Annotated in this window: 58 protein-coding genes and 1 tRNA gene (1 of these 59 running past the window's edge); 44 read left to right on the top strand and 15 right to left on the bottom strand. The window is 63.8% G+C overall.

From position 1 onward, the window contains the following. Positions 1-1,324, bottom strand: the 5' portion of a protein-coding gene (locus HNS34_RS11305) for a phosphoenolpyruvate carboxykinase (RefSeq protein WP_172320178.1). Its footprint begins 275 nt before the window's first position; only the first 1,324 of its 1,599 coding nucleotides appear in the window; it begins with the start codon at positions 1,322-1,324; the stop codon falls past the left edge of the window. A 313-nt stretch (positions 1,325-1,637) separates the two neighbouring features. On the opposite strand from HNS34_RS11305, the gene HNS34_RS11300 reads away from it, so the two are divergent. The 7 genes from HNS34_RS11300 to HNS34_RS11270 are packed head-to-tail and all read left to right on the top strand — an operon-like array spanning position 1,638 to position 7,060. After that, a complete protein-coding gene (locus HNS34_RS11300) occupies positions 1,638-2,339 on the top strand; it encodes a response regulator transcription factor (RefSeq protein ID WP_172320177.1) in 702 nt (233 codons plus the stop codon). After that, on the top strand, positions 2,340-4,073 hold the full coding sequence (locus HNS34_RS11295) for a sensor histidine kinase (RefSeq protein WP_172320176.1): 1,734 nt from the start codon (positions 2,340-2,342) through the stop codon (positions 4,071-4,073). A 5-nt stretch (positions 4,074-4,078) separates the two neighbouring features. Continuing rightward, positions 4,079-4,537 carry an HPr kinase/phosphorylase gene (locus HNS34_RS11290; protein ID WP_328700516.1) on the top strand — a complete coding sequence of 153 codons (459 nt, stop codon included), beginning with the start codon at positions 4,079-4,081 and terminating at the stop codon, positions 4,535-4,537. A gap of 3 nt (positions 4,538-4,540) precedes the next feature. Continuing rightward, complete coding sequence (gene rapZ / locus HNS34_RS11285; RefSeq protein ID WP_172320175.1) at positions 4,541-5,437, top strand: RNase adapter RapZ; 897 nt, start codon at positions 4,541-4,543, stop codon at positions 5,435-5,437. Between the two features lie 18 nt (positions 5,438-5,455). Next, positions 5,456-5,848 carry a PTS sugar transporter subunit IIA gene (locus HNS34_RS11280; RefSeq protein WP_172320174.1) on the top strand — a complete coding sequence of 131 codons (393 nt, stop codon included), beginning with the start codon at positions 5,456-5,458 and terminating at the stop codon, positions 5,846-5,848. Next, positions 5,845-6,123 carry an HPr family phosphocarrier protein gene (locus tag HNS34_RS11275; RefSeq protein ID WP_172320173.1) on the top strand — a complete coding sequence of 93 codons (279 nt, stop codon included), beginning with the start codon at positions 5,845-5,847 and terminating at the stop codon, positions 6,121-6,123. Before HNS34_RS11280 ends, HNS34_RS11275 begins: the two co-directional genes overlap by 4 nt. A 37-nt stretch (positions 6,124-6,160) precedes the next feature. Then, positions 6,161-7,060: a lysophospholipid acyltransferase family protein gene (locus tag HNS34_RS11270; RefSeq protein WP_235952704.1), complete on the top strand. Its 900-nt coding sequence runs from the start codon at positions 6,161-6,163 to the stop codon at positions 7,058-7,060. A gap of 96 nt (positions 7,061-7,156) precedes the next feature. Here the strand turns inward: HNS34_RS11270 and HNS34_RS11265 are convergent, their stop codons facing one another. Further along, positions 7,157-8,032: a 3-hydroxybutyryl-CoA dehydrogenase gene (locus HNS34_RS11265; RefSeq protein WP_172320171.1), complete on the bottom strand. Its 876-nt coding sequence runs from the start codon at positions 8,030-8,032 to the stop codon at positions 7,157-7,159. Positions 8,033-8,222: 190 nt separating this feature from the next. Here HNS34_RS11265 and HNS34_RS11260 point away from each other — a divergent pair, with 190 nt between their 5' ends. Next, positions 8,223-9,038: a DUF6473 family protein gene (locus HNS34_RS11260; protein WP_172320170.1), complete on the top strand. Its 816-nt coding sequence runs from the start codon at positions 8,223-8,225 to the stop codon at positions 9,036-9,038. A 76-nt stretch (positions 9,039-9,114) separates the two neighbouring features. On the opposite strand, the gene HNS34_RS11255 is transcribed toward HNS34_RS11260, so the two are convergent. Next, the gene (locus tag HNS34_RS11255; RefSeq protein ID WP_172320169.1) at positions 9,115-10,041 is read right to left on the bottom strand and encodes an electron transfer flavoprotein subunit alpha/FixB family protein; all 927 of its coding nucleotides are present in this window, start codon (positions 10,039-10,041) and stop codon (positions 9,115-9,117) included. After that, positions 10,042-10,800, bottom strand: coding sequence for an electron transfer flavoprotein subunit beta/FixA family protein (locus tag HNS34_RS11250; RefSeq protein WP_172320168.1), 759 nt, complete (start codon positions 10,798-10,800; stop codon positions 10,042-10,044). A 214-nt stretch (positions 10,801-11,014) separates the two neighbouring features. Here HNS34_RS11250 and HNS34_RS11245 point away from each other — a divergent pair, with 214 nt between their 5' ends. After that, the gene (locus HNS34_RS11245; RefSeq protein ID WP_172320167.1) at positions 11,015-11,374 is read left to right on the top strand and encodes a VOC family protein; all 360 of its coding nucleotides are present in this window, start codon (positions 11,015-11,017) and stop codon (positions 11,372-11,374) included. Between the two features lie 60 nt (positions 11,375-11,434). After that, positions 11,435-12,250, top strand: a complete 816-nt coding sequence (locus tag HNS34_RS11240) for an AraC family transcriptional regulator (RefSeq protein WP_172320166.1) — start codon at positions 11,435-11,437, stop codon at positions 12,248-12,250. Positions 12,251-12,256: 6 nt separating this feature from the next. Here HNS34_RS11240 and trhA read toward each other — a convergent pair whose 3' ends face one another. From trhA to HNS34_RS11210, 6 genes are all read right to left on the bottom strand, one after another. Then, positions 12,257-12,928, bottom strand: a complete 672-nt coding sequence (gene trhA, locus HNS34_RS11235; protein ID WP_235952703.1) for a PAQR family membrane homeostasis protein TrhA — start codon at positions 12,926-12,928, stop codon at positions 12,257-12,259. Positions 12,929-13,009: 81 nt separating this feature from the next. Next, complete coding sequence (locus HNS34_RS11230; RefSeq protein ID WP_172320165.1) at positions 13,010-13,582, bottom strand: cob(I)yrinic acid a,c-diamide adenosyltransferase; 573 nt, start codon at positions 13,580-13,582, stop codon at positions 13,010-13,012. A gap of 3 nt (positions 13,583-13,585) precedes the next feature. Then, positions 13,586-13,789 carry a twin transmembrane helix small protein gene (locus tag HNS34_RS11225; protein WP_172320164.1) on the bottom strand — a complete coding sequence of 68 codons (204 nt, stop codon included), beginning with the start codon at positions 13,787-13,789 and terminating at the stop codon, positions 13,586-13,588. A 23-nt stretch (positions 13,790-13,812) separates the two neighbouring features. Continuing rightward, positions 13,813-14,643, bottom strand: coding sequence for an SDR family NAD(P)-dependent oxidoreductase (locus tag HNS34_RS11220; protein ID WP_328700515.1), 831 nt, complete (start codon positions 14,641-14,643; stop codon positions 13,813-13,815). 67 nt (positions 14,644-14,710) lie between these two features. After that, a complete protein-coding gene (locus HNS34_RS11215; protein WP_172320162.1) occupies positions 14,711-15,280 on the bottom strand; it encodes an SH3 domain-containing protein in 570 nt (189 codons plus the stop codon). Positions 15,281-15,350: 70 nt separating this feature from the next. Beyond that, complete coding sequence (locus HNS34_RS11210; protein ID WP_172320161.1) at positions 15,351-15,995, bottom strand: SH3 domain-containing protein; 645 nt, start codon at positions 15,993-15,995, stop codon at positions 15,351-15,353. 245 nt (positions 15,996-16,240) lie between these two features. Between HNS34_RS11210 and parC the strand changes: the two genes are divergently transcribed. The 5 genes from parC to tuf (HNS34_RS11185) all read left to right on the top strand — a co-directional run bounded on the left by parC (position 16,241) and on the right by tuf (HNS34_RS11185) (position 22,907). Beyond that, positions 16,241-18,544, top strand: a complete 2,304-nt coding sequence (parC, locus tag HNS34_RS11205) for a DNA topoisomerase IV subunit A (protein WP_407925859.1) — start codon at positions 16,241-16,243, stop codon at positions 18,542-18,544. Positions 18,545-18,552: 8 nt separating this feature from the next. Beyond that, positions 18,553-19,746 (top strand): DUF898 family protein, encoded by a 1,194-nt coding sequence (locus tag HNS34_RS11200; RefSeq protein ID WP_172320159.1) that lies wholly within the window; start codon positions 18,553-18,555, stop codon positions 19,744-19,746. Beyond that, positions 19,746-20,882, top strand: a complete 1,137-nt coding sequence (locus HNS34_RS11195; RefSeq protein ID WP_172320158.1) for a M48 family metallopeptidase — start codon at positions 19,746-19,748, stop codon at positions 20,880-20,882. The genes HNS34_RS11200 and HNS34_RS11195 overlap by 1 nt, the downstream gene beginning before the upstream one ends. Positions 20,883-20,985: 103 nt before the next feature. Continuing rightward, entirely contained in the window at positions 20,986-21,615 is a 630-nt protein-coding gene (locus HNS34_RS11190; protein WP_235952702.1) for a hypothetical protein, read from the top strand. Positions 21,616-21,731: 116 nt separating this feature from the next. Continuing rightward, positions 21,732-22,907, top strand: a complete 1,176-nt coding sequence (tuf, locus tag HNS34_RS11185) for an elongation factor Tu (protein ID WP_172320139.1) — start codon at positions 21,732-21,734, stop codon at positions 22,905-22,907. A 195-nt stretch (positions 22,908-23,102) separates the two neighbouring features. Here the strand turns inward: tuf (HNS34_RS11185) and HNS34_RS11180 are convergent, their stop codons facing one another. Further along, a complete protein-coding gene (locus HNS34_RS11180; RefSeq protein WP_172320157.1) occupies positions 23,103-23,708 on the bottom strand; it encodes a DedA family protein in 606 nt (201 codons plus the stop codon). Between the two features lie 173 nt (positions 23,709-23,881). Between HNS34_RS11180 and HNS34_RS11175 the strand changes: the two genes are divergently transcribed. From HNS34_RS11175 to HNS34_RS11125, 11 genes are all read left to right on the top strand, one after another. Continuing rightward, complete coding sequence (locus tag HNS34_RS11175) at positions 23,882-24,556, top strand: CatB-related O-acetyltransferase (protein ID WP_172320156.1); 675 nt, start codon at positions 23,882-23,884, stop codon at positions 24,554-24,556. A 37-nt stretch (positions 24,557-24,593) separates the two neighbouring features. Continuing rightward, positions 24,594-24,669, top strand: a tRNA-Trp gene (locus HNS34_RS11170). Positions 24,670-24,866: 197 nt separating this feature from the next. Then, positions 24,867-25,082 carry a preprotein translocase subunit SecE gene (gene secE / locus HNS34_RS11165; RefSeq protein ID WP_172320155.1) on the top strand — a complete coding sequence of 72 codons (216 nt, stop codon included), beginning with the start codon at positions 24,867-24,869 and terminating at the stop codon, positions 25,080-25,082. Between the two features lie 170 nt (positions 25,083-25,252). After that, positions 25,253-25,786, top strand: coding sequence for a transcription termination/antitermination protein NusG (nusG, locus tag HNS34_RS11160; protein ID WP_172320154.1), 534 nt, complete (start codon positions 25,253-25,255; stop codon positions 25,784-25,786). Positions 25,787-25,966: 180 nt separating this feature from the next. Then, positions 25,967-26,419, top strand: a complete 453-nt coding sequence (gene rplK, locus HNS34_RS11155) for a 50S ribosomal protein L11 (RefSeq protein ID WP_172320153.1) — start codon at positions 25,967-25,969, stop codon at positions 26,417-26,419. A gap of 3 nt (positions 26,420-26,422) precedes the next feature. Continuing rightward, positions 26,423-27,121, top strand: coding sequence for a 50S ribosomal protein L1 (gene rplA / locus HNS34_RS11150; protein WP_172320152.1), 699 nt, complete (start codon positions 26,423-26,425; stop codon positions 27,119-27,121). Between the two features lie 241 nt (positions 27,122-27,362). Then, complete coding sequence (gene rplJ, locus HNS34_RS11145; protein WP_172320151.1) at positions 27,363-27,881, top strand: 50S ribosomal protein L10; 519 nt, start codon at positions 27,363-27,365, stop codon at positions 27,879-27,881. Between the two features lie 77 nt (positions 27,882-27,958). Further along, a complete protein-coding gene (gene rplL, locus HNS34_RS11140) occupies positions 27,959-28,339 on the top strand; it encodes a 50S ribosomal protein L7/L12 (protein ID WP_172320150.1) in 381 nt (126 codons plus the stop codon). Positions 28,340-28,588: 249 nt separating this feature from the next. Beyond that, positions 28,589-32,722 (top strand): DNA-directed RNA polymerase subunit beta, encoded by a 4,134-nt coding sequence (gene rpoB, locus HNS34_RS11135; RefSeq protein ID WP_172320149.1) that lies wholly within the window; start codon positions 28,589-28,591, stop codon positions 32,720-32,722. 94 nt (positions 32,723-32,816) lie between these two features. Further along, positions 32,817-37,046, top strand: coding sequence for a DNA-directed RNA polymerase subunit beta' (gene rpoC, locus HNS34_RS11130; protein ID WP_172320148.1), 4,230 nt, complete (start codon positions 32,817-32,819; stop codon positions 37,044-37,046). Between the two features lie 112 nt (positions 37,047-37,158). Further along, entirely contained in the window at positions 37,159-38,319 is a 1,161-nt protein-coding gene (locus HNS34_RS11125) for a winged helix-turn-helix domain-containing protein (RefSeq protein ID WP_172320147.1), read from the top strand. Between the two features lie 114 nt (positions 38,320-38,433). Here the strand turns inward: HNS34_RS11125 and HNS34_RS11120 are convergent, their stop codons facing one another. Further along, positions 38,434-38,766: an SHOCT domain-containing protein gene (locus HNS34_RS11120; RefSeq protein ID WP_172320146.1), complete on the bottom strand. Its 333-nt coding sequence runs from the start codon at positions 38,764-38,766 to the stop codon at positions 38,434-38,436. A gap of 312 nt (positions 38,767-39,078) precedes the next feature. On the opposite strand from HNS34_RS11120, the gene HNS34_RS11115 reads away from it, so the two are divergent. The 7 genes from HNS34_RS11115 (at position 39,079) to tuf (HNS34_RS11085) (ending at position 46,212) form a co-directional block, all read left to right on the top strand. Next, the gene (locus HNS34_RS11115; protein ID WP_172320145.1) at positions 39,079-39,936 is read left to right on the top strand and encodes a glycosyltransferase; all 858 of its coding nucleotides are present in this window, start codon (positions 39,079-39,081) and stop codon (positions 39,934-39,936) included. Beyond that, positions 39,933-40,814 carry a DMT family transporter gene (locus tag HNS34_RS11110; protein ID WP_172320144.1) on the top strand — a complete coding sequence of 294 codons (882 nt, stop codon included), beginning with the start codon at positions 39,933-39,935 and terminating at the stop codon, positions 40,812-40,814. The genes HNS34_RS11115 and HNS34_RS11110 overlap by 4 nt, the downstream gene beginning before the upstream one ends. Continuing rightward, entirely contained in the window at positions 40,807-41,658 is an 852-nt protein-coding gene (locus HNS34_RS11105; protein ID WP_172320143.1) for a glycosyltransferase, read from the top strand. Before HNS34_RS11110 ends, HNS34_RS11105 begins: the two co-directional genes overlap by 8 nt. A gap of 254 nt (positions 41,659-41,912) precedes the next feature. After that, positions 41,913-42,284, top strand: coding sequence for a 30S ribosomal protein S12 (gene rpsL / locus HNS34_RS11100; protein WP_172320142.1), 372 nt, complete (start codon positions 41,913-41,915; stop codon positions 42,282-42,284). Between the two features lie 12 nt (positions 42,285-42,296). After that, a complete protein-coding gene (gene rpsG / locus HNS34_RS11095; RefSeq protein WP_172320141.1) occupies positions 42,297-42,767 on the top strand; it encodes a 30S ribosomal protein S7 in 471 nt (156 codons plus the stop codon). Between the two features lie 63 nt (positions 42,768-42,830). Beyond that, on the top strand, positions 42,831-44,954 hold the full coding sequence (fusA, locus tag HNS34_RS11090) for an elongation factor G (RefSeq protein ID WP_172320140.1): 2,124 nt from the start codon (positions 42,831-42,833) through the stop codon (positions 44,952-44,954). 82 nt (positions 44,955-45,036) lie between these two features. Next, positions 45,037-46,212 carry an elongation factor Tu gene (tuf, locus tag HNS34_RS11085; RefSeq protein WP_172320139.1) on the top strand — a complete coding sequence of 392 codons (1,176 nt, stop codon included), beginning with the start codon at positions 45,037-45,039 and terminating at the stop codon, positions 46,210-46,212. A gap of 316 nt (positions 46,213-46,528) precedes the next feature. On the opposite strand, the gene HNS34_RS11080 is transcribed toward tuf (HNS34_RS11085), so the two are convergent. Next, complete coding sequence (locus HNS34_RS11080) at positions 46,529-46,735, bottom strand: cold-shock protein (protein WP_172320138.1); 207 nt, start codon at positions 46,733-46,735, stop codon at positions 46,529-46,531. Between the two features lie 366 nt (positions 46,736-47,101). Between HNS34_RS11080 and rpsJ the strand changes: the two genes are divergently transcribed. From rpsJ to rplP, 10 genes are all read left to right on the top strand, one after another. Beyond that, complete coding sequence (gene rpsJ, locus HNS34_RS11075) at positions 47,102-47,416, top strand: 30S ribosomal protein S10 (RefSeq protein ID WP_172320137.1); 315 nt, start codon at positions 47,102-47,104, stop codon at positions 47,414-47,416. Between the two features lie 14 nt (positions 47,417-47,430). Beyond that, positions 47,431-48,156, top strand: coding sequence for a 50S ribosomal protein L3 (gene rplC, locus HNS34_RS11070; protein ID WP_172320136.1), 726 nt, complete (start codon positions 47,431-47,433; stop codon positions 48,154-48,156). Then, on the top strand, positions 48,153-48,773 hold the full coding sequence (gene rplD / locus HNS34_RS11065; protein ID WP_172320135.1) for a 50S ribosomal protein L4: 621 nt from the start codon (positions 48,153-48,155) through the stop codon (positions 48,771-48,773). Before rplC ends, rplD begins: the two co-directional genes overlap by 4 nt. After that, positions 48,770-49,066: a 50S ribosomal protein L23 gene (locus HNS34_RS11060; RefSeq protein WP_172320134.1), complete on the top strand. Its 297-nt coding sequence runs from the start codon at positions 48,770-48,772 to the stop codon at positions 49,064-49,066. Before rplD ends, HNS34_RS11060 begins: the two co-directional genes overlap by 4 nt. A gap of 238 nt (positions 49,067-49,304) precedes the next feature. Next, on the top strand, positions 49,305-49,937 hold the full coding sequence (locus HNS34_RS11055) for a hypothetical protein (RefSeq protein WP_172320133.1): 633 nt from the start codon (positions 49,305-49,307) through the stop codon (positions 49,935-49,937). A gap of 449 nt (positions 49,938-50,386) precedes the next feature. After that, complete coding sequence (gene rplB / locus HNS34_RS11050) at positions 50,387-51,229, top strand: 50S ribosomal protein L2 (RefSeq protein ID WP_172320132.1); 843 nt, start codon at positions 50,387-50,389, stop codon at positions 51,227-51,229. Between the two features lie 3 nt (positions 51,230-51,232). Beyond that, entirely contained in the window at positions 51,233-51,511 is a 279-nt protein-coding gene (gene rpsS / locus HNS34_RS11045) for a 30S ribosomal protein S19 (RefSeq protein WP_172320131.1), read from the top strand. 3 nt (positions 51,512-51,514) lie between these two features. After that, positions 51,515-51,895 (top strand): 50S ribosomal protein L22, encoded by a 381-nt coding sequence (gene rplV / locus HNS34_RS11040; RefSeq protein WP_172320130.1) that lies wholly within the window; start codon positions 51,515-51,517, stop codon positions 51,893-51,895. Then, the gene (gene rpsC, locus HNS34_RS11035) at positions 51,895-52,614 is read left to right on the top strand and encodes a 30S ribosomal protein S3 (protein ID WP_172320129.1); all 720 of its coding nucleotides are present in this window, start codon (positions 51,895-51,897) and stop codon (positions 52,612-52,614) included. The genes rplV and rpsC overlap by 1 nt, the downstream gene beginning before the upstream one ends. A gap of 12 nt (positions 52,615-52,626) precedes the next feature. Then, complete coding sequence (rplP, locus tag HNS34_RS11030; protein ID WP_172320128.1) at positions 52,627-53,040, top strand: 50S ribosomal protein L16; 414 nt, start codon at positions 52,627-52,629, stop codon at positions 53,038-53,040. A gap of 250 nt (positions 53,041-53,290) precedes the next feature. Here the strand turns inward: rplP and HNS34_RS11025 are convergent, their stop codons facing one another. Beyond that, positions 53,291-54,076, bottom strand: a complete 786-nt coding sequence (locus HNS34_RS11025; RefSeq protein ID WP_172320127.1) for a TIGR00266 family protein — start codon at positions 54,074-54,076, stop codon at positions 53,291-53,293. 132 nt (positions 54,077-54,208) lie between these two features. Continuing rightward, a complete protein-coding gene (locus HNS34_RS11020) occupies positions 54,209-54,829 on the bottom strand; it encodes a 2OG-Fe(II) oxygenase family protein (RefSeq protein ID WP_172320126.1) in 621 nt (206 codons plus the stop codon). Between HNS34_RS11020 and HNS34_RS11015 the strand changes: the two genes are divergently transcribed. Then, positions 54,828-55,175 carry a RidA family protein gene (locus HNS34_RS11015; RefSeq protein ID WP_172320125.1) on the top strand — a complete coding sequence of 116 codons (348 nt, stop codon included), beginning with the start codon at positions 54,828-54,830 and terminating at the stop codon, positions 55,173-55,175. The genes HNS34_RS11020 and HNS34_RS11015 overlap by 2 nt on opposite strands. Positions 55,176-55,313 lie beyond the last annotated feature (138 nt).

Raw genomic sequence — 55,313 nt, 5'->3', positions numbered from 1 at the left:
TGCCGGTGCCATAGGCCCCGCCCGTCCAGCCGGTATTGACCAGCCAGCAGGTCGCGCCATGCGCCGCGATCTTCTCGCGCAGGAGGTTGCCATAGACCTCGGGGCGGCGCGGCATGAAGGGGGCGCCGAAACAGGTCGAGAAGGTGGGCTCGGGCTCGGTCACGCCGCGTTCGGTGCCAGCGACCTTGGAGGTGAAGCCCGACAGGAAGTGATACATCGCCTGCGCGGGCGTCAGACGGGCGATGGGGGGCAGCACGCCGAACGCGTCGCAGGTCAGCATGATGATGTTGCGAGGGTGCCCGCCAAGCGCCGTCTCGGAGGCGTTGGAGATATAATCCAGCGGATAGGCGCAGCGCATGTTGGCGGTCAGGCTGTCATCGTCGAAATCCAGCGCCTTCGTGTGCGGATCGTGGATCATGTTCTCGATCACGGTGCCGAATTTGGATGTCGTGGCGAAGATCTCGGGCTCGGCCTCCTCGCGCAGGTTGATGGTCTTGGCGTAGCAGCCGCCCTCGAAATTGAAGATGCCGTCATCCGACCAGCCATGTTCGTCATCGCCGATCAGCACGCGGGCCGGATCGGCCGAGAGCGTGGTCTTGCCGGTGCCCGAGAGGCCGAAGAACACCGCCGCGTCCTCGGGGTCGCCCTCGGCATGGTTGGCCGAGCAATGCATCGCCATCACGCCCTTGCCGGGCAGGATGTAGTTGAGGAGGGTGAAGACCGATTTCTTGTTCTCGCCCGCGTAAGCCGTGCCGCCGATCAGGATCAGCTTACGCTCGAAATTGAGCGCGATCACCGTTTCCGAGCGGCAGCCGTGGCGGGCGGGATCGGCCAGGAAGCTGGGGCAGTTGATGATGGTGTATTCAGGCTCGAAGCTGTCCAGCTCCTCGACCGCGGGGCGGCGCAGCAGGTGGCGGATGAAGAGACCGTGCCAGGCCATCTCCGTCACCATGCGCACATCCAGCCGATGCGCGGGATCGGCGCCGCCATAGAGGTCCTGCACGAAATATTCGCCGCCCTTCATATGGGCCAGCATGTCGGCGTGCAGCCGGTCGAAGGCCTCGGGCTCCATCGGGGCGTTGTTGTCCCACCAGATCGTATCCTCGACACAGGCGCTGCGGACCACGAACTTGTCCCGCGGCGAGCGCCCGGTATGCTTGCCGGTGGTGGCCAGGAACGCACCGCCCTGGCCGAGCGTGCCTTCGCCCGCCTTCAGCGCGGCCTCGATCAGCGCGGGCTCCAGCAGGTTGTAGTGAACGGCCCCGAGGTCCGAAATGCCCTGGGTGTCCAGCGTCCGGGCCGGGTTCACGCGTCCTGAGATCATATGGCAAGCTCCTGCGCCAAGATGCGGCGTCTGGTGGGTTAATCCTGATGCGCAACCGGGGCGGACCGGCCCGCGACAGCCTTCCTATAACATGGCGATTTCGGCGGTGAACAGGACGCAAACGCACAGTTAGCGCAACCAAGTGTGACCTATTTCACGCTGTTAGGACCCCTTTAAGCCGGTTTGGGGAAAAATCGACCACACCCAATGAGGTGATTCGCAACTTAGAGATTGATTCTAAAGCCCGAAAACGGGACAATGGCCGAAACAAGTCAAAAATAAGACTAATCGGGCAGCATAAGGACACATCACAATGTCGAGGATCGCGCTTGTCGACGATGACAGGAATATCCTGACTTCCGTCTCCATGACACTGGAGGCCGAAGGCTTTGAAGTTGAAACCTACAATGACGGACAATCGGCGCTTGAGGCGTTCACCCGGCGGATGCCGGAACTGGCCGTTCTGGACATCAAGATGCCGCGCATGGACGGCATGGACCTGCTCCAGCGGTTGCGCCAGAAAAGCGCGGTGCCGGTCATTTTCCTGACCTCCAAGGATGATGAGATCGACGAGTTGATGGGCCTGCGCATGGGCGCCGACGATTACGTGCGCAAGCCGTTTTCGCAGCGCCTGCTGGTCGAACGCATCCGGTCCATCCTGCGGCGGCAGGAGGCGATCGCCTCGGATTCGGGCGACGCGCCCGAGGAAAGCCAGATCATGAGCCGCGGCCAGCTGACCATGGACCCGCTGCGCCACGCGGTGAAGTGGAAGGACAGGGATGTGTCGCTGACCGTCACGGAATTCCTGCTGTTGCAGGCTCTGGCGCAGCGCCCCGGTTTCGTCAAAAGCCGCGATCAGCTGATGGATGTGGCCTATGACGAGCAGGTCTATGTCGATGACCGCACCATCGACAGCCACATCAAGCGGCTGCGCAAGAAGATGCGCGAGGTTGACGGCGATTTCTCGGCGATCGAGACGCTCTATGGTATCGGCTACAGATATAACGAAGAGTAGATGACACTGGCCTCGGATATCGGCATGCAACCGACCAGACGCAGCGATCAGGGCTCCGAGATCGTGCTGGGCGAGGATTGGGACCGGCCCGCGGGGGCAGTCGAGTCCGAGCTGCGCGATGCCCGTGCCAAGCGCGGCTTCGTGGCGCTGCGTGGCTCGCCGCTGGCGCGCAAGATCCTGGTCTTCAACACCATCGCCCTTGTGGTGCTGGTGGGCGGCGTCCTCTTCGTCAATTCCTTCCGCGACAGCCTGGTGCTGCAACGCGAACGCGCGCTGGCGGTCGAGGCGCAGCTTGTCGCCGACATCTTCGAGGCCAGCCTGCCGCGCACGGCACCGGCCAACCTGGTCACCCGCGACGGGATCGACCCCGAGGAGGTTCTGGGCCGGATCGGCCTGGACCGGGGCCTGGATGTCTATGTCTACGCGCCCGATGCCAGCCTTGTGGCCTCCACCGACAGCATCGAGACCGCACAGGCCCCGCCCATCGAGGGCATTACCGACCCGAATTTCACCACCCAGCCGATCACGGATTTCCTGAACTGGTTCTGGGATGTCATCGCGGGCGCGCTGTCCTCGTCCGACACGACGCGTGAGCCTGTGTCGGCCCAGGACATGGCCGAGGCGATGATCGGCGAGGCGCTGGAGGGTGTCACCGTGCTGCGCGGCAGTGCCAGTCATCCGGGCGCGGTCTTTATCGCGGCAACCCCGATCGAGGGGCCGAATGGCATCGTCGGTGTCGTCACTGTCGCAACCGCGGCGGGTGAGATCGACCAGCTTGTGCGCGCCGAACGCGAACAGGTGCTGCAGATCTTCTTCGTGGCGCTTCTGGTCGCCATCGGGCTCAGCCTGCTGCTGGCCGCCAATATCGCCAATCCGCTGGCCGACCTGGCCGCCGCCGCCGAACTGGGCCGCGACAAGAACGCCCGCAAGATGAGCCCGACCCGCGTGCGCATTCCCGACCTGACGGGGCGCCCCGACGAGATCGGGCGTCTTTCGGGGGCGTTACGCGGAATGGTGGCGGCACTCTATGACCGGATCGACGGCAATGAACAGTTTGCCGCCGATGTCGCGCATGAAATCAAGAACCCGCTCGCCTCGTTGCGATCGGCCGTCGGCACCATGCATGTCGCGCGCACCGACGATCAGCGCAAGCGCCTCCTGGAGGTCATCGAACATGACGTGCGGCGGCTGGACCGGCTGGTCTCGGACATCTCCAACGCCTCGCGGCTCGACAGTGAGCTGGTGAAGGAGGAGGAGGAGGAGTTCGACCTGGTCCGGATGCTGACCAACCTGGCCGAATACAATGCCGAGGATGCGCGCGGGCGCGGGATCGAGTTCATCTCGGACCTGCCCGCCGAACCGATCCGTGTGCAGGGGCTTGAGGGGCGGCTGGCACAGGTCTTCGTCAACCTGATCACCAACGCGATCTCCTTCTGCGATACCGGCGATGCCGTGCGCATCTGGGCGCGGCAGCGCGACAACCGGGTGCTGGTCGTGGTCGAGGATACCGGGCCGGGCATTCCGGAAACCGCCCTGACAAAGGTGTTCAACCGTTTCTATTCGGAACGCCCGGTGCAGCAGTTCGGCGACCATTCCGGCCTCGGGCTGGCGATTTCCAAGCAGATCGTCGAGGCGCATGGCGGCGTCATCTGGGCCGAGAACATCCGCCCGACCGAGGCCGACATGACCTCGGACCCGCTGGGCGCGCGTTTCGTCGTCGGCCTGCCGCTTTAGGCCGGGTGTCTGACGCCGACTGGACCCGGCTTGCGGCCTTTCTTCACCGCAGCGAAGAGGGCGATTACCTGCGCGCCACCGGGGTGGCGATGGGGGATCGCGGGCTGGCGATCATCGGCGCCTCGGGCAGCGGCAAGTCCAGCCTCGCGCTGGAGATGATGGCGCGGGGGGCGCGGCTCATTTCGGATGACGGGCTGTGGCTGGACGGGGCGAACCGGATGCACCGGCCCCGGACCGCGCCCGCGATGATCGAGGCGCGGGGCATCGGGCTGCTGCAGGCCGAGCCGGTCGCCGGTGCCGCGCTGATCGCCGTGGTCGATCTGGACCGGGAGGAGCCCGACCGCCTGCCGCCCTGGCGCGTGACGGATGCCCCCGGCGGTCCCGTCGCGTTGATCCGTGGCAGGGCGCACCCTTGTCTGGGGCCCGCGCTCTGCCAATATCTGGCCCAGGGACGCGCGGAGTAGGCGATGACACAATCCAGCCAAGATGAAGAGGCGATGCGCATCGTCTTCGTCTCCGGGCCTTCGGGCGCGGGACGCTCGACCGCGATCCGGGCGCTGGAGGATCTGGGCTATGAGGCGATCGACAACCTGCCCCTGACCCTGCTGCCGCGCCTTCTGGACGGCCCGCCGCTGGCCCGGCCACTGGCGCTGGGCACAGATACGCGCAACCGGGACTATTCGGCGCAGGCGCTGATCGGGGCGGTGGACCGGCTGGCGGAAAACCCCACCTACCTGACCGACCTGGTCTACCTCGATTGTGACCCCGAGGTGCTGGTGCGGCGCTATTCCGAGACCCGGCGCCGTCATCCGCTGGCGCCCGAGGACCGCCCGATCCTGGGGATCGAACTGGAGCGCGACCTGCTGGCCCCGGTAAGGGCGCGGGCGGGGCTGTTGATCGACACCTCGACCATGAGCCCGCATGACCTGCGCGCCGAGATCCATCGCTGGTTCGCACCGGGCGGGCAACAGGCGCTGGCGCTGTCGATCCAGTCCTTCTCCTACAAGCGGGGGCTGCCCTCGGGGGCCGACCTCGTGCTGGATTGCCGGTTCCTGCGCAACCCCTATTGGGAACCCGCCCTGCGCGGCCTCGACGGGCGCGACCCGGCCGTGGTCGCCCATATCGCCGAGGATGCGCGCTTTGCGCCCTTCCTGACCCAGGTGACCGCGCTGGTTGAAACGCTGCTGCCCGCCTATCGCGATGAGGGAAAGGCGCATCTCTCCATCGCCTTCGGGTGTACCGGAGGGCAACACCGATCCGTCGCGATGGCCGAAAAGCTGGCCGCCCACCTTGCACAAGACGGTTGGCAGGTGTCTAAACGACATCGGGAGATCGAACGACGGGGGGCCGCGGGCCCCTTGTGAAACTTGGGATAAATCCAATTGATCGGTATCGTGATCGTGGCACATGGGGGCCTGGCGCGGGAGCTGCACAAGGCTGTCGAACATGTCGTCGGCCGCCAGGCGGGCATGTTGTCGATCTCGATCGGGGCCGATGACGATCGGAGCCGCCGCCAGCGCGAGATCTGCGACGCGGCGGATGCGGTGGACGAGGGCGACGGCGTGGTGGTGGTGACGGACATGTTCGGCGGCTCGCCCTCGAACCTGTCGCTGCGCGCCTGCCGGCCCTCCAATCGCAAGATCCTGACGGGGGTGAACCTGCCGATGCTGATCAAGCTGGCCAAATCGCGCAACCAGCCCGTGGGTCGCGCCGTCGAGATGGCCGCCGAGGCCGGGCGCCGCTACATCAACAGCTTCGACGGCAGCCCGGAATGAGCGGCCCCATTCGCCAGGAGTTGAAGATCGTCAACGTCAAGGGCCTGCATGCCCGCGCCTCGGCCAAATTCGTCGAGGCGGTCGAGGAACATGACGCAACGGCAACCGTCTACAAGGATGGGCTGAGTGCCGCCGGGGATTCGATCATGGGCCTTTTGATGTTGGCAGCATCGGTCGGAACCACTATTGAGGTCGAGATCAGCGGGCCGGAGGCGGCTGCGCTGGCCGAAGCCCTGGCCGCCCTTGTGGCAGACAAGTTCGGCGAAGGGATGTAGGGCGGCTCTCGGCAAAGGAATGAGGGGTTTCGTGGGATTGACGGATACCACAACGCCAAATGACCGGACCCAGGGCCCGGCGCAGGATCAGGGCTCGCCGGTTGTCTATGACCGCCGGTCGCTGACCTATGCCAACAGCTTCGACACGCCCCTGGTCCGCTTCGTGATCAACGCGATCGAGTGGATGACCGGCAAGATCACCATCATCCGCCGGGTCCGCGCCTTCGAGAACCTGGGCACCTTCAAGGGGCAGGCCTTCTGGCCCGCGACGATGCAGGTGATGGGGATCGAGTTGCAGACGCCGCAGCACCAATTGGACCGCATCCCCGCCACCGGGCCGGTGGTCTTCGTGGCCAACCATCCGCATGGGCTGGTCGATGGCATGATCCTGGCCGACCTGATCGGGCGGCGGCGCAACGATTACCGGATCCTGACCCGCTCGATCCTGACCGGCATCGACGAGAGTGCCGCCAGCTACATGATCCCGGTGCCTTTCCCGCACCAGCCCGACGCGCAGCGCGAGATGATCCGGATGCGCGGGCAATGTATGGAACACCTGGGCGAGGGCGGGTTGATCGCGCTGTTTCCCTCGGGCGTGGTGGCGACCTCGGAGACCATGTTCGGCCCCGTGATCGAGGCGGAATGGAATGTCTTCACCGCCAAGATGATCCGCAAATCGGGTGCCACCATCGTGCCGTGCTATTTCCAGGGCACCAATTCGCGCGCCTACCAGATCGCCAACCGCGTCTCGCCCGCGATCCGGCAGGGGTTGCTCCTGCACGAGGTGGTCAAGAGCTTCGACAAGCCGCAAGCCCCGATCATCGGCAAGCCGATCGGGCCGGAGGAATGGGAAGACCGCATCACCCATCCGCGCCAGTTCATGGCCTGGCTGCGTGAGCGCACGCTGTCCTTGAAGAGCGATCCCGATCGGGGGTGACGCCCGTGTGGTTTCGAATTGCCTTCGGCAATCCGACCGGTTGGGGGGCCAGCCCCCCAAACCCCCCCCGAAGTATTTTTACCAAAATGAAAGAGATCAGCGCGTCGGGACGGGCGTTTCGCCGCGATAGTCGTAGAAGCCGCGTTGCGTCTTGCGACCGAGCCAGCCGGCCTCGACATATTTGGTGAGCAGCGGGCAGGGGCGATACTTGGTGTCGGCCAGCCCCTCATGCAGAACGTTCATGATCGCAAGGCAGGTGTCCAGCCCGATGAAATCTGCCAGTTCCAGCGGCCCCATCGGGTGGTTTGCGCCCAGTTTCAGCGATTCGTCGATGGATTTGACGTTCCCGACCCCTTCATAGAGCGTGTAGACCGCCTCGTTGATCATCGGCATCAGGATGCGGTTGACGATGAAGGCGGGGAAGTCTTCCGCCGTGGCGGCGGTCTTGCCGAGGCGGTCGACGACCTCCTGGCAGGCCTTGAAGGTGGGCTCGTCGGTGGCGATGCCGCGGATCAGTTCGACCAGCTGCATCACGGGCACCGGGTTCATGAAGTGGAAGCCCATGAATTTCTCGGGCCGGTCGGTGCGGCTGGCGAGCCGGGTGATCGAGATCGAGGAGGTGTTCGAGGTCAGGATCGTGTTGGGCTTGAGATGCGGCAGAAGGTCTTCGAAAATCGCCTGCTTGACGGTTTCGCGTTCGGTCGCGGCCTCGATGATCAGGTCGCAGCGCCCCAGGTCGGTCAGCGTCAGCGTGGTGGTGATGCGGTCGAGGGCGGCGTCGCGGTCTGCCTGGCTGACCTTCTCGCGGCTGACCTGGCGATCCAGGTTACGCCCGATCAGGGCCATGGCGGCATCCAGGCTTTCCTGGGAAATGTCAGTCATCACAACATCATAGCCTGCAAGCGAGCAGACATGCGCGATGCCGTTGCCCATCTGGCCCGCGCCGACGATACCGATTGATTGAATGCTCATGTCCTGCTGCCTCCGGGCGCTTTCTGGGCCGTCATCTGGGCGCACTCTAGGCGCGGGGGGCGGGGCCATACAAGGCGAAAGACCCGCGCGGATTGTGCGAAAAAACCGCACAACTTGTCGCTTTAGCCAATTGGCAACCGGGGCTTTGCAATCTGGGTCCGGGTGAGTCGAAACATGGTGGGTGAACCATATGAGCTATGCACAACTGGGCAGGGATGCCCTGGACTATCAGCCGTGCCAGTATCCGGGGTCGCCGATGACCTTCCGGGGGCCGAAATGCGATCTGGAGGAGCCCTATATCCTCTGTCTTGGCGGGTCCGAGACCTTTGGCAAGTTCTCGACCGACCCGTTTCCGGACCGGTTGGGGGACCGGTTGGGGCGGCGGGTCGTGAACATGGGGGCGATGAATGCGGGGGTCGATCTGTTCCTGCACGATGCGGCGGTGAAGGCGGCGATAGGCCGGGCGCAGGCCGTGGTGCTGCAGGTGCCGGGTGCCGCCAACATGTCGAACCGGTTCTTCACGGTGCATCCGCGCCGCAACGACCGGTTCCTGAAGGCTTCGACCATGATGCGCACGATCTTCCGCGAGGTCGATTTCACCGAGTTCCATTTCACGCGCCACATGCTCAGCGCGCTCAAGGCGCGGTCCGCCGACCGGTTCGCAGTCGTGGTCGAGGAGTTGCGCGCGGCCTGGGTCGCCCGCATGGCGCAACTGATCGAGCGGAGCCCGGTGCCGGTGCATCTGCTGTGGCTGTCGCATCGCGCGCCCTCGGATGAGGTGATGGCGGAGTTGGGATATGACCCCCTCTTCGTCACCGCGACCATGCTGGACGAGGTGGCCCCGCTGGCCGACAGCCTCAGCGTGGCGGTCTGGGAGGATGACGGCCGCGCGCCCGAAGACCGCGGGCTGTCCTTCGGCAGGGGCGAGGAGGCGGCGGCCAGCGTGATGCCGGGGCCCGCCGATCATGAGCGGGTCAGCCAGGTGTTGGCGGAGCTTCTGGGATAAAGAAAAAAGGCCCGTCCGTTAGCCGGGCGGGCCTTCGTTTCATGCGGTAGGGCGGGGTCCCTTCCCGCCACGCCGGTTACAGTTTCTCGGTCAGTTCCGGCACCGCGGTGAAGAGGTCGGCGACCAGTCCGTAATCGGCGACCTGGAAGATCGGTGCCTCTTCGTCCTTGTTGATCGCGACGATCACCTTGCTGTCCTTCATGCCCGCGAGGTGCTGGATCGCGCCGGAGATGCCGACCGCGACGTAGAGATCGGGGGCGACGACCTTGCCGGTCTGCCCGACCTGCCAGTCGTTCGGCGCGTAGCCGGAATCGACCGCCGCGCGGGAGGCCCCGACAGCGGCGCCGAGCTTGTCGGCCAGCTTCTCGATCAGAGCGAAGTCTTCCTCCGAGCCGACACCGCGCCCGCCCGAGACCACCACACCGGCGGAGGTCAGTTCGGGGCGGTCGCTTGCCGCCACCTTGTCCTCGACCCATTCGGAGAGGCCGGGGTTTTCCGCCGCGCCGATGGTCTCGATCGTGGCCGAGCCGCCATCGCCTGCGGCATCAAAGGTGGAGGTCCGGATCGTGATGACCTTTTTCGCATCCGAGGATTTCACCGTCTGGATCGCGTTGCCGGCATAGATCGGGCGTTCGAACGTGTCGGCGTCGACAACGCCGGAGGCATCCGAGATCACCATCACATCCAGAAGCGCCGCGACACGCGGCATCACGTTCTTCGCATCCGTGGTGGCGGGCGCGACGATGTGGTCGTAATCGCCCGCGAGGCTCACGATCAGGGCGGCGGTGGATTCGGCCAGGCGGTGGCCGAGCGAGGCATCCTCGGCGACCAGCACCTTGGAAATACCGTCGATCTTGGCCGCGGCCTCACCTGCCGCGGCGGCAGACGCCCCGCAGCAGAGCGCGGTCACATCGCCCAGTTTCACCGCCGCGGTGACGGCCTTGGCGGTGGCGTCCAGCGCCAGTTCGCCATTGGTAACTTCTGCCAGAAGAAGAACAGACATTCAGACAACCCCCGCTTCTTTGAGTTTCGCAACCAGTTCATCGACCGATCCGACGATTTCCCCGGCCTTGCGCGCCTCGGGCTCGGCGGTCTTGACCACCTCTAGGCGCGGCGTGACATCGACGCCGTAATCGGCGGCGGTTTTCTCGTCCAGCGGCTTCTTCTTCGCCTTCATGATGTTGGGCAGGGACGCATAGCGCGGCTCGTTCAGGCGCAAATCGACGGTGACGATGGTGGGCATCTTGACCTTGATGGTCTGCAGGCCCCCATCCACTTCGCGCGTGACCTTGGCGTGGTCGCCCTCGATGTCAAGTTCGGAGGCGAAGGTGCCCTGGGACCAGCCCAGAAGGGCCGCCAGCATCTGGCCGGTCGCGTTCATGTCATTGTCGATGGCCTGCTTGCCGCAAAGGACCAGGCCGGGCTGTTCCTCATCCACGATGGCCTTGAGGATCTTGGCAACCGCCAGCGGCTCGATATCCTGATGCACATCGTCGGCGGCGATGACCAGGATGGCGCGGTCCGCGCCCATGGCCAGCGCGGTGCGCAGGGTTTCCTGGCTCTGCTTTACGCCGATGGAGACGGCGACGACCTCTTCCGCGGCGCCTTTTTCGCGCAGGCGGATGGCCTCTTCGACGGCAATCTCGTCAAACGGGTTCATCGACATCTTCACATTGGCAAGATCGACCCCGCTGCCATCCGCCTTGACGCGAACCTTCACGTTGTAGTCGATCACGCGTTTGACGGGCACAAGCACCTTCATCGCAACGTCTCTCCTCTTGTGTATCTTCGCCGCGGGGGGTGGCCCCAGGGCGATCTCATCCCTTGCGTGTTATCGTTTCCGCGGCCCCCGCAACAGGGCAAAATCGACGCGTCCCGGCGAAAGGACGCCGCGTTTTTTTCATTTTCGGGCGACAGAGCCGGGAAATCGCCCCGGCCATGTTAGGATGGTGCCGGATTTCAGGGAAGGAAACGGCATGGAGAAAGTGCTTGGATTCGGCGGGTTCTTCTTTCGGGCGGAGGATCCGGGGGCGCTGGCGGGCTGGTATCGCGATCACCTGGGGGTGGACCCTGTGCCGGGCGATGAAACCGGCAGCCCCTGGATGACCGAGGCCGGGGCGACCGTGTTCGCGCCCTTTGCCGCCGACACGGACTATTTCGCCCCAGACAAGTCCTTCATGCTGAATTTCCGGGTCCGCGATCTGGATGCGATGATCGAGCAGTTGGAACGGGCGGGCATCGATATCTACAACCGTCAGGAGATGGAGGGCATCGGCCGGTTTGCGCATCTGCGCGACCCCGAGGGCAATCCGATCGAGGTGTGGGAGCCCGCGTGACGCGCAAGAACGGTCAGGCGGGCGCGCCGCGCGTTGCGTAACCTGGGGCTCATGACTGGAATGACGCATAGGGATATCGTGGTGGAGACGCTCTGGCGGGTGGAAATCACCCGTGCCGAGCGGCCCGATCTGGACCGGCTGGCCAGGGCCGCCGGGGTCAGCCGCTTTCACCTGACCCGAGCGTTCAGCCTGCGCACCGGGTGGTCGCTCATGGCCTATGTCCGCGCACGACGGCTGAGCGAGGCCGCATTGCAGATGCGGGCGGGCGCGAGCGTGACCGAGGCGGCATTGGACGCAGGGTATGACAGTGTCGAGGCGTTCTCCCGCGCCTTCCGGTCCTTCTTTGGCGGCCCGCCAAGCGTGCTTGGCCCCGCCCTGACAGACGACCAGCTACAGGAGGCCATCGACATGACGACCAGCAGCAAGACATTGCCCGAACCGCGCATCGTGGACATGCCCGCGCGCAAGGTCCACGGGCTCTCGGGGCGCTACAGCCCCGCCGACCGCGCCCGCATCCCCGCGCAATGGCAACGCTTCGCCGATGGATGGGGCGAGCAGATTGAACGGCAGGAGAGTTTTGGCATCTGCTACGAATTCGACGAGGAGGGTGGCTTTGCCTATTTCTGCGGCGTCGCGGATGTGGCCGACGAGACCGGCCTTGAGACGCTGCACCTGCCTGCCGGACGCTATGCCTGTTTCGATCATGCGGGCCATGTCTCGACCATCTCGGACACCTGGGCCGCGATCTTCGAAAGTTGGGCGCCGCAGGCCGGAAACGAGATCGGCGGGGGGCCGGAGATCGAGCATTACAGCGCCGATTTCGAGCCCGAGAAGCCGGGGAACGTGGCGGTGTGCATTCCCCTTAAACCTGCGTGAACGGCCCTACGCGGCGCGGCTGATCAGTTCCACGATGACCGCGCCGTAACACAGCCCTGTTGCGGCCAGCACGAAGACATGCCAGATCGTGTTGTGATGCGGCAGGCGCTGCCACAGTAGGAACGGCACCCCGATCGTGTAGAGCAGCCCGCCGATGAGCAGCAGCAGGAAGCTGGCGCCGCTGACGAGGCTGACCAGCGGCCCGCCCCAGATCGCCCCCGCCCATCCAAGCGCCAGATAGAGCCCGGTGCTGAGCGGTTTCAGCCAGAGCGGCCCGAACAGGATCAGCGACGCGCCGGCCAGCGCCACGCCCCAGATGCCCGCCAGAAGCAGCCAGGCCTGTGACCCGGTCAGGGCCACCAGCGGCGTGTAGGTGCCCGCGATCTTGAGGTAGATCGCGGATTGGTCGAGGCGGCGCAGCCGGTCCTTCCAGGCGGGTTTCGGGATCATGTTGTAAAGTGCCGAGCAGGTCAGCATCGCCAGCAGGCAGGCCCCGTAAATGGCAATCGCGGTCAGCGTGCCCGCATCGCCCGCCCAGATCGCGGCCAGAACGATCAGCACCGGCACCGCGACCACGGCAATGGCGATACCCGAGACATGGATCGCCGCATCCGAGAAATACTCGGCGCGGGAATAGACGGGGGGATGACGCTGCAAGACCATGGGGCCGCCTTTCATGAGTGGGCTCCAAGCCTAGGGTGCCTTGGTTAAGAAACCTATATGCCGCCGAGGGTTACGTTACGGAAGCACACGTAAAGCTTACCGGTTCGCGCCCGGTTGCCAGAGGATGTCAGCCCGGCCCTGGTCATTCGCCACCCGCGCCGCGACGAAGAACCAGTCCGACAGCCGGTTGAGGAACTTGACCGCCGCCGGGTTGACCTCCTCGATGCCGCTCAACTCCACCGCCAGCCGCTCGGCCCGCCGTGCGACGGTGCGGCACAGATGCAGATGCGCGCTGGCCGGTGTTCCGCCAGGCAGGATGAAGCTGCGCAGCGGCTCAAGCCCCCCATTCATCGCGTCTATCTCGCGCTCCAGCCGGTCGATCTGGGCCGGGTCCAGCCGCAAGGGCGGATATTCGGCCTCGGCATCCTTCTCCATCTCGGGGCGGCAGAGATCCGCGCCGAGATCGAAGAGGTCGTTCTGGATCGCGGCCAATTGACCGGCCATCTCGCCCTCGGCATGAAGACGGGCCAGCCCGACGGTCGCGTTCAATTCATCCACCGTGCCATAGGCGGTGACGCGGGGGGAATGTTTCGCGACCCGATCGCCATTGCCGAGCGCGGTGTCGCCGCCATCGCCGGTGCGGGTGTAGATCTTGTTCAGGACAACCATGGCTTACCCTCCCGAGTTGCGGATATAGACAAAGGCGGCAATCAGCATCACCGCCACGAATTGCGCGGCGATGCGCCAGCGCATGATCTTGTTGGCGTTGCGCCTGTTGAATTCGCCGCCGCGCCGGAAGGTGCCGATCCCGAAGAGCAGGATGATCGCGACGGCGACGGTGGCGATCAGCGCCAGGATGAAGAAGAGCGTTTCCATTTCGGTTCCTTTCGGGCCTGATGTCACCCGTGGGCGATGACCCAATCCATCAGACGGGTGGGCAGGATGCGCTTGAGCGCGCCCAGGGCATAGGTCGGCGTGGTCACATGGTAATGCGCGCGGGGGCGGCGGGCCTCCAGCGCGTGGATCAGCTTGACCACGACCGCATTGGCGGGCAGCTCGAACGGGGCCGGTTTGTCGCTTTCGCCCTCGAAGCGCGGGATCAGCCAGTCGCGGTATTGATCGGCGCGGGCCGAGCTTTCCCAGTCGATCCAGGCCTCGAACTGCTTTTGCGAATTGGCGCGGAACCGCGAGGTGACGGGGCCGGGCTGGATCGTGCTGACATGGATGGGCGTGCCGCGCATCTCGATGCGCAGCGTGTCGGTCAGCCCCTCCAGCGCGTGTTTCGTGGCCACATAGGCCCCGCGCCAGCGCAGGGGCACGAAGCCCAGGACCGACGAATTCTGCACGATGCGCCCGTGCCCCTGCGCCCGCATGACCGGGATGACGCGGCGGGTGAGGTCGTGCCAGCCGAAGAAATTGCTCTCGAAGATCGCGCGCAGCCCGTCCATCGGCAGGTCTTCCACCGCCGCGGGCATGCCGTAGGCGCCGTTGTTGAACAGCGCATCCAGCCTGCCGCCGGTCTGCTCCAACGCCCAGGCAAGTCCCGCCTCGATGCTGGCGGAATCGGTGTAATCCAGCACCCCCGCCGTCAGCCCTTCGCTGCGCAGGCGGCCGGTATCTTCCGCCTTGCGACAGGTGGCCAGCACCTGCCAGCCGCGCGCCTGCATGGCGTGGGCACAGGCATAGCCGATGCCAGACGAACATCCGGTGATGAGAACGCTGCGTGTCACGTGCCTGGCCCTTCTTTCCCGCCCGCCGCCATCAGTTAGGGCAGGGCAGGGGCGAGGGCAAGCGGCCTCAGGGCGCGGCGGCCTGCAGGAAGCGCGTGGCCATGAAACCCGTCTGCCCCGTCTCGACGATTTCGATCCGGCTCCAGCCATTGCCCATATCCTCGATCCGGCGGGCTTGCGCGCCGTGCGGGGCGGTGCCCAGAACGACGGCCTCCGCCGAGGGGCGGGCGCGCAAGTTCACGGCATTGCCCGCAACCTCGAAGAGGGACGCGTCGGGCCCGGGCTGTTCTGCGGATGCGGCCAAACGGCTGCGGATCAGGGCGTTGCGGGCGGCGATCTCGACGGCCAGCGCGGCGGGGTCGGGCGCGGCCACGCGGATGACGCCTGCGCCCAGGTCGCCGGGACTGAGGCGCATCGCGATGGGGATGACCTCGCCCGAGGCGGTGGTGATCGACATTTGCGGGTCAGGTGAGGGGCGGGTGATCGGCGCGGCGGCCTCAAGGGCCGGGGATGGCGCGGCGATGGCGGGCGCGGGCGCATGGCGCGCGGCGGCGGCAGTCTCGTCATCATTCGGATCGCCCGGAATGGTGGCACCGAGGCCGACGATCATGGAAGCGGCGATCGTGATGCGTATCATGGCGGGGTCCTCCGGGTCTGTTATGTAAACAAAACCGATGTGACCCCTTTGGGTTCCCGATTATTATTGCTCAGGGCGCGCGGGTGGTCAGGAAAGCCGAAGACATGTAGCCCTCCTGCCCGGTTTCCAGGATGCGGATACGGGTCCAGCCGGTGGCCAGCGCCTCCAGCCGTTCGGCGGCCATTCCGTAGTTCATGTACCCGACCGCCGGGTAATAGGTCGAGGGGCCGGAGCGCAGGTTGATATAGGCCCCGGTCGCATAGACGACATCTGGCGGCAGCTCCGGGTCGGCGGCAGCGCGGGTGACGGCGGCGACGGCGTCCCGAGCGCGGGCATTGGCCTCTTCCAGGCGGCGGGCCTCGGCGTGGCGGTCATCGGCCTCGATCCGGATCAGGCTGTCGCGGATCATGCCGGGGGGCACTTCGGCCGCGATGCGGATCACCTCGCCGTCGGCGGTGGTGATGGTCAGCAGGTCGTCATTGGCGTCGCTTTCCTCCCGGCGCATCGTCTCGGACAGGAACGCGCCAAGGGCGGCGGTGGGCCGGACCGGCGGTCTGGCCCGGGCCTGGGGCTGCGAGGCGGGCGGCGCTTGCGTGCCATAGACCAGCGCGCTGCTTGTGTCCGCGGGCAAGGTGGCGCGCGGGCTGGTATCGGGCAGCGCGACCAACGCGCCGAATCCGGCGAGCGCAATCAGGAACAGGGACAGGCGCAGCATCGTCTTGGGCGGCCCCCTCGTGGCGATGGCAAATGGTTAACGGATGGAAGTGTTACCGCACCTTGCCGCGCGCACGAAATTTTGCCTGCGATTTCCGACGTCTCGACAACAATCATGCGAATCTGCCCGGATTGTTGCCACACTTTCGCAAAATCCGGGCCAAGCCCCGCGAATCACTTTTTCCACGCCGACCGCCAGAGGCCGCTTTACCCTCCCGCGAAATGTGCAGTATCACCATGGCCATAATGAACGAGCAGTCAGACCAACACGACCCCCGCGAGACATCGGAGCCGCTGAGCCGCGCCATTGGCGCGCGCTATCTGCAATATGCGCTGTCCACGATCATGCACCGTGCCCTGCCGGATGCCCGCGACGGGATGAAGCCGGTGCATCGCCGCATCCTCTACGCGATGCGGGAATTGCGCCTGTCCTCGACGGGCGGCTTCCGCAAATCGGCCAAGATCTCGGGCGACGTGATGGGCAATTACCACCCTCATGGCGACGCCGCGATCTATGACGCGATGGCGCGGCTGGCGCAGGATTTCACCATCCGCTACCCGCTGGTCGACGGGCAGGGCAATTTCGGCAATATCGACGGCGACAACCCGGCGGCTTCGCGCTACACCGAGGCCCGCATGACCGCAATCTCCGAGGCCCTGATGGAGGGGCTGGCCGAGAACGCCGTGGATTTCCGCGACAATTACGACGGCACCCTGCGCGAACCCGAGGTGCTGCCCGCCGCCCTGCCGAACCTCTTGGCCAACGGGTCTAGCGGTATCGCGGTCGGCATGGCCACCAACATCCCGCCGCATAACCTGGACGAACTCATTGCCGCCTCGCTGCACCTGATCAAGACGCCGGATGCGCGTGACGACACGCTGCTGAACTATATCGAAGGGCCCGATTTCCCCACCGGCGGCGTCATCGTCGAGCCGCCCGAGAGCATGGCCCAGACCTACCGCACGGGACGCGGCGCCTTCCGCCTGCGCGCGAAATGGGAGGTCGAGGAGCTTGGCCGCGGCCAATGGCAGATCGTGGTGACGGAAATTCCCTATCAGGTCGCCAAGTCCAAGCTGATCGAGAAGATCGCCGAACTGATCCAGACCAAGAAGATCCCCATCCTCGCCGATGTGCGGGATGAAAGCGCCGATGACATCCGCATCGTGCTTGAGCCGCGATCGAAGACCGTGGACAAGGATCTGCTGATGGGGATGCTCTACCGCAATTCCGATCTGGAGACGCGGTTTTCGCTCAACATGAATGTGCTCATCGACGGGCGCACGCCCAAGGTGTGTTCGCTGAAAGAGGTTCTTCGCGCCTTCCTCGACCATCGCCGCGACGTGCTGTTGCGCCGCTCGCAGCACCGGATGGACAAGATCGACCACCGGCTGGAGGTGCTGGAAGGCTTCATCATCACCTTCCTCAACCTCGACCGCGTGATCGACATCATCCGCTATGATGACGACCCCAAGGCCGCGCTGATGCGCGAGGAATGGGGGCGGGACCATATCCGCGCCACCTCGGAGGCCGATTATGTCACGCCGCGCCCCGGCGAGGGCGAGCTGACCGAGGTGCAGACCGAGGCGATCCTCAACATGCGCCTGCGCAGCTTGCGGCGGCTGGAGGAGATGGAGCTGCTGAAGGAGCAGGCCGCGCTGATGGAGGAACGCGCGGGGCTGGAGGATCTGCTGGCCAGCGAGGCCGTGCAATGGGACAGGATTTCCAGCGAATTGCGCGAGGTCCGCAAGCAGTTCGGCAAGGGCACGGATTTCGGGCGTCGCCGCACGCAATTCGCCATCGCGGGCGAGGTCGAGGATGTGCCGCTTGAGGCGATGATCGAGCGCGAGCCGATCACCGTCGTCTGCTCGAAAATGGGCTGGATCCGGGCCATGAAGGGCCATGTCGACCTGTCCCAGCCGCTGAAATTCAAGGATGGCGACGAAGGCCGCTTCCAGTTCCACGCCGAAACGACCGACAAGCTGCTGATGTTCGGCAATAATGGCAGGTTTTATACCATTGCCGCCACAAATTTGCCCGGAGGCCGCGGTATGGGTGAGCCTGTCCGCCTGATGGTGGACATGCCCAACGAGGTCGAGATCGTGGATTTGCAGATTTATTCACCCGGCACGAAACTGATGGTGGCCTCGACGGCCGGCGACGGTTTCATCGTGGCCGAGGATGATGTCGTCGCGCAGACCCGCGCAGGCAAACAGGTGCTGAATGTGAAGGGCGATGTGAAGGCGTCGGTCTGCACGAAAATCCGCCCCGGCGACGATCATGTCGCCTGTGTCGGCGAAAACCGCAAGGTTCTCGTCTTTCCCTTGTCCGAGATGCCGGAACTGGCACGCGGCAAGGGGGTGCGCCTGCAAAAATACAAGGATGGGGGCCTGTCAGACGCCCGCAGCTTTGCTCTGTCCGAAGGCCTCAGCTGGCACGATCCAGCGGGCCGGACCCGGACCGAGGCCGATTTGACCGAGTGGATGGGCAAGAGAGCCGCCACGGGGCGCATGGCGCCACGGGGTTTCCCACGCGACAATCGGTTTACATGAAGGTCTGAATGAGCACTGTAAAAACGGATTTCGGCGGCGACAGGGGCGATCTCTTCGCCCTCATGCTGCGCACCTCTTTCCTGACCGTCATCACGCTCGGGATCTACCGCTTCTGGCGCCTGACCAAGCTGCGACGCTGGTACTGGTCCTCGATCCGGCCGGGCGGGATCCCTCTGGAATATACCGGCACGCCGCAGGAAAAGCTGATGGGCTTCTTCGTCGCCGTGATCGTGCTGGCCCTCTATATCTCGCTCTTCAACCTTGCCGGGCTGTTCGTCGCCTTCAACATGGCCGATAACGACATCTCCTACATGACCTACGCCATCGGGGCCGCCCCGCTGGCCCTGGTCCCCGTCATCTTCGCGGCGCGCTATCGCGCCCGGCGCTATATCCTGTCGCGCTCCACCTGGCTCGGCATTCGCTTCGGCATGGACCCCGGTGCCTGGGGCTATGCCTGGCGCGCCTGCATGTATTGGCTGCTGGCGATCCTCTCGCTCGGCCTGCTCTGGCCGCTGATGACCTTCCAGATGGAGCGCTACCTGACCGACCGCAGCTATTACGGCACCGCGAAATTCCGCCAGCACGGCAATCCCTTCATGCTCTACCCGCTGGCGATCCCCTTCTACGTGCTCGGCGCGGCCATCGTCGGCGTGCTGGTGCTGATCGCGGGTGAGACCGACGAGGCCACGATCGGCTGGTATATCATCCTGATCGTCGTTCTGTCGGTGCTGCTGGTTCTGTCGGGCTTCTATTTCCGCATCGCCTCGCTGCGCGCCATGGCCGGGTTGAAGGAACTTGGCGACGGCATGGAATTCGGGATCGAGCCGCGCACCGGCAAACTGCTGCGTATCCATATCTTCGGCAACCTGATCTCGGGTTTCCTGATCAGCTTTGTCTCGCCGGTGATCCTGGGCCTCGTGGTGGGCTTCCTCTACCTGATCGGGCGCGTCGATGCGGGCGCGATCACCAACCCGCCCCCAAACCTGGCGGCCTTTCTCGGCGCGCTGACCTGGCTGACGGTCTTCATCCTCTACGGTGTCTTCCGGCAGGTTTTCGTGACCTACCCCACGGTCCGCCACGTCGCCGCGACCCTTGAGCTTGAAGAACCCGCGGTGTTGCAGGGCATCCGCCAGCGCGACGTGGACAGAAACCGGGAGGCCGGCGGCTTTGCCGAGGCCCTCGATGTAGGAGCGGCATTCTGATGGCGACCATGACCCCCCAACGCGACGCGAAATTCGCCGCCAAGCTGGCCCTGGCCTATGGCGAGATCCTCGACGGCATCCGCCCCGCCCTGCAACGGGTGTCGCTGCGCCTGTCGGGCGATGGCGGCACGCTGGAGCTGCGCAACACCGCCACGAACACCACCGAGATCTGGCAGCTGGACGGCCTGCGTCTGGTGCCCGACCAGGCCCGGACCGACGCGCTGGTGCTGGCCCATCAGGGCTCGGGCGATGCGCGGCTGATCCTTCGCGACCACGAGGCGATCCGCGCCTTGCTGGCGGCCTGCCCGAACCTGCCCGATCTGGGAAGCGGGCGAGGCAGCCTGGGCAAGCTCCTGGCGCTCGGCACCGCGGCGGTCGCTTCCATCGCGCTCATTCTCTTCGTTCTCATCCCCTACATGGCCGATCGTGGCACCGACCTGATCCCGCCCGAGGCCGAGGTTGCCTTTGGCCGCACCACCTTTGAAAGCCTGTCCGAGACGATGGAGTTCCGCGAATGCAAATCGCTGGAGGGCGACGCCGCGCTGGCGCAGATGCAGGCGCGGATCACGGACGGCCTGGATCTGGCCTGGCCCTTGCAGATTCGCGTGATCGACAACCCCGCCATCAACGCCTTCGCCCTGCCGGGCGGCCAGGTCGCCATCTATCGCGGGCTGATCGACGCCGCCGAGACGCCCGAGGAAGTGGCCGCCGTGCTGGCGCATGAGATCGGCCATGTCGTCAATCGCGACGGCACCCGCAGCATGATCCGCTCGATGGGGTCGTTCGGGATCGTCGGGCTGCTTTTCGGCGATGCGGTCGGCATGTCGGCGGCGGCGGGCGTCAGCCAGCGCCTGATCTCCTCGGCGCATAGCCGCGAGGCCGAGATCGCCGCCGATGCCTTTGCCCACCGGCAACTGACCCGCGCGGGCCTGCCGCCCTCGGCGATGGGCGACATGTTCGCCCGCATGCAGGCGCAGGGCCTGGGCGAGGATATGGGAGTCTTCCGGCACATCTCCTCGCATCCCGAACTGCGGGACCGGATCGAGGCGGCGATGCAGGCCGATACCGGCGCCGCGAATGGCGCGCCGGTGATCAGCAGCGCAGGGTGGGCCGCGTTACAGGCGATCTGCATCTAGGCCACGGGTTTTCGCCGATCATCCACCCGTGACCCGCACCGCAATTGCGCCCCGGCCCCGGCTTTGTTAACGAAGACGGGCTGCCAACCTCCGGAGGAGCTTCATGCGCGCCCTGACCCGTCTTGCCACCCTTGGTCTTGTCCTGATTCTGGGGGCCTGTGCCGCAAGCGACCCGCTTGAGGAAGACCTGCCCGACATGGGCGATTTCCGCCTCGCCTACAACATTGTCGTGGCCGACAACATGCAGCAGGTGCCGCCCTCGCGCAACGCCACCGGCGAGGAATGGATCGAGGTGCTGACCGCCGAGATCGACCGCCGCTTCGGCGGGTATGAGGGGGAGCGGCTCTATCACATCGCGATCCATGTCGATGCCTATTCGCTGGCCGTGCCGGGTATCCCCGTGGTGCTGTCGCCCAAGTCGATCCTGGTGATCTCGGCCAATGTCTGGGACGATGAATTGCAGGCCAAGCTGCATGAGGAGCCGCGCCAGTTGACCATCTTCGAAGGCGCATCGGCGCAATCCATCATCGGCTCGGGCCTGACCCGCTCGCGCGAGGAACAGATGCAGGTGCTGGCCCGCAATGCCGCGCGCCGGGTGCAGCTGTGGATGCTGGAAAACCCCGAATGGTTCTCGATCGAAGAGGACACCGCAGCCGCCAATGCCGCGGCGCTCGCTGCCGAGGTCGAGGCCATCGAACAGCCGCCCGAGGACCTGCCGCCGGAATTGCAGTAAAGCGGGCGTTTTGGCCCATCTTGCCCTTGATTTTCCCAAGCCTTCTCGTGTAACGAGCGCGCGATATTGTAACCGGGCCCGGCACGGGCCCCTCGGAAGACAAGGCACCAGAATCCATGGGCAAGGAAAAGTTTGACCGTAGTAAACCGCATGTGAACATCGGCACGATTGGCCATGTTGACCACGGCAAGACGACCCTGACGGCTGCGATCACGAAGTATTTCGGCGATTTTCAGGCCTATGACCAGATCGACGGCGCGCCCGAGGAGAAGGCCCGCGGGATCACCATCTCGACCGCGCATGTCGAGTATGAGACCGACGCGCGCCACTACGCGCATGTCGACTGCCCCGGCCACGCCGACTACGTCAAGAACATGATCACCGGTGCCGCCCAGATGGACGGCGCGATCCTGGTGGTGAACGCCGCCGACGGGCCGATGCCGCAGACGCGCGAGCACATCTTGCTCGGTCGCCAGGTCGGCATCCCCTACATGGTCGTCTACATGAACAAGGTCGATCAGGTCGATGACGAGGAGCTGCTGGAGCTGGTCGAGATGGAGATCCGCGAGCTGCTGAGCTCCTACGAGTATCCCGGCGACGACATCCCGATCATTCCGGGCTCGGCGCTGGCCGCCCTTGAGGGCCGTGACGAGGAGATCGGCGAGAAGTCGATCCGCGCCCTGATGGCGGCTGTCGATGAGTATATCCCGACGCCCGAGCGCGCCGTGGACCAGCCCTTCCTGATGCCGATCGAGGACGTGTTCTCGATCTCGGGCCGCGGCACCGTGGTCACGGGCCGTGTCGAGCGGGGCGTGATCAATGTGGGCGACGAGATCGAGATCGTCGGCATCCGCGACACCAAGAAGACGACCTGCACCGGCGTGGAAATGTTCCGCAAGCTGCTGGATCGCGGTGAAGCGGGCGACAATATCGGCGCGCTCCTGCGCGGTATCGACCGTGAGGGTGTCGAGCGTGGCCAGGTGCTGTGCAAGCCGAAATCGGTGACGCCGCACACCAAGTTCGAGGCCGAGGCCTACATCCTGACCAAGGAAGAGGGTGGCCGTCATACGCCGTTCTTCGCCAACTACCGCCCGCAATTCTACTTCCGGACCACGGACGTGACCGGCACGGTGGAACTGCCGAGCGGCACCGAGATGGTGATGCCGGGCGACAACCTGAAGTTCGAGGTCGAGCTGATCGCGCCGATCGCGATGGAACAGGGCCTGCGCTTCGCCATCCGCGAAGGTGGCCGGACGGTTGGCGCCGGCGTCGTCAGCAAAATCATCGACTGATACCGCAACTGCGGTGTCAGGGTGGGTGGCAGACGCTCTGAAAGAGCGATGAGAACCCACTCCGGTTGAGAATTGGAAAGGCCGCTCCGAACCGGGGCGGCCTTTTTCCGTGCTATCGTTGCAAAGACTGATCCGGCCCCCGAATCCCAAGGACCGCGCAGGGCGGGACTCACCCCGCCAAACCCTCTCGAAATTTCACTCCGCTTCCCCCGCTTCATAGCTCCACACCCGCCAGAGATACCAACTCACCAGCCCCACCACCACGGCGGTGGAGATCGGGTTGAGCCAGCCTGCGACCCTCTCATACTGGCTCTCCAGTACATAGCCTGCGCCGAGCAGCACGCAGTTCCAGGCCAGCGATCCGCCGGTGCTGTAGGCCAGGAACCGGCCCCAGCCCATGCCCGCGATCCCGGCGGGGACCGAGATCAGCGTGCGCACACCGGGGATGAGCCGCCCGAACGCCACCGCCGCCGCCCCGTGGCGGTCGAACCAGCCTTGTGCGCGCGCCACATCCGCCGGGGTCAGCGTCAGCCAGCGTCCGTGCCGGCGCGCGAGCCGCTTCAGCCGCTCCGCCCCGATCCTGAGGCCGATCCAGTACCACAGCACCGCGCCTGCGACGGCCCCCGCCGTTCCCGCCAGCAAGGTCAGGGTCAGGGACATCTCGCCGCGTGCCACGAGGAAGCCCGCCAGCGGCATGACGATCTCGGAGGGGATCGGCGGAAAGACATTTTCCAGCAGCATCATCAGGCCGACGCCAAGCGCGCCAATCGCGTTGATCACCGCCGTTATCCAGTCGAACATGCGTACCCTCCGCTTGCGCTGCCTCGAAAGAGGATAACACCGCCGGTCAGCACGGCGTTCCGGGTTTTCTTCGCTTCCTTCGCGGGGTAGACTGCCACCACCAACCGAGGGAGGGTGACATGACCAACGCCGCGATCTGATCCCATTCATGTCCAGATCGAAAGGCCAATGTCATGCCTGGATTCCCCGCACCCGACACTTTGCATCCCATTTTGTTGCCCGATGGCACGTCCCATCAGGGCACCGTGTTTCTGCAAGCCGCCATTAACCATCCGCGATGGAAGGTCGGCGACTACAGCTATGCCAGCGCGCAGAAGCCCCCCGATGATTGGGCGGCCCACCTGGCCCCTTATCTCTATGAGTTCTCACCGGAAATGCTGGAGATCGGCAAGTTCTGCCAGATCGCCGACGGGGCGATGTTCATCACCGCCTCGGCCAATCACCGCCATGACGGGTTTTCCTCCTTTCCCTTCGCGGTCTTCGGCGGCGCGCGCGAGGGGCGCGCCTCGATGCCCGATCCCGGTCCCGATACGGTGATCGGCAATGACGTCTGGATCGGGCAGGGCGCGCGCATCCTGCCCGGTGCCCGGATCGGCGATGGCTGCATCATCGGGGCGGGCGCCGTGGTCGCGGGGCAGGTGCCGCCCTATGCGATCATAGCGGGCAATCCGGGGCGGGTGCTGCGACGGCGCTTCGACGAGGCCACTATTGCGCGCGTGCAGGCGCTGGCGTGGTGGGATTGGACGGTCGAGCATATTCTGGCCAATGAGGCGGCGATCTGCGGGGCCGACATCGCCCGGCTGGAGGCGGCGGCAGCTTCTTTGCGCAAGGGGTCGAAGGGCACTTGATTTGCCGCAGGCGATGGCATATCCGATGCCTCGGCCTAGGGGTGTAGCTCAGTTGGTAGAGCATCGGATTCCAAATCCGACGGTCGGGGGTTCGAGTCCCTCCGCCCCTGCCAGAGTCCCGCTTGTTCCGACTCCCGTCCCGAAACCTGACAGGTTTGTCCGGAAATCGGGGCGTGCGGATTCCTGACAACCCTGTCAGGGAAAACGGACAATCCTGTCAGGAATATCGCGCCGTCCTGCCGCTTGCAACGCGCCGCGTCCATGCGTATATACCCCCGGTCAGACGCATGATTTCCCGGATACCGCACCCATGGCCTTCACCAACCCGCTTACGTTCTTGCAACAGACCCGCTCGGAAGTGTCCAAGGTGGTCTGGCCGACGCGCCGCGAGGTCCTGGTGACGACGCTGATGGTGTTTGCGTTGGCGATGATCGGCGCTCTGTTCTTCTCGCTGGTCGATATCCTGATCCGCATGGGGCTGGAACAGGTTCTGGCACTTGGCGAACGTGCGGAAAACCTTCGCTGAACCCCTTGAATTCCGGTCCCCGGAACGGTAGGTCACGCGCAACTTTCCCGGAAATGGCGTGCGTCGATTCGTGATGCGCGCTGTTTTTTGTTCGGCTCTGCATTCGCAAACCGTTGGAAATACAGGAAATCAAGGGCTGTCAGGCCCGAGGACGAGGAACGGGCTGCGACATGGCGAAACGGTGGTATTCGGTCTCTGTGCTGTCGAATTTCGAAAAGCGCATCGCCGAGCAGATCAGAACTGCCGTGGAAGAAGGCGGGCTTCACGAGGAGATCGAGGAGGTTCTGGTCCCCGAGGAGGAAGTGATCGAGATCCGCCGCGGCAAGAAAGTGACCGTGCCGCGCCGCTTCATGCCGGGCTATGTGCTGGTGCGCATGGAAATGACCGACCGCGCGTATCACGCGATCAACTCGATCCAGCGCGTCACCGGGTTTCTGGGTCCGCAGGGCCGCCCGATGCCGATGCGCGACAGCGAAGTGAACGCGATCCTGAACCGTGTCGAGGAAGGTGAGGCCGCGCCGCGCAGCACGATCACCTACGAGATCGGCGAAAAGGTGAAGGTCAACGAAGGCCCGTTCGAGGATTTCGACGGCATGGTCGAGGAAGTGGACGACGAGAACCAGCGCCTCAAGGTGACGGTCTCGATCTTTGGCCGGGAAACCCCGGTTGAACTGGAATTCACGCAGGTGACCAAACAGGCGTGAGGAAATGCTCTTCCGGCCCCTGGCGGGCCGTCCTCGCCCCGATCATGGCGAGGAAAGCCGGAACGGCTTGAGGAGCGGCAAAGCCGTGGGAGGCGAGGGGGCCGCGGCCCCCGGACCGGACCACGGGCAACGAAACCCGAGGGGCGCGCCCCGAGGGTGTTGGAATGAAGGAGAGGCCAGATGGCCAAGAAACTCGTTGGCAAGATGAAGCTGCAGATCCCTGCAGGTCAAGCCAACCCGTCGCCGCCCGTGGGTCCTGCCCTGGGTCAGCGCGGGATCAACATCATGGAATTCTGCAAGGCGTTCAACGCCAAGACGCAGGAGATGGAGCAGGGCAGCCCTTGCCCGACCATCATCAGCTATTATCAGGACAAGTCCTTCACGATGGACATCAAGACGCCGCCCGCGTCCTATTACCTGAAAAAGGCTGCCGGTCTGAAGAACCAGGGCAAGCGCAACCGCCCGCGCGGTGCCGAAACCCCCGGTCGTGAAACCATCGCCACCGTCACCACCAAGCAACTGCGCGAGATCGCCGAGGCCAAGATGAAGGACCTCAGCGCCAATGACGTGGATGCGGCAATGAAGATCATCCTTGGCTCGGCCAAGTCGATGGGTATCGAGGTGAAAGGGTAAATCATGGCCAAACTAGGTAAACGCACCCGCGCCGCCCGTGAGGCTTTCTCCGGCAAGGACGATATCAGCGTCGAGGACGCCATCGCCCTGGTCAAGAGCCACGCCACCGCGAAATTCGACGAAAGCGTCGAGATCGCGATGAACCTGGGCGTCGACCCGCGCCACGCCGACCAGATGGTCCGCGGCACGGTCACCCTGCCCAACGGCACCGGCAAGACCGTTCGTGTCGCCGTGTTCGCCCGTGGCGCGAAGGCCGAAGAGGCCGAGGCCGCTGGTGCCGACGTGGTCGGCGCCGAGGATCTGATGGAGCAGGTTCAGGCCGGCAACATCAATTTCGAGCGCTGCATCGCGACGCCGGATATGATGCCGATCGTCGGCCGTCTGGGCAAGGTGCTCGGGCCCCGCAACCTGATGCCGAACCCCAAGGTGGGCACGGTCACGATGGATGTGAAAGAGGCTGTCGAGGCCGCCAAGGGCGGTCAGGTCCAGTTCCGCGCCGAAAAGGGGGGCGTGGTTCATGCCGGTATCGGCAAGGCCAGCTTCGACGCGGCCAAGCTGACCGAGAACGTGCGCGCCTTCGTCGATGCCGTGTCCAAGGCCAAGCCGGCCGGTGCCAAGGGCGCCTATATGAAGCGCGTCTCGCTGAGCTCCACCATGGGGCCGGGCGTGTCCGTGTCGGTCGATAGCGCGACCGGGAATTGAGAGATTTCCCGCCGGGTCTCCGGCGGGGATGGCGGGGCCAGACGATCGGCCCCGTCCTGTCCGAGACGGAGGGTTGGGCGAAAGCCCGGTAATTCCTTCCTGAGATGGGAAGCGAGACAAGGAAATTTCGAAGGGCAACCTTCGGGCGATCTGACGGCTCGGGACCCTGACTTGGACCCGAAGAGGTGGGGCAACCCACTAAACTTGAGCCGGGGGGGAACCCCCAAATTGGAGTACTACTGTGGATAGAGCCCAGAAAGAGAAAGTGGTCGAGGAACTCGGCCAGATCTTCGAAAGCTCTGGCGTCGTCGTGGTGTCACACTACGAAGGCCTCACGGTTGCCGAGATGCAGGACCTGCGCGCGCAAATGCGTGAAGCGGGTGGGTCCGTTCGTGTCGCCAAGAACAGGCTCGCCAAGATCGCCCTGGAAGGGAAGCCCTGCGCAAGCATCGCCGACCTGATGACGGGCATGACCGTTCTGTCCTATTCCGAGGATCCCGTGGCTGCGGCCAAGGTTGCCGAGGATTACGCGAAGTCGAATGACAAGTTTGTCATCCTCGGCGGCGCAATGGGCGAAACGGCTCTGGATCCTGCCGGTGTGAAAGCCGTCGCAGCGATGCCGTCGCGTGAGGAGCTTATCGCTTCCATCGTTGGCTGTATCGGTGCGCCTGCATCGAACATCGCCGGGGCCATTGGCGCACCTGCTTCGAACATCGCGAGCATCCTTTCGACCATCGAAGAGAAGGCGGAAGCCGCGTAAAGCAACCTTATGAGACCATATCGTAGGGGCACCCCCTTGCGACGTTGGAACACATACCTAGATACGGAACCTGTAAAATGGCTGATCTGAAAGCACTTGCCGAAAGCATCGTCAACCTGACCCTGCTGGAAGCACAAGAACTGAAAACCATCCTCAAGGACGAGTATGGCATCGAGCCCGCCGCTGGCGGCGCTGTGATGATGGCCGGTCCCGCTGGCGGCGACGCCGGTGCGGCTGCCGAAGAGCAGACCGAATTTGACGTGATCCTGAAAGCCGCTGGCGACAAGAAGATCAACGTCATCAAGGAAGTCCGCGCCATCACCGGCCTGGGCCTGAAAGAAGCGAAAGAGCTGGTCGAAGCCGGCGGCAAGGCCGTCAAGGAAGGCGTCGACAAGGCCGAAGCGGAAGACATCAAGGGCAAGCTGGAAGCAGCTGGCGCGGAAGTCGAGCTCAAGTAATCGGATCGCGTGTTCGCACGCGTCCCTGAACATGGCTGGATCCGGAGGAAATTCCGGGTCCAGCCAACCTCGTCTTGGCGAGGGCCCGTGGAGAGACGGACCTTCCCTAAGGCGCGGTTCAATGGATCGGGAGCCCGCCCGTGGGACGGCAGGCACGAATTGGTCCGGACCCGTTTGTTTCAATGTGACGCGCGCCCGCGGCCCCGGCGGTGTTGTGCGACGCGAAGAAACGGAAAGGTGTTTGAGAGCATGGCTCAGACCTACGCAGGCCAGAAACGTATCCGCAAGTTTTATGGCAAGATTCACGAAGTCCTGGAGATGCCGAACCTGATCGAGGTTCAGAAAAGCTCCTATGATCTGTTCCTGAAATCCGGTGATCAGGAAGCCCCGATGGACGGGGAAGGCATCAAGGGCGTGTTCCAGTCGGTCTTCCCGATCAAGGATTTCAACGAGACCGCCGTGCTGGAGTTCGTCAAATACGAGCTTGAGCACCCGAAATACGACGTGGAGGAGTGCCAGCAGCGCGACATGACCTATAGCGCGCCGCTGAAGGTCACCCTGCGTCTCATCGTGTTCGATATCGACGAGGATACCGGCGCGAAATCGGTCAAGGACATCAAGGAACAGGACGTGTTCATGGGGGACATGCCCCTCATGACGCCCAACGGCACCTTTGTCGTCAACGGCACCGAGCGGGTCATCGTTTCCCAGATGCACCGGTCGCCCGGCGTGTTCTTCGACCATGACAAGGGCAAGACGCACAGCTCCGGCAAGCTGCTCTTCGCCTGCCGCATAATCCCCTATCGCGGCTCGTGGCTGGATTTCGAATTCGACGCCAAGGATATCGTCTTTGCCCGTATCGACCGTCGCCGCAAGCTGCCGGTGACGACCCTGCTCTATGCCCTGGGGCTGGATCAGGAAGGCATCATGGATGCCTATTACGACACGGTGAATTTCCGACTGGAGAAGAACAAGGGCTGGGCCACCAAGTTCTTCCCCGAGCGTGTGCGCGGCACCCGTCCGACCTTTGACCTGGTCGACGCCGCCACAGGCGAAGTCATTGCCGAGGCTGGCAAGAAAGTCACGCCGCGCGCGGTCAAGCAGTTGATCGACGCGGGCGAGGTGACCGAGCTTCTGCTGCCCTTCGACCAGATCGTGGGCCGCTATGTCGCCAAGGACATCATCAATGAGGAAACCGGCGCCATTTACGTGGAAGCCGGCGATGAGCTGACCTGGGAGCTGGACAAGGAAGGCGAAGTGACCGGCGGCACGCTGAAAGAGCTGCTGGATGCGGGCTTTACCGATATTCCCGTCCTCGACATCGACAACATCAATGTCGGGCCCTACATCCGCAACACCGTGGCGGCGGACAAGAACCTGAACCGCGAAACCGCGCTGATGGATATTTACCGCGTCATGCGTCCGGGCGAGCCGCCCACCGTGGACGCGGCCTCGGCCCTGTTCGACCAGCTCTTCTTCGACAGCGAGCGTTATGACCTGTCCGCCGTTGGCCGGGTCAAGATGAACATGCGCCTGGACCTCGATGCCGACGACACGCAGCGCACCCTGCGCAAGGAAGACATCATTGCCTGCATCAAGGCGCTGGTGGAGCTGCGCGACGGCAAGGGCGATATCGACGATATCGACCATCTGGGCAATCGCCGGGTGCGGTCCGTCGGTGAGTTAATGGAGAACCAGTATCGCGTCGGCCTGCTGCGGATGGAGCGCGCCATCAAGGAGCGTATGTCCTCGGTCGAGATCGACACGGTGATGCCGCAGGACCTGATCAACGCGAAACCGGCGGCGGCAGCCGTGCGCGAATTCTTTGGGTCGTCGCAGCTCAGCCAGTTCATGGACCAGACCAACCCCCTGTCGGAAGTGACGCATAAGCGCCGCCTCTCCGCGCTTGGGCCGGGCGGTCTGACCCGTGAGCGTGCCGGTTTTGAGGTGCGCGACGTGCACCCGACCCATTATGGCCGGATGTGCCCGATCGAGACGCCGGAAGGCCCGAATATCGGTCTGATCAACAGCCTGGCCACCTATGCGCGCGTGAACAAGTACGGCTTCATCGAAACGCCCTACCGCACCGTCAAGGATGCGCAGGTGACAGACGAAGTGCGCTACATGTCCGCGACCGAGGAGATGCGGCACACGGTGGCCCAGGCCAACGCGCATCTCGATGAGAACGGCAAGTTCGAGAACGACCTGGTGAACACCCGCCGCTCGGGCGAATACACCATGGCCCCGCGCGAAAGCGTGGACCTGATCGACGTCAGCCCGAAGCAGTTGGTCTCGGTCGCGGCCTCGTTGATTCCGTTCCTGGAAAACGACGACGCCAACCGGGCGCTGATGGGCTCGAACATGCAGCGTCAGGCGGTGCCGCTGTTGCAGGCCGATGCCCCCTTCGTGGGCACCGGGATCGAAAGCGTCGTGGCCAAGGATTCGGGTGCTGCCATCATGGCGAAACGCGGCGGAGTCATCGACCAGGTCGATGCGCAGCGGATCGTTGTGCGCGCGACGGAAGACCTGGAATTGGGCGATGCGGGCGTCGATATCTACCGGTTGCGCAAGTTCCAGCGTTCGAACCAGAACACCTGCATCAACCAACGTCCGCTGGTGAAGGTGGGTGAGAAGATCGGCAAGGGCGAGGTTCTGGCCGATGGTCCGTCGACCGATATGGGGGAACTGGCGCTCGGCAAGAACGTCGTCGTCGCCTTCATGCCGTGGAATGGCTACAACTACGAGGACTCGATCCTGATCTCCGAGCGCATCGCGCGTGACGACGTCTTCACCTCGATCCATATCGAGGAGTTTGAGGTCGCCGCCCGTGACACCAAGCTGGGGCCGGAAGAGATCACCCGCGACATCCCCAATGTCGGCGAGGAAGCGCTTCGCAACCTCGACGAGGCGGGCATCGTCTATATCGGCGCAGAGGTCGAGCCGGGCGACATTCTTGTCGGCAAGATCACCCCCAAGGGCGAAAGCCCGATGACGCCGGAGGAAAAACTGCTCCGCGCCATCTTCGGGGAGAAGGCGTCGGACGTGCGCGACACCTCGCTGCGCGTGAAGCCGGGCGATTTCGGCACCGTTGTCGAGGTCCGCGTGTTCAACCGCCACGGCGTCGAGAAGGACGAGCGTGCGCTGCAGATCGAGCGCGAGGAAGTGGAGCGTCTGAGCCGCGACCGCGACGACGAGCTGCATATCCTGGAGCGCAACATCTATGCGCGCCTGAAAGGCATGATCCTGGGCAAGACCGCCGTGAAGGGGCCGAAAGGCGTCAAGGCGAACTCCGAGATCACCGAGGATCTGCTGGAGACGCTCAGCCGTGGCCAGTGGTGGCAACTGGCGCTGGAAGGCGAACAGGATGCGGCCCAGGTCGAGGCGCTGAACGAGCAGTTCGACCTGCAGAAACGCGCGCTGGATCACCGCTTCGAGGACAAGGTCGAGAAGGTCCGCCGCGGCGACGACCTGCCGCCGGGCGTGATGAAGATGGTCAAGGTCTTCATCGCGGTGAAGCGCAAGCTGCAGCCGGGCGACAAGATGGCCGGGCGTCACGGCAACAAGGGCGTGATCTCCAAGGTGGTGCCGATGGAGGACATGCCGTTCCTCGCCGATGGCACCCCGGTCGATTTCGTGCTGAACCCGCTGGGCGTGCCGTCGCGCATGAACGTGGGGCAGATCCTGGAGACGCATATGGGCTGGGCCGCGCGCGGTATGGGGCTGAAGATCGACGAGGCGCTGGACGACTACCGGCGCACCGGCGACCTGACCCCGGTGCAGGATGCCATGAAGATCGCCTATGGCGGTGTCTATGACGAGATCATGGCCGATATGGAGGAAGACCGCCTGGTTGAGATCGCGGGCAACGTGACGCGCGGTGTGCCGATCGCAACGCCGGTTTTCGACGGCGCGAAAGAGGCCGATGTGAACGACGCCCTGACGCGGGCCGGGTTCGACACCAGCGGCCAGAGCGACCTCTACGATGGCCGCACGGGTGAGCAGTTCAGCCGCAAGGTGACGGTGGGTGTGAAATACCTGCTGAAGCTGCATCACCTGGTCGATGACAAGATCCACGCACGCTCCACCGGGCCTTACAGCCTCGTCACGCAGCAGCCTCTGGGTGGTAAAGCCCAGTTCGGCGGTCAGCGCTTCGGCGAGATGGAGGTCTGGGCCCTGGAAGCCTATGGCGCGGCCTACACCTTGCAGGAGATGCTGACGGTGAAATCCGATGACGTGGCGGGCCGGACCAAGGTCTACGAGTCGATCGTCAAGGGCGAGGATAATTTCGAGGCCGGCGTGCCGGAATCGTTCAACGTGCTCGTCAAGGAAGTGCGGGGCCTCGGCCTCAACATGGAACTCCTGGATGCGGAGGGCGAGGAATAAGCGGGCCCCAGTCTCTTCGAAGAGACTTGCCAGAGCCTTCGAAGGCTCTGGCGCCCACCCCCCTCCCTTCACGCCCGATATTCGAGGTATCTAAATGAACCAGGAACTGACCAACAACCCGTTCAACCCGCTGGCCCCCCAGAAGGTGTTCGACGAAATCAAAGTCTCGCTGGCTTCGCCGGAACGCATCCTCTCGTGGTCCTATGGCGAGATCAAGAAGCCCGAGACCATCAACTACCGCACGTTCAAGCCGGAACGTGACGGCCTTTTCTGTGCGCGCATCTTTGGCCCGGTCAAGGATTACGAGTGCCTCTGCGGCAAGTACAAGCGGATGAAATATCGCGGCGTCGTCTGCGAGAAATGCGGTGTGGAAGTCACCCTGCAGAAGGTCCGCCGTGAGCGGATGGGCCATATCGAACTGGCCGCGCCCGTGGCGCATATCTGGTTCCTCAAGTCGCTGCCGTCGCGCATCGGCCTGATGCTGGACATGACCCTGCGCGATCTAGAGCGCATCCTCTATTTCGAGAATTACGTGGTGATCGAGCCCGGCCTCACCGACCTAACCTATGGTCAGCTGATGTCAGAAGAGGAGTTCATGGACGCGCAGGACGCCTATGGCATGGACGCGTTCCAGGCCAATATCGGGGCCGAAGCGATCCGCGAAATGCTGCAGGCCATCGACCTGGAGCAGGAAGCGGCGACGCTGCGCGAGGACCTGAAAGAGGCCACCGGTGAGCTGAAGCCCAAGAAGATCATCAAACGTCTGAAGATCGTCGAGAGCTTCCTGGAATCCGGCAACCGCCCGGAATGGATGATCCTGACCGTGATCCCGGTCATCCCGCCGGAACTGCGCCCGCTTGTGCCGCTGGATGGGGGCCGGTTCGCGACCTCGGACCTCAACGACCTCTATCGCCGCGTGATCAACCGCAACAACCGCCTCAAGCGTCTGATCGAACTGCGCGCGCCCGACATCATCATCCGCAACGAAAAGCGGATGTTGCAGGAGTCCGTGGACGCGCTGTTTGACAACGGCCGCCGTGGCCGCGTCATTACGGGTGCCAACAAGCGTCCGCTGAAATCGCTCAGCGACATGCTGAAAGGCAAGCAGGGCCGCTTCCGCCAGAACCTTCTGGGCAAGCGCGTCGACTTCTCCGGCCGGTCGGTCATCGTGACCGGGCCGGAGCTGAAGCTGCATCAATGCGGTCTGCCCAAGAAGATGGCGCTGGAGCTGTTCAAGCCGTTCATCTACAGCCGCCTTGAGGCCAAGGGGCTGTCCTCGACGGTCAAGCAGGCCAAGAAGCTGGTCGAGAAAGAGCGCCCGGAGGTGTGGGATATCCTCGATGAGGTGATCCGCGAGCATCCCGTGATGCTGAACCGTGCGCCGACGCTGCACCGGTTGGGCATCCAGGCGTTCGAGCCGGTGCTGATCGAAGGCAAGGCGATCCAGCTGCATCCGCTGGTCTGTTCCGCCTTCAACGCCGATTTCGACGGCGACCAGATGGCCGTGCACGTGCCGCTGAGCCTTGAGGCACAGCTGGAAGCGCGCGTGTTGATGATGTCGACCAACAACGTTCTGTCGCCCGCCAACGGCGCGCCGATCATCGTGCCGAGCCAGGATATGGTTCTGGGCCTTTATTACCTGACGCTGCAACGCCAGGGCATGAAGGGCGAGGGCATGATGTTCTCGGGCATCGACGAGGTCCAGCACGCGCTGGACGCAGGCGAGGTGCATCTGCACGCCAAGATCACCGCGCGCATCAAGCAGATCGACGAGGAAGGCAACGAGGTCACCAAGCGCTATGAGACCACGCCGGGCCGCCTCAAGGTCGGCGGGCTGCTGCCGCTGAACGCCAAGGCGCCGTTCGACCTGGTCAACCGCCTTCTCAAGAAGGGCCAGGTTCAGGAAGTCATCGACACCGTCTACCGCTATTGCGGCCAGAAGGAATCGGTCATCTTCTGCGACCAGATCATGTCGGTCGGCTTCAAGGAAGCCTGCAAGGCGGGCATTTCCTTCGGCAAGGACGACATGGTGATCCCCGACAACAAGTGGGAGATCGTCGATGGCGTGCGCGAGCAGGTCAAGGGCTTCGAGCAGCAATACATGGACGGGTTGATCACCCAGGGCGAGAAGTACAACAAGGTGATCGACGCGTGGTCGAAATGCAACGACCAGGTGACGACCGCGATGATGAGCACGATCTCGGCCCACAAGCTGGACGAGAACGGGGTCGAGCAGGAGCCGAACTCGGTCTACATGATGGCCGATTCCAAGGCCCGTGGCTCGGTCACGCAGATGAAGCAGCTTGGCGGGATGCGGGGCCTGATGGCCAAGCCGTCCGGCGAGATCATCGAGACGCCGATCATCTCGAACTTCAAGGAAGGTCTGACCGTTCTTGAATACTTCAACTCGACCCACGGGGCCCGGAAAGGCCTGTCCGACACGGCGCTGAAAACCGCCAACTCGGGCTATCTGACCCGGCGTCTGGTCGACGTGGCGCAGGATTGCATCGTGCGCATGGTCGATTGCGGCACCTCGAACACGATCACCGCCGAGGCCGCGACGCGGGACGGCGAAGTCGTGTCGTCGCTGGCCGAGCGTATCCTGGGCCGGACCTCGGGCGAGGATGTTCTGGTGCCCGGCACCGACGAGGTGATCGTGGCCGAGGGGGAACTGATCGACGAGCGCAAGGCCGACGCGGTGGAAGCCGCCGGTGTCGCCTCGATGCGCATCCGCTCGCCCCTGACCTGCGAGGCCGAGGAAGGCGTCTGCGCGACCTGCTATGGCCGTGACCTGGCCCGCGGCACCCGCGTGAACACCGGCGAGGCCGTCGGCATCATCGCGGCACAGTCGATCGGCGAACCCGGCACGCAGCTGACCATGCGGACCTTCCATATCGGCGGCGTGGCCCAGGGTGGTCAGCAGTCGTTCCAGGAGGCCGGACAGGAAGGCAAGATCGAGTTCCGCAACGCCAACCTTCTGGCCAACGAGATGGGCGACCTGATCGTCATGGGCCGCAACATGGTCCTGGCCATCGTCGATGACCACGGCGAGGAGCGGGCGAGCTTCAAGCTGGGTTACGGCACCAAGGTCCATGTCGAGGAGGGGGCCAGCGTCAAGCGCGGCGACCGTCTCTATGAATGGGATCCCTACACGCTGCCGATCATCGCCGAAAAGGCGGGCACGGTGAAGTTCGTCGATCTCGTCACGGGCATCTCGGTGCGCGACGATACCGACGATGCGACCGGCATGACGCAGAAGATCGTCTCGGACTGGCGCGCGGCCCCCAAGGGCAACGAGCTGAAGCCCGAGATCCTGATCGTGGGCGAGGACGGTGAGCCGATGCGCAACGACCAGGGCAACCCGGTGACCTATCCGATGTCGGTCGACGCGATCCTGTCGGTCGAGGACGGTCAGCAGGTGCCGGCGGGTGAGGTCGTGGCGCGGATCCCGCGGGAAGGCGCCAAGACCAAGGACATCACCGGCGGTCTGCCGCGTGTGGCCGAACTGTTCGAGGCGCGTCGCCCCAAGGATCACGCGATCATCGCCGAGAAGGATGGCTACGTGAAATTCGGCCGCGACTTCAAGAACAAGCGCCGCGTGGCGATTGTTCCGGCCGATGAGGCGGATGAGCCCGTCGAATACATGGTGCCCAAGGGCAAGCACATCCCCGTCGCCGAAGGTGATTTCATCCAGAAGGGTGAATACATCATGGACGGCAACCCGGCCCCGCATGACATCTTGCGGATCCTGGGGATCGAGGCTCTGGCCGATTACCTGATCGACGAGGTGCAGGACGTCTACCGGTTGCAAGGCGTGAAGATCAACGACAAGCATATCGAGGTGATCGTGCGCCAGATGCTGCAGAAGTGGGAGATCCTGGATTCGGGCGAAACCACGCTGCTCAAGGGCGAAAACGTCGACAAGGCTGAGTTCGACGAGGCCAACGAGAAGGCGATTGCCAAGGGCGGGCGTCCCGCGCAGGGCGAGCCGATCCTTCTGGGCATCACCAAGGCGTCGTTGCAGACCCGGTCCTTCATCTCGGCGGCCTCTTTCCAGGAGACCACGCGCGTGCTGACCGAAGCGAGCGTCCAGGGCAAACGCGACAAGCTGGTGGGCCTGAAGGAGAACGTCATCGTCGGTCGTCTGATCCCGGCGGGCACCGGCGGGGCCACGCAGCAGGTGCGCAAGATCGCCACCGAACGCGACATGAAGGTGATCGAGGCCGCCCGCAAGGAAGCCGAAGCTGCCGCCGCGCTGGCCGCCCCCGAGGAAGAGCCGACCGAGGCGGATGTCTTCACCGAGACGCCCTCCGAGGACGAATGAGCCTTCTGAAGGCTTGAACAACAAACCCCCGCCGGTGCAGATCGGCGGGGGTTTTTCTTTGCTGGCAGCGCGCGGGTCGCCTTATGGTAGCGGCGAGGCGAGGGGGGGCAGGGTGACGACACTGAAGATCGACAATCGCACCGCCCGCTGGCTGTGGCTGGCGCAGCAGGGTCTGGGCGAGACTCCGACCGGGCCGCTGGACCTGCCCGCGATGATCCGGGATCTCGGGTTCGTGCAACTCGACACCATCCAGGTCGTCGCCCGCGCGCATCACCATATCCTGTGGAGCCGCAACCAGAATTACCGCGAGCCGATGCTGGACCGGTTGCTTACGCGCGACCGGGCCGTGTTCGAGCATTTCACCCATGACGCCTCGGTCATCCCGATGGAGTTCTTGCCGATGTGGCGGCGGCAGTTCGACCGGATGCGGGACTATTACGGGCGCGCGGGATGGGTGAAGGGGCTGCCGGGTCCGGAGGACCGCGCGAGGATCAAGGCGCGGATCGCCGAGGAAGGCCCGCTTTCGACGCAGGATTTCGACACCAGGGTCGAGGGTGACAAGGCGATGTGGCGGCGGCCCCCGCACAAGCTGGCGCTGGATTACATGTGGTATGCGGGCGAATTGGCGACCTGTCACCGGTTGAATTTCACCAAGGTCTACGACCTGGCGGAACGGGTGTTCCCGGCGGAGTTGCGCGAGAAACGGCTGAGCGAGGCGCAGCAGATCGACTGGCTTTGCCATGGGGCGCTGGACCGGATGGGCTTTGGCACACCGGGCGATGTGCAGCGGTTCTGGGATGCCGTGACGCGCGGTGAGGCGGGCGCCTGGGCCGAGGCGGCGGCGCTGGTCCCGGTCGAGATCGAATGCGCCGACGGGACATGGGCAAAGGCGCTCGCGCCCGCCGATTTCGAGACGCGGCTGGCGTGCCTGACGCCCCCCACCAGCCGGTTGCGCATCCTCAACCCGTTCGACCCCGCGATCCGCGACCGCACCCGGCTGGCCCGTCTCTTCGGCTTCGAGTATCGGGTCGAGATGTTCGTGCCCGCCGCCAAACGGGTCTGGGGGTATTACGTGTTTCCGATCCTCGAAGGCGACCGGTTTGTCGGGCGGATCGAGATCAAGGCGGATCGCAGGTCATCGGCCCTGAACGTGCTCAATCTCTGGCCGGAACCGGGCGTGAAATGGCCTGCCGCGCGGCATCGCAAGCTTGAGGCGGAACTGGTGCGGCTGGCGCGCTTTGCCGGGGTCACAGAGATCCACCGCCGCGATTGAGGCATGCCCGCGACTGGCGACCGGCAGCCGACCCTCGGCCCGCGACGGCCACCGAAAGCCCCCCGCCGCCAAGGAAGGGGGGCCTCCGGCACCCAGGTTGGATGTCGGCGGGTCTTATTCGCCAAGCGCGCGGCGGCGTTCCTCGAACTCGTCGCGGTCGATCTCGCCCCGCGCAAAGCGTTCGCGCAGGATATCAAGCGGTGCTCTGCCCGATGCCTGGGACCGGCCCATCCCCTCTCCGCCGGCCCACCGCACGGCAAGGACGACCAGGGCCACGATACCGGCCAGAAACAGGATCATCATCAGAGGTCCGAGGAAGAACCAGCCGCCGCCGCCCCACATATGCCCCTCATAGCCATATCCGTAATTCGGCAGGCCATCCTGTTGTGCCCAGGCTGCCGCCGACAGGACAGGCAGGGCGATGGTTGAATAGAAGAAGGATTTCATGATGTGCTCCGTGACTTGTTGCAACGCGGGTTGTTACGGGCCGAGACGGTCCGGGCAGGATGCGCAGCCGAAATGGCCCGGAAGATCGCGCCACCTTGCGGCCTGCATCCCTGTCCCCGGAACCATAGGCCGCCCTGGACAGACCAACCTTGTTCCATGTCAACAACCGGGCGTGACGTTGCGTTACCGACGCAATTCATCGCGCCGCCTTGCCGGGGAACCCGGTCGCCGGGTGCCGCCACCTTTGGGATTCCCTAAGCGGGTGCTTTGGCTTAGCATCCCGGCAAGAAAAAACCGCAAGCGAGCAGACCCATGGCCACCAGCTTCAACAACGAGATCGTCGGCGTCTGCCGGTTCTCCTATCTCGGGCAGGGCGGGTTCGAGACGGCGAAGAAAAAGGACGAGGAGGCGTTGGCCGCGATCCTCTATGACCAGCAGCGGATGAACCGGCGCTTTGCGTTTTTCGAGAAGCTCTGCCTGCCGTCGCTGGCCGCGCAGACCGATCCCGATTTCCGGCTGGTGGTCCTCATCGGCACCTCGATGCCGATGCGGTTTCGCACCCGGCTGAAGGGGCTGGCCGATCAATACCCTTTCATGCAGATCTGCGCGCTGGAGCCGCATGGGCCGCTCAACGCTACCAAGCGCGCCTATCGGCGCGGGCTGGGCGACGGGGCCGATTTCATCACCGGCTTTCGCATCGACGACGATGACGCGGTAGCGGTGGACTATATCGAGAAGACCCGCGCCGCCGCCGATCAACTGATCGAATTGGGCTGGGCGGATGCGGACCACCCGGTTGTCGTGGCCTTCCATCGCGGCCTCTACTGGGACATGAACGACAAGGAAGACCCGTTCTACGATTTCCGCGAGATCGGGCCGCTTGGCCTGGCCAGCGCGATGATCACGAAGCCGGACGATCATTCCAACATGTTCCGCTGGAATCATCGCCGGGTCGCGGCCTATGCCCGGATGTGGAGCGATCCGACCGACCAGATGTTCGTGCGCACCCTGCACCAGCATAATGACAGCGACCGCAGCATTCCGCCCGGCGCGGTGGCGATTGGCAAGCCCGAGGCCAAGGCGCTGCTGCGCGAGCGCTTCGGGCTGGACCCCGAAGAGGTCATGCCGCTGATGTGGCGCAAGTTCGGCGGGACGGATGACGACGAATGATCCTGACGCCCAACATGCGCGGGGCTGGCTTCATGATGGCCAGCATGGCGGCGTTCACCTTCAACGATGTCTGCGTCAAGCTGCTGGCGGGCACCCTGCCGCTGATGCAGATCGTGTTCCTGCGCGGTATCCTGACCGTGGGGATGATGATCGGGCTGGCCCGCGTCATGGGGCTGCGCCGCCTGACCATCCCGCGCGGCGACCGCTGGCTGGTGGCGGGGCGCACGGGCACCGAGGTGGCCAGCATGGTCGCCTTCCTCATCGCGCTGATCAACATGCCGATTGCCAATGTCAGCGCGGTGATGGCGGCGCTGCCGCTGACCGTGACGCTGGCGGGCGCGGTGGTCCTGAACGAGCCGGTGGGGTGGAAGCGGCTCTCGGCGATCCTGGTCGGCATGATCGGCGTCCTGCTGATCGTCCAGCCCGGCGGAGACGGGTTCAACGCCTATTCGCTGGTGGCCTTGATCGCCGTCATCCTGATCACCGCGCGCGAGATGTTCACGCGGCGGTTCTCGGCCGAGGTGCCCTCGATGGCGGTGGCGGTGATCACGGCGCTGTCGGTCTGCGCCTTCGGAGGGATCGCAACGCTGGTCACGGGCGAATGGGCGCCGGTCGAACCGCGCGCGGGCGCTTTGGTCGCCATCGCGGCGGTCTTCATCATCGGCGGCTATGTCTTCTCGATCATGGTGATGCGGGTGGGTGAGATCGGCTTTGTCGCGCCGTTCCGCTACACGATGCTGATCTGGGCGCTGGTGCTGGGCTGGCTGGTCTTCGAGGACTGGCCCAACGCCTTCACGCAGGCGGGCGCGGTGATCGTCGTGGCAACGGGGGTCTTCACGCTCTACCGGGAACGCAAGGTGAGGCAAGGCGATGGATGATCCACGGGTGCAGGTGCTGGGATTGTGCCGGTTTTCCTATCCGGCGGCGCTGGAGGGGTTCCAGACCCGGCATGAGACGATGGAGGAGCGGCGTGCCGCGCTCTATGACCCCGCGCGGATGGAGACGCGGCTCTTCTGGTTCGAGCATATCGCCCTGCCGGGACTGCGGGCGCAGACGCGGGACGACTTCACGCTGCTCTTGCTGATGGGCGATGACATGCCGGGGCAATATCACGACCGGCTGATGGCGATGATCGCGGATGTGTCGCAGATCCGGCCCGTCACCCGGCCCACTGGCCCGCACCGGCAGGTCTATCGCGAGATCCTGCACGAGGCGCGCGACAGCCAGGCCGAGATGGTGGCCGAGTTCCGGCTGGACGATGATGACGCGGTGGCGGTGGATTACGTGCAGATGATCCGGCGGTCCCTGGGACAGGTCCGGCCGATGTTCCGCCAGAAGGGCCGGGTGGCGCTGGACCAGGGCAAAGGCGTGGTCGTGACGGCAAAGGGGGAGGCGGTAACGCTGACGCCGCTTCTGACGCATTGCTGGGCGGCGGCGCTGACCGTATTCCTGAAACCCGGTGACGACGCCTGCGTCATGGACTTCCCGCATCAGAAGGTCTGGCAGCGGATGCCGCTGGTCTCGCATACCGACCGGCTGATGTTCCTGCGCGGGGCGCATGAGACCAATGACAGCAAGGTGGGCTTTGCCGGGACCGGACGCTACAAGGTTGCGCCGGAGGCCTACCCGGACCTGCTTCAGCGCCGCTTTGCGGTCGATATCGACGCCTTCCGGACCGGGTGGGCAAGCCTGATGCGGCGGCTGGAGGAAGCGGGCGGCTAGGGCCGGGGAGGGCCTGTTGACACCCCATCCGATTCCCCCTATTACCCGCGCCATCTGGCCCCGGTGCGCCTGTCGTCCCGTCCGGTCATACAAACAGATTTGAGTGGTCATGATCCGGGCCGGTTTTATGTGCCCCGATCCTCTGGAACTTCCACCGCTGTGTCCTCCAGGTAGGGAAAGGGCACATGCGGTATTGGTGTTTTCGCGGGATGCGTGGGCGCCAGATGACATGAACGAGCAAGACGGGGAACCGAATGCCAACGATCCAACAGCTGATCCGCAAGCCGCGGCAGCCGAAAGTAAAACGCTCCAAGTCGATGCACCTGGAAGCCTGCCCTCAGAAACGCGGCGTCTGCACGCGCGTCTACACCACGACCCCGAAGAAGCCGAACTCGGCGATGCGGAAAGTGGCCAAGGTGCGCCTGACCAACGGCTACGAGGTGATCAGCTATATCGGTGGTGAAAGCCACAACCTTCAGGAACACTCGGTTGTCCTGATCCGCGGCGGCCGTGTGAAAGACCTTCCCGGCGTCCGCTATCACATCGTGCGCGGTGTTCTCGATACGCAGGGCGTCAAGGATCGCCGTCAGCGTCGTTCGAAATACGGCGCCAAGCGTCCGAAGTAAGAGGAATAAAGCATGTCCCGTCGTCACGCCGCCGAGAAGCGCGAAGTCCTGCCTGACGCCAAGTTCGGCGATAAGGTCCTGACCAAATTCATGAACAACCTGATGATCGACGGCAAGAAGTCGGTCGCGGAACGCATCGTCTACAACGCCTTCGACCGCGTTGAAGAGAAGCTCAAGCGCGCCCCCGTGGAAGTGTTCCACGAGGCGCTGGACAACATCAAGCCAGCGCTCGAGGTCCGCTCGCGCCGCGTCGGTGGTGCCACCTACCAGGTTCCCGTCGAAGTGCGCCCCGAGCGCCGTGAGGCGCTGGCCATCCGCTGGCTGATCAAGGCCTCGCGCTCGCGCAACGAGAACACGATGGAAGAACGCCTGGCCGGTGAGCTGGTCGATGCCGTCAACTCGCGCGGGTCCGCCGTGAAAAAGCGCGAAGACGTGCACAAGATGGCCGACGCCAACAAGGCGTTCTCGCATTACCGCTGGTAACCCGGCCCGGGCCCGTTCGGGGCCCGGCGCAACCCTCGAATTTCCGCCTAAGGACTGACCCAAATGGCACGCGATTATCCGCTCCAACGCTACCGCAACTTCGGGATCATGGCCCATATCGATGCGGGCAAGACCACCTGTTCCGAACGCATCCTGTTCTACACCGGCAAATCCCACAATATCGGCGAGGTGCATGACGGCGCCGCGACGATGGACTGGATGGAGCAGGAGCAGGAACGCGGCATCACCATCACCTCGGCCGCGACCACGACCTTCTGGCAGTGGCAGGAAGACCCGACCGCCGATGGCACCTCCGACACCAAGTACCGGATGAACATCATCGACACCCCCGGCCACGTCGACTTTACCATTGAAGTCGAGCGCAGCCTTGCGGTTCTCGACGGCGCGGTCGCCGTGCTGGACGCCAATGCCGGGGTCGAGCCGCAGACCGAGACCGTCTGGCGCCAGGCCGACCGCTACAAGGTGCCGCGCATCGTGTTCGTCAACAAGATGGACAAGATCGGGGCCGATTTCTTCAACTGCGTGAAGATGATCAAGGACCGCACCGGCGCGATCCCGTGCCCGATCCAGATTCCGATCGGGGCCGAGACCGAGCTGGAGGGCATGATCGACCTGGTGACCATGGAAGAATGGGTCTGGGCCGGGGAAGACCTCGGCGCCTCCTGGGAGCGTCGCCCGATCCGCGACAGCCTGAAGGACCAGGCCGACGAATGGCGCGCCAACATGATCGAGATCGCCGTCGAGATGGACGACGACGTGATGGAGTCGTATCTGGAAGGCGAAGAGCCCGACGTTCCGACCCTGCGCCGCCTGATCCGCGAAGGCACTCTGGCCATCAAGTTCATCCCCGTGCTCTGCGGCTCGGCCTTCAAGAACAAGGGTGTGCAGCCGCTCTTGAACGCCGTGGTGGATTACCTGCCCTCGCCGATGGACGTGGTCGACTACATGGGCTTCAAGCCCGGCGACGAGACGGAAACCCGCAACATCCCGCGCCGCGCCGATGACGACATGCCGTTCTCGGGCCTGGCGTTCAAGATCATGAACGACCCCTATATGGGCACGCTCACCTTCACCCGGATCTATTCCGGCAAGGTTGCCAAGGGCGACACGTTCCTGAACTCGACCAAGGGCAAGAAGGAGCGCATCGGCCGTATGGTGATGATGCACTCCAACAAGCAGGAAGAGATCACCGAGGCTTTCGCGGGCGACATCATCGCGCTGGCGGGCCTGAAGGACACCACCACCGGCGATACGCTGTGTTCGATCAACGATCCGGTGGTCCTGGAAACCATGACCTTCCCCGATCCGGTGATCGAGATTGCCGTGGAACCCAAGACCAAGGCCGACCAGGAGAAGATGAGCCAGGGCCTGGCCCGTCTGGCCGCCGAGGATCCGTCCTTCCGCGTCGAGACCGATCTGGAATCGGGTCAGACGATCATGAAGGGCATGGGCGAATTGCATCTCGACATCCTGATCGACCGCCTCAAGCGGGAGTTCAAGGTCGAGGCCAATATCGGTGCGCCGCAGGTGGCCTATCGCGAGACCATCGGTCACGAGATCGAGCATACCTACACCCACAAGAAACAGTCGGGTGGCTCGGGGCAGTTCGCCGAGGTCAAGATGGTCATCAGCCCGACCGAACCCGGCGAAGGCTATTCCTTCGAGAGCCGCATCGTCGGCGGTGCCGTTCCCAAGGAATACATTCCGGGCGTGGAAAAGGGCATCAACTCGGTCATGGATAGCGGCCCGCTGGCCGGCTTCCCGGTGATCGACTTCAAGGTCGCCCTGATTGACGGCAAGTTCCACGACGTGGACTCCTCCGTTCTGGCCTTCGAGATCGCGGCACGCATGTGCATGCGCGAAGGCATGCGCCGGGCCGGGGCCAAACTGCTGGAGCCGATCATGAAGGTCGAGGTTGTGACGCCCGAGGAATATACCGGTGGCATCATCGGCGACCTCACCTCGCGTCGTGGCCAGGTGCAGGGGCAGGATACCCGTGGCAACGCCATCGCCATCGACTGCTATGTGCCGCTGGCCAACATGTTCGGCTACATCAACACGCTGCGCTCCATGTCGTCGGGTCGTGCGAACTTCACCATGCAGTTCGACCATTACGAGCCGGTGCCGCAGAACATCTCGGAAGAGATCCAGTCGAAATACGCATAAACAGCGGTGGGCAGGATTGCCCACCCTACCACCCCCGTAGGGTGGGCAGTTTGCCCACCGCGAACCAGACAAGGAGGCCCCCATGGGCAAGGAAAAGTTTGACCGTAGTAAACCGCATGTGAACATCGGCACGATCGGCCATGTTGACCACGGCAAGACGACCCTGACGGCTGCGATCACGAAGTATTTCGGCGATTTTCAGGCCTATGACCAGATCGACGGCGCGCCCGAGGAGAAGGCCCGCGGGATCACCATCTCGACCGCGCATGTCGAGTATGAGACCGACGCGCGCCACTACGCGCATGTCGACTGCCCCGGCCACGCCGACTACGTCAAGAACATGATCACCGGTGCCGCCCAGATGGACGGCGCGATCCTGGTGGTGAACGCCGCCGACGGGCCGATGCCGCAGACGCGCGAGCACATCTTGCTCGGTCGCCAGGTCGGCATCCCCTACATGGTCGTCTACATGAACAAGGTCGATCAGGTCGATGACGAGGAGCTGCTGGAGCTGGTCGAGATGGAGATCCGCGAGCTGCTGAGCTCCTACGAGTATCCCGGCGACGACATCCCGATCATTCCGGGCTCGGCGCTGGCCGCCCTTGAGGGCCGTGACGAGGAGATCGGCGAGAAGTCGATCCGCGCCCTGATGGCGGCTGTCGATGAGTATATCCCGACGCCCGAGCGCGCCGTGGACCAGCCCTTCCTGATGCCGATCGAGGACGTGTTCTCGATCTCGGGCCGCGGCACCGTGGTCACGGGCCGTGTCGAGCGGGGCGTGATCAATGTGGGCGACGAGATCGAGATCGTCGGCATCCGCGACACCAAGAAGACGACCTGCACCGGCGTGGAAATGTTCCGCAAGCTGCTGGATCGCGGTGAAGCGGGCGACAATATCGGCGCGCTCCTGCGCGGTATCGACCGTGAGGGTGTCGAGCGTGGCCAGGTGCTGTGCAAGCCGAAATCGGTGACGCCGCACACCAAGTTCGAGGCCGAGGCCTACATCCTGACCAAGGAAGAGGGTGGCCGTCATACGCCGTTCTTCGCCAACTACCGCCCGCAATTCTACTTCCGGACCACGGACGTGACCGGCACGGTGGAACTGCCGAGCGGCACCGAGATGGTGATGCCGGGCGACAACCTGAAGTTCGAGGTCGAGCTGATCGCGCCGATCGCGATGGAACAGGGCCTGCGCTTCGCCATCCGCGAAGGTGGCCGGACGGTTGGCGCCGGCGTCGTCAGCAAAATCATCGACTGATACCGCAACTGCGGTGTCAGGGTGGGTGGCAGACGCTCTGAAAGAGCGATGAGAACCCACTCCGGTTGAGAATTGGAAAGGCCGCTCCAATCCGGGGCGGCCTTTTTCCGTGCTATCGTTGCAAAGACTGATCCGGTCCCCGAATCTCAAGGACCTCGCAGGGCGGGGTTCACCCCGCCAGACCCTCAGACAAAGGAAACCGCTCCAATTCGGGGCGGCCCTTTTCCTTTCACCCGCAGCCGCGCAAAGGAAAAGGGCGCGCTGTTTCCAGCACGCCCTTTCATTTCTCTCAACATCTGCCCCGAAGGGCCGAGCCTTACGCCAGTGCGAGGTTGGTCGCGCTTTCGCGGCCGTCGCGACCGGGCTCGATGTCGAAGGTCACTTTCTGGTCATCGGCCAGGCCGGTCAGGCCTGCGCGCTCGACGGCAGAGATGTGCACGAACACGTCCTTGCTGCCGCCATCGGGTGCGATGAAGCCGAAGCCTTTGGTGGCGTTGAACCATTTGACGGTGCCAGTTGCCATTGTCGTATCTCCTGTTTGTGCTGCCCGCAGTATGCGGCAGGTCGGCTAAGTCAGTGCAAGATCGAAGGACTGAGCCGATAGGAGCAGTATGGTCGATAGTGGTAACGTCGCAGCCCTCACATGGGGCCCCGGCCCGCAAAAAGCAAGTGGATTATTGCGAAATGCCCCCTGCGGGCGAAATCCGGCTTTGTGCCCGCGCGCGGAACTTTCCGCTTGATAGATTCCGCCCACCCATGTATCCCGCGCGAGTTCGCACATGCGGACGCTTGAGAGGCGGGGTCCAAGTCCCGCCTTTCGGGTTCGATGAGGGCCGGTGGATGAGCTGCCGGTCGTCCTATCAACTCTCGCCTCGAAAGGCTGATACAGATGGCAGTCCAAAGCCAAAATATCCGCATCCGGCTGAAGGCCTTTGACTATCGCGTCCTGGATTCCAGCACGCAGGAGATCGTCAACACGGCCAAGCGCACCGGTGCGCAGGTTCGCGGGCCTATCCCGCTGCCGAACAAGATCGAAAAATTCACCGTTCTGCGTGGCCCCCACGTGGACAAGAAATCGCGCGACCAGTGGGAGATTCGGACCCACAAGCGTCTGCTCGATATCGTGGACCCGACCCCGCAGACCGTGGACGCGCTGATGAAGCTCGACCTGGCCGCCGGTGTCGACGTCCAGATCTCGGTTTGAAGGAGGGCACTGAAATGCGCTCTGGAGTGATCGCGAAGAAGGTGGGCATGACCCGCCTGTTCATGGAGGACGGGCGTCAGATCCCCGTCACCGTTCTGCAACTGGATGCCCTGCAGGTTGTCGCCAACCGCACCTCCGAGAAGGATGGCTACACCGCCGTTCAGCTCGGTGCAGGCACCGCCCGCGTCAAGCGCGTGAGCAAGGCCATGCGCGGCCATTTCGCCGCCGCCTCGGTCGAGCCGAAGCGCAAGCTGGTGGAGTTTCGCGTCGATGCCGAGAACCTGATTGAAGTGGGCGCCGAGATCTCGGCCGAGCACTTCCTTGAAGGCCAGAAGGTCGACGTGTCGGGCACCTCGATCGGTAAGGGGTTCCAGGGCGCGATGAAGCGCTGGAACTTCGGCGGTCTGCGCGCCTCGCACGGCGTGTCGATCAGCCACCGCTCGCACGGGTCCACCGGCCAGTGCCAGGACCCCGGCAAAGTGTTCAAGGGCAAGAAGATGGCCGGTCACATGGGTGCTGCCCGTGTCACCACGCAGAACCTGGAAGTTGTCCGCACCGACGCGGATCGTGGCCTGATCATGATCAAGGGCGCGGTTCCGGGCTCGAAAGGCGGATGGGTGACCATCAAGGACGCCATGAAGAAGAAACTGCCTGAGGGTGTGCCCTTCCCCGCCGCGCTGAAGAGCGCCGCATCGGAAGCAGCCCCTGTCGAGGCTCCGGCTGAGGGAGCGGAAGAATGAAGGCTGATGTGATCAAACTGGACGGCGGCAGCGCCGGCACCGTGGACCTGGACGAAGCGCTTTTCGGCCTGGAGCCGCGCGCCGACATCCTGCACCGCGTCGTCCGCTGGCAGCGCAACAAGGCGCAGGCCGGCACGCACAAGGTGAAGACGCGGTCGGAGACGTCCTATTCCACCAAGAAGATCTATCGCCAGAAGGGCACCGGCGGCGCACGCCACGGTGACCGCAACGCGCCGATCTTCCGCAAGGGTGGTATCTACAAGGGCCCGACCCCGCGCAGCCACGCCCATGACCTGCCCAAGAAGGTGCGCGCCCTCGGCCTGCGCCACGCGCTGTCCGCCAAGGCGGCAGCGGGCGAACTGGTCGTGATCGACAGCGTCGCGATGGACGCCGCCAAGACCTCCACCCTGGCCAAGCAGGTCAAGGAGTTGGGCTGGAAGCGCGCGCTTATCATCGACGGGGCCGATATCGACGCCAACTTCGCCCTCGCCGCGGCCAATATCGACGGTCTCGATGTGCTTCCGTCGATGGGCGCAAACGTCTATGACATCCTCAAGCGTGACACCCTGGTGATCACGAAGGCGGGTGTCGAAGCACTGGAGGCTCGTCTGAAATGAGTGCCAAAGCTGAACATTACGACGTGATCCGCAAGCCGGTCATCACCGAGAAGGCAACCATGGCGTCCGACGCCAACGCGGTTGTGTTCGAAGTGTCGATCGACGCCAACAAGCCGCAGATCAAGGAGGCGGTCGAAAGCCTCTTCGGTGTGAAGGTGAAGGCGGTGAACACGACGATCACCAAGGGCAAGCAGAAGCGTTTCCGGGGCCAGCTGGGTCGCCGCAAGGACGTGAAGAAGGCCTATGTGACGCTCGAAGAGGGCAACACGATTGATGTGTCGACCGGGCTGTAAGGGCGTGCGTTGATATGTGACGGAATGAACCCCGGCTGCGAGAGTGGCCGGGGTTTTTCTTTGGGTAAGGTGGGCAGTTCTGCCTACCGATGGGCGATGTGTGCAGGTTGGGATGGTGGTCAGAATGCCCACCCTACGCTTGATGTGACTCTACTGTCCTCAGGGGATGTATTTCTGAACAGAATGCGCAACAATCGTTCTGAAAGTGGATGCCAAGTATGCAGTTCGAGGAGGATTCATGGAACCACTAAGTACTATAATTGTTCTGGCGTTGATAATCGGGTGGGCGGGCATTGGGTACTGGGCTCACGAAATTGGTCGTCCTCCAATACCGTTTGTTCTTCTTGCAATGATCGGTTCGCCTATATTGGCAGGGATCGTGTTGCTGATCATTGGGCCATCACCGGAGTACATTGACAAACAATTGGAAGAAGGAAGAGCAAGGGGCCGTCAAGTGCGTCTTGCAGAAAGAGAACAACAAGCCTTTGCAATGAAAGAGGAAATGCGCGCTAGATTCGAAGATGATGCATACGCTCAAGCATGGAGCGAACTTGAGAAAAACGAGGTGAACCATGCTGCAATGGCAAGAGCCACTGAGACGTCTGATGGAAACACGGATCGTGCACGGTCGCTTTATGTAAGATACCGAGTCAGCCAAATTCTCGACGAACGCCTCGGAGCCATGGAATGCGAATGCCCAACTACGGTTGTCGAGCACGAAACTCCAAACTTGTTCGAGATTGCCGATGCTACCGGCAGAAGAAGGACTCTTACGAGGGGAACAGATGGCAACTATTCGTTGAAGACGATTTCTGGTGGAGAAAAAGTGTTTGCGACAATTGAGGATGCTAGAAAGTACTTGCGGGGCTAACGCCCTCACAGCATTGCACTTTAGCGATCCATGAACATCGCTAGTCTCACCGGGTATTGCTTGAGTTCTCAATCCTCATACTCTGTAGCCATTCGGAGCGGAATCAAGGCCGTCAGGCCGCCGCGCGATCGCCAGACCGCCCCCCGGGTTGGCGATTTGGTGAGGCAGGCGCATCGCTCGGAGGGTGTTCGGGTTTGGCCGAGATAAAGTGCTCCGAACGCCCGTTGCATCGCCATCCCGCGGTCTGGCCATCGCGCGGCCTCACGCGCTTTCTTTTGCGGGGCTATTGACCCTCAAGGTGGCCTCCCCTAAGAGACCCCATCGGCATGGCCCCGGATTCGTCCGGGGCTCTGTTTTTGGTCGCAAGACCACATTACCCGGGCACCTACGGGGGCCTAGAACATCAGGGAAGCGAAAGCCTCCCGCACAGAAAACGGAAGACAGTTAACATGGCACTCAAGTCGTATAAGCCGACGACGCCGGGCCAGCGTGGGCTGGTTCTGATCGACCGTTCGGAGCTGTGGAAAGGACGTCCCGTCAAATCCCTCACCCAGGGTTTGACCAAGTCGGGCGGCCGGAACAACACCGGACGGATCACCATGCGTCGCATTGGTGGTGGCGCAAAGCGTCTCTATCGCATCGTCGATTTCAAACGGAACAAGCTCGACGTCCCCGCGACCGTCGAACGCATCGAATATGACCCCAACCGCACCGCCTTCATCGCGCTTATTCGCTATGAAGATGGCGAGCAGGCCTATATCCTGGCTCCGCAGCGCCTCGGCGTCGGTGACAAGGTGGTCGCGTCCGCGAAAGCAGACATCAAGCCGGGCAACGCAATGCCGTTCTCGGGCATGCCCATCGGCACCATCATCCACAATATCGAGCTGAAGCAGGGCAAGGGCGGCCAGATCGCACGCGCCGCGGGCACTTACGCCCAGTTTGTCGGCCGTGACGGTGGCTACGCGCAGATCCGCCTCTCGTCGGGCGAGCTTCGCATGGTGCGCCAGGAGTGCATGGCCACGGTTGGCGCGGTCTCGAACCCCGACAACTCGAACCAGAACCTCGGCAAGGCCGGGCGCAACCGCCATTACGGCAAGCGTCCGTCGGTCCGCGGTGTCGTGATGAACCCGATCGATCACCCGCATGGCGGTGGTGAGGGTCGGACGAGCGGTGGCCGTCACCCCGTCACGCCCTGGGGCAAGCCCACCAAGGGTGCCCGCACCCGCAACAAGAACAAGGCGTCGCAGAAGCTGATCATCCGCTCGCGTCACGCCAAGAAGAAAGGACGCTGATAGATGTCGCGTTCCGTTTGGAAAGGCCCTTTTGTCGACGCGTTCGTCCTCAAGAAGGCCGAGAAAGCCCGCGAGAGCGGCCGCAACGAGGTCATCAAGATCTGGTCGCGCCGTTCCACCATCCTGCCGCAGTTTGTGGGCCTCACCTTTGGCGTCTACAACGGCAAGAAACACATCCCGGTGAACATCACCGAGGACATGATCGGCCAGAAGTTCGGTGAATATTCCCCGACGCGGACCTATTACGGTCACGCCGCCGACAAGAAAGCGAAGAGGAAGTAAGCCATGGGCAAGGATAAGAATCCCCGCCGTGTGGCGGAAAACGAGGCAATGGCGAAACTGCGGATGCTGCGCACCAGCCCGCAAAAGCTGAACCTCGTGGCGCAGATGATCCGCGGCAAGAAGGTGGAAAAGGCGCTGACCGATCTGACCTTCTCGAAAAAGCGCATCGCGATTGACGTGAAGAAATGCCTTCAATCCGCCATCGCCAATGCCGAGAACAACCACAACCTCGATGTCGATGAACTGGTCGTGTCCGAGGCCTTCGTCGGCAAGAACATGGTCATGAAGCGCGGTCGCCCGCGGGGCCGTGGCCGGTTCGGCAAGATCGTGAAGCCGTTTTCGGAACTGACCATCACCGTGCGTCAAGTTGAGGAGCAAGCCTAATGGGACATAAAGTCAATCCGATTGGCATGCGCCTGCAAGTCAACCGCACCTGGGACAGCCGCTGGTATGCCGACACCAAGGATTACGGCAACCTGCTGCTGGAAGACGTCAAGATGCGTCAGTTCATCCATGAGGAGTGCAAGCAGGCCGGCGTGTCGAAGGTCATCATCGAACGTCCGCACCGCAAGTGCCGCGTCACCGTCCACACCGCGCGTCCGGGCGTGATCATCGGCAAGAAGGGCGCCGATATCGAAACCCTGCGCCGCAAGCTGGCCGCGATGACGGATTCTGAGTTGCACCTGAACATCGTCGAGGTCCGTAAGCCGGAACTGGACGCGCAGCTTGTCGCCGAGAACATCGCACAGCAGCTGGAGCGCCGGGTGTCCTTCCGCCGCGCCATGAAGCGGGCGGTGCAGAACGCGATGCGCATGGGATCCCTCGGGATCCGGGTGAATGTCGCGGGCCGTCTGGGTGGTGCCGAGATCGCACGGACCGAATGGTATCGCGAGGGCCGGGTGCCGCTGCACACGCTGCGCGCCGACATCGACTACGCCCATTCCGAAGCCGAGACGCCCTATGGCATCATCGGCATCAAGGTCTGGATCTTCAAAGGCGAGATCATGGAGCACGACCCGTCGGCCCATGACCGTCGCCATGCGGAGCTCCAGGAAGGTGGCGGCCCTCGTCCGCAAGGCGGGCGTCCCCGCCGCGACCGGTAAGGAGTTAAACAGATGCTGCAACCAAAGCGCACCAAATTCCGCAAGATGCACAAGGGCCGCATCCGGGGCGAAGCCAAGGGCGGGTCCGACCTGAACTTTGGCACATTCGGCCTGAAGGCGCTTGAGCCCGAGCGGGTCACCGCGCGTCAGATCGAAGCCGCCCGCCGGGCCATGACGCGTCACATGAAGCGTCAGGGCCGGGTCTGGATCCGGATCTTCCCCGACACGCCCGTGACCTCCAAGCCTGTCGAAGTGCGTATGGGTAAGGGCAAGGGTTCGGTCGATTTCTGGGCCTGCAAGGTCAAGCCTGGCCGCGTGATGTTCGAGATCGACGGCGTCGGCGAGGACATCGCCCGCGAGGCCCTGCGTCTGGCGGCGATGAAACTGCCGGTGAAGACCCGCACGATCGTGAGAGAAGACTGGTAACCGTCGTTTCCGCGACGCGGAAACGACGAGTGTGTGGCAGTCGCTTTTCCTCGGAAAAGCTATGAGAACACACCCCGGTGAGAAAAGAGATACCCCCGCTGAGAGATCGGCGGGGGTTTCTCTTTTCCAATAGCTTGCGTGTGGCGCGGGGGAAGACCGGTCGACCGGTCTTGATCACCCGATTTCGAAATCGGGTCTCAAGCGCCGTCGACGGCGCTTTTTCCACCGCGCGTCGATGCGCGGTCCCCCCTCACCGGTCCCCGAACATATCTCCCAAGCCGCCAAGGACCGAGCCTTCGCCCTTGGACCCGCCCGGACGCGCCGCGCGCAGCACGCGGTCGGCGAGGCGCGAGAATGGAAGGCTTTGCAGGAACACGGTGCCGGGGCCGCGCAAGGTGGCGAGGAATATCCCCTCGCCGCCGAAGATCATGGATTTGAGATTGCCGGAGCGCTCGATATTGTAATCGACGCTTCCGGTCATCGCGGCAAGGCAGCCGGTATCGACGCGCAGCACCTCTCCGTCACGCAATTCGCGCCGGATGACGGTGCCGCCGACATGGATGAAGGCCATGCCGTCGCCATTGAGGCGCTGCAGGATGAAGCCCTCGCCGCCGAAAAACCCCGCGCCCAGTTTCTTCTGGAACGCGATATCGGTCGTGGTGCCGAAAGCGGCGCAGAGAAAGGCATCCTTCTGGCAAATCAGCTCGCCGCCCATCTCGGCCATGTCCACCGGGATGATCTTGCCGGGGTAGGGCGCGGCAAAGGCGACCCGCTTCTTGCCCTGACCGGTATTGGTGAAATGGGTCATGAAGATGGATTCACCGGTCAGCACCCGCTTGCCCGCGCTCAAGAGCGAGTCCATGAACCCGCCCGAAGGCTTGCCGCCATCGCCCATGCGGGTCTCGAACCCGATGCCGTCTTCCATGTAATTCATCGCGCCGGCCTCGGCGATGACGACCTCGGAGGGGTCCAGTTCCACCTCGACGATCTGCATGTCGTCGCCGAAAATCTCGTAATCAACCTCGTGGCATCGCATGTCGAAATATCCTTCCCTGAATGATTTGTCCGGGGAGGATCGGGGCAGATGGGAAACGGGTCAAGGCGGTTTCGGGGCGCGTCCGATTTCGAAATCGGACGCAAGCGCCTTCGAAGGCGCTTGCCCAGCGCCTCACTCCCACCGGTAGTTGAAACTGACCGAGATGCGTTCATCCTCGGCCATGTTCATAGGCACTTCGTGGCGCAGCCAGCTTTCCCAGAGCAGCACGTCGCCGACCGCCGGTTTGACATAGACGAAGCCACGCATTTCCTCCCGCGCGTCTTTCCTGCGACCGGGGGCCGCCATCATCCGGGCCGAGCGCGGGTCTTCCAGTTTCAGCGCCGAGGCGCCATCGGGCATGGACACATAGGTGGTGCCGGAGATCACCGAATGGGGGTGGATATGGCTCGAATGCATGCCGCCCTCGGGCAGGATGTTGATCCAGATATCCTCCAGCACCAGCTTGCGGTCCTCCAGGTCGAACTCCAGATCCTCGGCGAACCCCGCAGCATGGGCATCGAGCGCCGCGACGAGGTCGGCGAAGATTGGGAAGCGCCAGGGCAGGTCGGTCAGCGAGGCATAGGAGGTATAGCCGGGATAGCCGTTTTCCTCGCACCACTCCTGTCCCGCCTCGTCATCCTCGGCGATGGAATAGCAGGAGGCTTCAAGCTCCTCCGCGTCGATGGCGGGGCCATGCTCCGACAGGGCGGCGCGGTAGAGGCGGGTCACGAAGAGGGAGGAGATCTGGGCCATGGGAGGGGGTTTAGCGCAAGTCGCGGGGGCAGGCGAGGGGGGATTGGCGGTTGATAACGGGGTCGCCTATATCACTGGCCGGGTGAGTGAGGGTGTGACCATCCAGGAACAGACCGAGGAATGCCTGCGGCGGCTGGATGCGCTGTTGATCCAGGACGGATCGTCCCGCGAGAAGATGCTGCGGGCGACGATCTGGCTGGCGGATATGAGCGATTTTGCGGGGCTGAACGAAGCCTGGAATGCGTGGGTGCCGGAGAGTCATGCGCCGACGCGGGCATGTGGCGAGGCGAAGCTGGCGCGCGATGTGCTGAAGGTCGAGATTATCGTGGATGCGCCTTGCGATTGAGGGAGTATGTATCGGCGGATACCCCCTACGAGGCGCGAACGATCACAGTCTCTGCCAAAAACCAGCAGTGTCCCAACAGTTGGTGTAACTCCCGCCGGTAGCGCGGGCTGAGCGGAGCCTTCGCATAGCGAAGCGAGG

The organism is Alterinioella nitratireducens, assembly GCF_013155465.1.
Lineage (GTDB): Bacteria > Pseudomonadota > Alphaproteobacteria > Rhodobacterales > Rhodobacteraceae > Alterinioella > Alterinioella nitratireducens.
Note: the sequence above shows the minus strand (reverse complement) of the source record. Positions and strands in the feature narration are given on the sequence as shown.

Bases quoted from the DNA above. Each gene is read 5' to 3' on its own strand.
- HNS34_RS11295 (WP_172320176.1), top strand. From the start codon at position 2,340: ATGACACTGGCCTCGGATATCGGCATGCAACCGACCAGACGCAGCGAT.
- rplC (WP_172320136.1), top strand. From the start codon at position 47,431: ATGCGCTCTGGAGTGATCGCGAAGAAGGTGGGCATGACCCGCCTGTTC.
- HNS34_RS11120 (WP_172320146.1), bottom strand. From the start codon at position 38,766: ATGAAATCCTTCTTCTATTCAACCATCGCCCTGCCTGTCCTGTCGGCG.
- rpsJ (WP_172320137.1), top strand. From the start codon at position 47,102: ATGGCAGTCCAAAGCCAAAATATCCGCATCCGGCTGAAGGCCTTTGAC.
- rplP (WP_172320128.1), top strand. From the start codon at position 52,627: ATGCTGCAACCAAAGCGCACCAAATTCCGCAAGATGCACAAGGGCCGC.
- HNS34_RS11245 (WP_172320167.1), top strand. From the start codon at position 11,015: ATGGAGAAAGTGCTTGGATTCGGCGGGTTCTTCTTTCGGGCGGAGGAT.
- HNS34_RS11115 (WP_172320145.1), top strand. From the start codon at position 39,079: ATGGCCACCAGCTTCAACAACGAGATCGTCGGCGTCTGCCGGTTCTCC.
- trhA (WP_235952703.1), bottom strand. From the start codon at position 12,928: ATGAAAGGCGGCCCCATGGTCTTGCAGCGTCATCCCCCCGTCTATTCC.
- HNS34_RS11025 (WP_172320127.1), bottom strand. From the start codon at position 54,076: ATGCGATGCCACGAGGTTGATTACGAGATTTTCGGCGACGACATGCAG.
- HNS34_RS11105 (WP_172320143.1), top strand. From the start codon at position 40,807: ATGGATGATCCACGGGTGCAGGTGCTGGGATTGTGCCGGTTTTCCTAT.
- nusG (WP_172320154.1), top strand. From the start codon at position 25,253: ATGGCGAAACGGTGGTATTCGGTCTCTGTGCTGTCGAATTTCGAAAAG.
- HNS34_RS11195 (WP_172320158.1), top strand. From the start codon at position 19,746: ATGGCGACCATGACCCCCCAACGCGACGCGAAATTCGCCGCCAAGCTG.
- rpoB (WP_172320149.1), top strand. From the start codon at position 28,589: ATGGCTCAGACCTACGCAGGCCAGAAACGTATCCGCAAGTTTTATGGC.
- rplV (WP_172320130.1), top strand. From the start codon at position 51,515: ATGGGCAAGGATAAGAATCCCCGCCGTGTGGCGGAAAACGAGGCAATG.
- HNS34_RS11300 (WP_172320177.1), top strand. From the start codon at position 1,638: ATGTCGAGGATCGCGCTTGTCGACGATGACAGGAATATCCTGACTTCC.
- rpsS (WP_172320131.1), top strand. From the start codon at position 51,233: ATGTCGCGTTCCGTTTGGAAAGGCCCTTTTGTCGACGCGTTCGTCCTC.
- rplB (WP_172320132.1), top strand. From the start codon at position 50,387: ATGGCACTCAAGTCGTATAAGCCGACGACGCCGGGCCAGCGTGGGCTG.
- HNS34_RS11260 (WP_172320170.1), top strand. From the start codon at position 8,223: ATGAGCTATGCACAACTGGGCAGGGATGCCCTGGACTATCAGCCGTGC.
- HNS34_RS11255 (WP_172320169.1), bottom strand. From the start codon at position 10,041: ATGTCTGTTCTTCTTCTGGCAGAAGTTACCAATGGCGAACTGGCGCTG.
- HNS34_RS11190 (WP_235952702.1), top strand. From the start codon at position 20,986: ATGCGCGCCCTGACCCGTCTTGCCACCCTTGGTCTTGTCCTGATTCTG.
- fusA (WP_172320140.1), top strand. From the start codon at position 42,831: ATGGCACGCGATTATCCGCTCCAACGCTACCGCAACTTCGGGATCATG.
- rpsG (WP_172320141.1), top strand. From the start codon at position 42,297: ATGTCCCGTCGTCACGCCGCCGAGAAGCGCGAAGTCCTGCCTGACGCC.
- HNS34_RS11200 (WP_172320159.1), top strand. From the start codon at position 18,553: ATGAGCACTGTAAAAACGGATTTCGGCGGCGACAGGGGCGATCTCTTC.
- HNS34_RS11275 (WP_172320173.1), top strand. From the start codon at position 5,845: ATGAGCGGCCCCATTCGCCAGGAGTTGAAGATCGTCAACGTCAAGGGC.
- HNS34_RS11175 (WP_172320156.1), top strand. From the start codon at position 23,882: ATGCCTGGATTCCCCGCACCCGACACTTTGCATCCCATTTTGTTGCCC.
- HNS34_RS11210 (WP_172320161.1), bottom strand. From the start codon at position 15,995: ATGCTGCGCCTGTCCCTGTTCCTGATTGCGCTCGCCGGATTCGGCGCG.
- rplL (WP_172320150.1), top strand. From the start codon at position 27,959: ATGGCTGATCTGAAAGCACTTGCCGAAAGCATCGTCAACCTGACCCTG.
- HNS34_RS11180 (WP_172320157.1), bottom strand. From the start codon at position 23,708: ATGTTCGACTGGATAACGGCGGTGATCAACGCGATTGGCGCGCTTGGC.
- HNS34_RS11250 (WP_172320168.1), bottom strand. From the start codon at position 10,800: ATGAAGGTGCTTGTGCCCGTCAAACGCGTGATCGACTACAACGTGAAG.
- HNS34_RS11215 (WP_172320162.1), bottom strand. From the start codon at position 15,280: ATGATACGCATCACGATCGCCGCTTCCATGATCGTCGGCCTCGGTGCC.
- rpsL (WP_172320142.1), top strand. From the start codon at position 41,913: ATGCCAACGATCCAACAGCTGATCCGCAAGCCGCGGCAGCCGAAAGTA.
- rpsC (WP_172320129.1), top strand. From the start codon at position 51,895: ATGGGACATAAAGTCAATCCGATTGGCATGCGCCTGCAAGTCAACCGC.
- HNS34_RS11230 (WP_172320165.1), bottom strand. From the start codon at position 13,582: ATGGTTGTCCTGAACAAGATCTACACCCGCACCGGCGATGGCGGCGAC.
- HNS34_RS11225 (WP_172320164.1), bottom strand. From the start codon at position 13,789: ATGGAAACGCTCTTCTTCATCCTGGCGCTGATCGCCACCGTCGCCGTC.
- secE (WP_172320155.1), top strand. From the start codon at position 24,867: ATGGCCTTCACCAACCCGCTTACGTTCTTGCAACAGACCCGCTCGGAA.
- HNS34_RS11265 (WP_172320171.1), bottom strand. From the start codon at position 8,032: ATGAGCATTCAATCAATCGGTATCGTCGGCGCGGGCCAGATGGGCAAC.
- rplK (WP_172320153.1), top strand. From the start codon at position 25,967: ATGGCCAAGAAACTCGTTGGCAAGATGAAGCTGCAGATCCCTGCAGGT.
- parC (WP_407925859.1), top strand. From the start codon at position 16,241: ATGAACGAGCAGTCAGACCAACACGACCCCCGCGAGACATCGGAGCCG.
- HNS34_RS11110 (WP_172320144.1), top strand. From the start codon at position 39,933: ATGATCCTGACGCCCAACATGCGCGGGGCTGGCTTCATGATGGCCAGC.
- tuf (WP_172320139.1), top strand. From the start codon at position 21,732: ATGGGCAAGGAAAAGTTTGACCGTAGTAAACCGCATGTGAACATCGGC.
- HNS34_RS11055 (WP_172320133.1), top strand. From the start codon at position 49,305: ATGGAACCACTAAGTACTATAATTGTTCTGGCGTTGATAATCGGGTGG.
- rapZ (WP_172320175.1), top strand. From the start codon at position 4,541: ATGACACAATCCAGCCAAGATGAAGAGGCGATGCGCATCGTCTTCGTC.
- HNS34_RS11080 (WP_172320138.1), bottom strand. From the start codon at position 46,735: ATGGCAACTGGCACCGTCAAATGGTTCAACGCCACCAAAGGCTTCGGC.
- HNS34_RS11015 (WP_172320125.1), top strand. From the start codon at position 54,828: ATGGGAGGGGGTTTAGCGCAAGTCGCGGGGGCAGGCGAGGGGGGATTG.
- HNS34_RS11020 (WP_172320126.1), bottom strand. From the start codon at position 54,829: ATGGCCCAGATCTCCTCCCTCTTCGTGACCCGCCTCTACCGCGCCGCC.
- HNS34_RS11060 (WP_172320134.1), top strand. From the start codon at position 48,770: ATGAGTGCCAAAGCTGAACATTACGACGTGATCCGCAAGCCGGTCATC.
- rpoC (WP_172320148.1), top strand. From the start codon at position 32,817: ATGAACCAGGAACTGACCAACAACCCGTTCAACCCGCTGGCCCCCCAG.
- HNS34_RS11240 (WP_172320166.1), top strand. From the start codon at position 11,435: ATGACGCATAGGGATATCGTGGTGGAGACGCTCTGGCGGGTGGAAATC.
- tuf (WP_172320139.1), top strand. From the start codon at position 45,037: ATGGGCAAGGAAAAGTTTGACCGTAGTAAACCGCATGTGAACATCGGC.
- rplA (WP_172320152.1), top strand. From the start codon at position 26,423: ATGGCCAAACTAGGTAAACGCACCCGCGCCGCCCGTGAGGCTTTCTCC.
- rplD (WP_172320135.1), top strand. From the start codon at position 48,153: ATGAAGGCTGATGTGATCAAACTGGACGGCGGCAGCGCCGGCACCGTG.